This is a genomic window from Phocaeicola sp. (genome assembly GCF_057861905.1).
This window is the reverse complement of the sequence record NZ_DBMACV010000015.1, coordinates 1-55264: the sequence shown is the minus strand read 5'-3', so window position 1 is coordinate 55264 and position 55264 is coordinate 1. Positions and strand designations below refer to the sequence as shown.

Annotated in this window: 49 protein-coding genes and 2 tRNA genes; 12 read left to right on the top strand and 39 right to left on the bottom strand. The window is 43.1% G+C overall.

Annotated features, from left to right (window positions below; translation table 11 throughout):
* Positions 1–218, top strand: a 218-nt coding sequence (locus ACZM60_RS04985; RefSeq protein ID WP_489520922.1) for a hypothetical protein, incomplete at its 5' end; no start/stop codon positions are given.
* Between the two features lie 95 nt (positions 219–313).
* Here the strand turns inward: ACZM60_RS04985 and ACZM60_RS04980 are convergent.
* Genes ACZM60_RS04980 through ACZM60_RS04960 form a run of 5 tightly spaced genes read right to left on the bottom strand, consistent with a single transcriptional unit; the run spans position 314 to position 5250 of the window.
* Positions 314–1069, bottom strand: coding sequence for a lysophospholipid acyltransferase family protein (locus tag ACZM60_RS04980; protein ID WP_340319434.1), 756 nt, complete (start codon positions 1067–1069; stop codon positions 314–316).
* Positions 1070–1091: 22 nt separating this feature from the next.
* Positions 1092–2243: a metallophosphoesterase gene (locus tag ACZM60_RS04975; protein ID WP_489520921.1), complete on the bottom strand. Its 1152-nt coding sequence runs from the start codon at positions 2241–2243 to the stop codon at positions 1092–1094.
* Positions 2244–2251: 8 nt separating this feature from the next.
* Complete coding sequence (locus ACZM60_RS04970; protein ID WP_021970790.1) at positions 2252–3157, bottom strand: vitamin B12 dependent-methionine synthase activation domain-containing protein; 906 nt, start codon at positions 3155–3157, stop codon at positions 2252–2254.
* Between the two features lie 3 nt (positions 3158–3160).
* Positions 3161–4504: a dihydroorotase gene (locus ACZM60_RS04965; protein WP_489520920.1), complete on the bottom strand. Its 1344-nt coding sequence runs from the start codon at positions 4502–4504 to the stop codon at positions 3161–3163.
* Positions 4505–4506: 2 nt separating this feature from the next.
* Complete coding sequence (locus ACZM60_RS04960; RefSeq protein WP_489520919.1) at positions 4507–5250, bottom strand: polyprenol monophosphomannose synthase; 744 nt, start codon at positions 5248–5250, stop codon at positions 4507–4509.
* Positions 5251–5369: 119 nt separating this feature from the next.
* On the opposite strand from ACZM60_RS04960, the gene ACZM60_RS04955 reads away from it, so the two are divergent.
* Entirely contained in the window at positions 5370–7247 is a 1878-nt protein-coding gene (locus ACZM60_RS04955; protein WP_021970787.1) for a DNA polymerase III subunit gamma/tau, read from the top strand.
* 172 nt (positions 7248–7419) lie between these two features.
* On the opposite strand, the gene queF is transcribed toward ACZM60_RS04955, so the two are convergent.
* The 3 genes from queF to ACZM60_RS04940 form a co-directional block, all read right to left on the bottom strand.
* A complete protein-coding gene (gene queF / locus ACZM60_RS04950) occupies positions 7420–7875 on the bottom strand; it encodes a preQ(1) synthase (RefSeq protein ID WP_021970786.1) in 456 nt (151 codons plus the stop codon).
* A gap of 77 nt (positions 7876–7952) precedes the next feature.
* Positions 7953–8612, bottom strand: coding sequence for a 7-cyano-7-deazaguanine synthase QueC (gene queC / locus ACZM60_RS04945; RefSeq protein WP_340319439.1), 660 nt, complete (start codon positions 8610–8612; stop codon positions 7953–7955).
* Between the two features lies 1 nt (position 8613).
* Entirely contained in the window at positions 8614–9300 is a 687-nt protein-coding gene (locus ACZM60_RS04940; RefSeq protein WP_340319440.1) for a queuosine precursor transporter, read from the bottom strand.
* Positions 9301–9456: 156 nt separating this feature from the next.
* On the opposite strand from ACZM60_RS04940, the gene corA reads away from it, so the two are divergent.
* A complete protein-coding gene (gene corA / locus ACZM60_RS04935) occupies positions 9457–10503 on the top strand; it encodes a magnesium/cobalt transporter CorA (protein WP_489520918.1) in 1047 nt (348 codons plus the stop codon).
* Between the two features lie 38 nt (positions 10504–10541).
* A complete protein-coding gene (gene nth / locus ACZM60_RS04930; protein ID WP_021970782.1) occupies positions 10542–11189 on the top strand; it encodes an endonuclease III in 648 nt (215 codons plus the stop codon).
* Positions 11190–11318: 129 nt separating this feature from the next.
* On the opposite strand, the gene ACZM60_RS04925 is transcribed toward nth, so the two are convergent.
* The 3 genes from ACZM60_RS04925 to ACZM60_RS04915 are packed head-to-tail and all read right to left on the bottom strand — an operon-like array spanning position 11319 to position 14028.
* On the bottom strand, positions 11319–12092 hold the full coding sequence (locus ACZM60_RS04925; RefSeq protein WP_489520917.1) for an MBL fold metallo-hydrolase: 774 nt from the start codon (positions 12090–12092) through the stop codon (positions 11319–11321).
* A 16-nt stretch (positions 12093–12108) separates the two neighbouring features.
* Complete coding sequence (gene murB, locus ACZM60_RS04920; protein ID WP_489520916.1) at positions 12109–13119, bottom strand: UDP-N-acetylmuramate dehydrogenase; 1011 nt, start codon at positions 13117–13119, stop codon at positions 12109–12111.
* Positions 13120–13170: 51 nt separating this feature from the next.
* Positions 13171–14028 carry a DUF4348 domain-containing protein gene (locus ACZM60_RS04915; protein WP_340319444.1) on the bottom strand — a complete coding sequence of 286 codons (858 nt, stop codon included), beginning with the start codon at positions 14026–14028 and terminating at the stop codon, positions 13171–13173.
* 152 nt (positions 14029–14180) lie between these two features.
* On the opposite strand from ACZM60_RS04915, the gene pheS reads away from it, so the two are divergent.
* Both pheS and ACZM60_RS04905 read left to right on the top strand, forming a co-directional pair.
* Positions 14181–15200, top strand: a complete 1020-nt coding sequence (gene pheS, locus ACZM60_RS04910) for a phenylalanine--tRNA ligase subunit alpha (RefSeq protein ID WP_489520915.1) — start codon at positions 14181–14183, stop codon at positions 15198–15200.
* A gap of 113 nt (positions 15201–15313) precedes the next feature.
* Positions 15314–16513: an MFS transporter gene (locus ACZM60_RS04905; RefSeq protein WP_021970777.1), complete on the top strand. Its 1200-nt coding sequence runs from the start codon at positions 15314–15316 to the stop codon at positions 16511–16513.
* A gap of 23 nt (positions 16514–16536) precedes the next feature.
* Here the strand turns inward: ACZM60_RS04905 and ACZM60_RS04900 are convergent, their stop codons facing one another.
* The 6 genes from ACZM60_RS04900 to mtaB all read right to left on the bottom strand — a co-directional run bounded on the left by ACZM60_RS04900 (position 16537) and on the right by mtaB (position 21446).
* Complete coding sequence (locus ACZM60_RS04900; RefSeq protein ID WP_021970776.1) at positions 16537–17667, bottom strand: hypothetical protein; 1131 nt, start codon at positions 17665–17667, stop codon at positions 16537–16539.
* A 105-nt stretch (positions 17668–17772) separates the two neighbouring features.
* A tRNA-His gene (locus ACZM60_RS04895) sits at positions 17773–17846 on the bottom strand.
* Between the two features lie 36 nt (positions 17847–17882).
* Positions 17883–17956 (bottom strand) — tRNA-His (locus ACZM60_RS04890).
* Positions 17957–18088: 132 nt separating this feature from the next.
* Positions 18089–18970, bottom strand: coding sequence for a bifunctional methylenetetrahydrofolate dehydrogenase/methenyltetrahydrofolate cyclohydrolase FolD (gene folD / locus ACZM60_RS04885; RefSeq protein ID WP_337420147.1), 882 nt, complete (start codon positions 18968–18970; stop codon positions 18089–18091).
* A 137-nt stretch (positions 18971–19107) separates the two neighbouring features.
* The gene (locus tag ACZM60_RS04880; protein ID WP_489520914.1) at positions 19108–20133 is read right to left on the bottom strand and encodes a glycosyltransferase family 2 protein; all 1026 of its coding nucleotides are present in this window, start codon (positions 20131–20133) and stop codon (positions 19108–19110) included.
* Entirely contained in the window at positions 20130–21446 is a 1317-nt protein-coding gene (gene mtaB / locus ACZM60_RS04875) for a tRNA (N(6)-L-threonylcarbamoyladenosine(37)-C(2))-methylthiotransferase MtaB (protein ID WP_489520913.1), read from the bottom strand. The genes ACZM60_RS04880 and mtaB overlap by 4 nt, the downstream gene beginning before the upstream one ends.
* Before the next feature lie 322 nt (positions 21447–21768).
* Here mtaB and ACZM60_RS04870 point away from each other — a divergent pair, with 322 nt between their 5' ends.
* Positions 21769–21969: a PG1828 family lipoprotein gene (locus ACZM60_RS04870; protein ID WP_021970764.1), complete on the top strand. Its 201-nt coding sequence runs from the start codon at positions 21769–21771 to the stop codon at positions 21967–21969.
* 615 nt (positions 21970–22584) lie between these two features.
* On the opposite strand, the gene rplI is transcribed toward ACZM60_RS04870, so the two are convergent.
* Genes rplI through rpsF form a run of 3 tightly spaced genes read right to left on the bottom strand, consistent with a single transcriptional unit; the run spans position 22585 to position 23673 of the window.
* The gene (gene rplI, locus ACZM60_RS04865; RefSeq protein ID WP_340319448.1) at positions 22585–23034 is read right to left on the bottom strand and encodes a 50S ribosomal protein L9; all 450 of its coding nucleotides are present in this window, start codon (positions 23032–23034) and stop codon (positions 22585–22587) included.
* 19 nt (positions 23035–23053) lie between these two features.
* A complete protein-coding gene (gene rpsR, locus ACZM60_RS04860; RefSeq protein ID WP_005841178.1) occupies positions 23054–23323 on the bottom strand; it encodes a 30S ribosomal protein S18 in 270 nt (89 codons plus the stop codon).
* A 2-nt stretch (positions 23324–23325) separates the two neighbouring features.
* Entirely contained in the window at positions 23326–23673 is a 348-nt protein-coding gene (gene rpsF / locus ACZM60_RS04855) for a 30S ribosomal protein S6 (protein ID WP_294596355.1), read from the bottom strand.
* Positions 23674–23857: 184 nt separating this feature from the next.
* On the opposite strand from rpsF, the gene ACZM60_RS04850 reads away from it, so the two are divergent.
* Positions 23858–24304 carry a MarR family winged helix-turn-helix transcriptional regulator gene (locus ACZM60_RS04850; RefSeq protein WP_021970278.1) on the top strand — a complete coding sequence of 149 codons (447 nt, stop codon included), beginning with the start codon at positions 23858–23860 and terminating at the stop codon, positions 24302–24304.
* 104 nt (positions 24305–24408) lie between these two features.
* Positions 24409–24585: a hypothetical protein gene (locus ACZM60_RS04845; protein ID WP_021970279.1), complete on the top strand. Its 177-nt coding sequence runs from the start codon at positions 24409–24411 to the stop codon at positions 24583–24585.
* An 85-nt stretch (positions 24586–24670) separates the two neighbouring features.
* On the opposite strand, the gene rprY is transcribed toward ACZM60_RS04845, so the two are convergent.
* The 5 genes from rprY to abc-f form a co-directional block, all read right to left on the bottom strand.
* Positions 24671–25369, bottom strand: a complete 699-nt coding sequence (gene rprY / locus ACZM60_RS04840; protein WP_021970280.1) for a response regulator transcription factor RprY — start codon at positions 25367–25369, stop codon at positions 24671–24673.
* 1 nt (position 25370) lies between these two features.
* Positions 25371–26909, bottom strand: a complete 1539-nt coding sequence (locus ACZM60_RS04835) for a sensor histidine kinase (RefSeq protein WP_021970281.1) — start codon at positions 26907–26909, stop codon at positions 25371–25373.
* A gap of 267 nt (positions 26910–27176) precedes the next feature.
* The gene (locus tag ACZM60_RS04830; protein WP_340319450.1) at positions 27177–29336 is read right to left on the bottom strand and encodes an elongation factor G; all 2160 of its coding nucleotides are present in this window, start codon (positions 29334–29336) and stop codon (positions 27177–27179) included.
* 255 nt (positions 29337–29591) lie between these two features.
* Entirely contained in the window at positions 29592–31628 is a 2037-nt protein-coding gene (locus ACZM60_RS04825) for a M13 family metallopeptidase (protein ID WP_489520912.1), read from the bottom strand.
* A 20-nt stretch (positions 31629–31648) separates the two neighbouring features.
* Positions 31649–33592, bottom strand: a complete 1944-nt coding sequence (gene abc-f / locus ACZM60_RS04820; protein ID WP_489520911.1) for a ribosomal protection-like ABC-F family protein — start codon at positions 33590–33592, stop codon at positions 31649–31651.
* 187 nt (positions 33593–33779) lie between these two features.
* Here abc-f and ACZM60_RS04815 point away from each other — a divergent pair, with 187 nt between their 5' ends.
* Positions 33780–36833, top strand: coding sequence for a DUF6298 domain-containing protein (locus tag ACZM60_RS04815; protein WP_489520910.1), 3054 nt, complete (start codon positions 33780–33782; stop codon positions 36831–36833).
* Positions 36834–36921: 88 nt separating this feature from the next.
* On the opposite strand, the gene ACZM60_RS04810 is transcribed toward ACZM60_RS04815, so the two are convergent.
* The 5 genes from ACZM60_RS04810 to ACZM60_RS04790 form a co-directional block, all read right to left on the bottom strand.
* Entirely contained in the window at positions 36922–38193 is a 1272-nt protein-coding gene (locus ACZM60_RS04810) for an adenylosuccinate synthase (protein WP_340319454.1), read from the bottom strand.
* Between the two features lie 23 nt (positions 38194–38216).
* Positions 38217–38678: a Fur family transcriptional regulator gene (locus ACZM60_RS04805; protein ID WP_340319455.1), complete on the bottom strand. Its 462-nt coding sequence runs from the start codon at positions 38676–38678 to the stop codon at positions 38217–38219.
* Between the two features lie 93 nt (positions 38679–38771).
* The gene (locus tag ACZM60_RS04800; RefSeq protein ID WP_021970472.1) at positions 38772–39437 is read right to left on the bottom strand and encodes a DNA alkylation repair protein; all 666 of its coding nucleotides are present in this window, start codon (positions 39435–39437) and stop codon (positions 38772–38774) included.
* 68 nt (positions 39438–39505) lie between these two features.
* The gene (locus ACZM60_RS04795; RefSeq protein ID WP_489520909.1) at positions 39506–41464 is read right to left on the bottom strand and encodes a dipeptidyl-peptidase 3 family protein; all 1959 of its coding nucleotides are present in this window, start codon (positions 41462–41464) and stop codon (positions 39506–39508) included.
* A 176-nt stretch (positions 41465–41640) separates the two neighbouring features.
* On the bottom strand, positions 41641–42111 hold the full coding sequence (locus ACZM60_RS04790; protein WP_021971557.1) for a helix-turn-helix domain-containing protein: 471 nt from the start codon (positions 42109–42111) through the stop codon (positions 41641–41643).
* A 210-nt stretch (positions 42112–42321) separates the two neighbouring features.
* Here ACZM60_RS04790 and recQ point away from each other — a divergent pair, with 210 nt between their 5' ends.
* Positions 42322–44145, top strand: coding sequence for a DNA helicase RecQ (recQ, locus tag ACZM60_RS04785; RefSeq protein WP_489520908.1), 1824 nt, complete (start codon positions 42322–42324; stop codon positions 44143–44145).
* 238 nt (positions 44146–44383) lie between these two features.
* On the opposite strand, the gene ACZM60_RS04780 is transcribed toward recQ, so the two are convergent.
* Positions 44384–45205: a tetratricopeptide repeat protein gene (locus ACZM60_RS04780; RefSeq protein WP_489520907.1), complete on the bottom strand. Its 822-nt coding sequence runs from the start codon at positions 45203–45205 to the stop codon at positions 44384–44386.
* A 113-nt stretch (positions 45206–45318) separates the two neighbouring features.
* Between ACZM60_RS04780 and msrA the strand changes: the two genes are divergently transcribed.
* Entirely contained in the window at positions 45319–45804 is a 486-nt protein-coding gene (gene msrA / locus ACZM60_RS04775) for a peptide-methionine (S)-S-oxide reductase MsrA (RefSeq protein ID WP_489520906.1), read from the top strand.
* 150 nt (positions 45805–45954) lie between these two features.
* On the opposite strand, the gene leuB is transcribed toward msrA, so the two are convergent.
* From leuB to ACZM60_RS04735, 8 genes are all read right to left on the bottom strand, one after another.
* A complete protein-coding gene (leuB, locus tag ACZM60_RS04770) occupies positions 45955–47016 on the bottom strand; it encodes a 3-isopropylmalate dehydrogenase (RefSeq protein ID WP_489520905.1) in 1062 nt (353 codons plus the stop codon).
* 16 nt (positions 47017–47032) lie between these two features.
* Positions 47033–48559, bottom strand: a complete 1527-nt coding sequence (locus tag ACZM60_RS04765) for an alpha-isopropylmalate synthase regulatory domain-containing protein (RefSeq protein ID WP_489520904.1) — start codon at positions 48557–48559, stop codon at positions 47033–47035.
* A gap of 13 nt (positions 48560–48572) precedes the next feature.
* Complete coding sequence (leuD, locus tag ACZM60_RS04760) at positions 48573–49169, bottom strand: 3-isopropylmalate dehydratase small subunit (RefSeq protein ID WP_340319458.1); 597 nt, start codon at positions 49167–49169, stop codon at positions 48573–48575.
* Between the two features lie 21 nt (positions 49170–49190).
* Positions 49191–50588 (bottom strand): 3-isopropylmalate dehydratase large subunit, encoded by a 1398-nt coding sequence (gene leuC / locus ACZM60_RS04755; protein ID WP_340319459.1) that lies wholly within the window; start codon positions 50586–50588, stop codon positions 49191–49193.
* Positions 50589–50606: 18 nt separating this feature from the next.
* Positions 50607–52103: a 2-isopropylmalate synthase gene (locus ACZM60_RS04750; protein ID WP_340319460.1), complete on the bottom strand. Its 1497-nt coding sequence runs from the start codon at positions 52101–52103 to the stop codon at positions 50607–50609.
* Between the two features lie 281 nt (positions 52104–52384).
* Positions 52385–53551, bottom strand: coding sequence for a nicotinate phosphoribosyltransferase (gene pncB / locus ACZM60_RS04745; protein ID WP_489520903.1), 1167 nt, complete (start codon positions 53549–53551; stop codon positions 52385–52387).
* 69 nt (positions 53552–53620) lie between these two features.
* Positions 53621–54943, bottom strand: coding sequence for an alpha-L-fucosidase (locus ACZM60_RS04740; protein ID WP_340319461.1), 1323 nt, complete (start codon positions 54941–54943; stop codon positions 53621–53623).
* A gap of 140 nt (positions 54944–55083) precedes the next feature.
* The coding region (locus ACZM60_RS04735) for a hypothetical protein (RefSeq protein WP_489520902.1) at positions 55084–55264 on the bottom strand (181 nt) is incomplete at its 5' end.

The following is a 55264-nucleotide window of genomic DNA, read 5'->3' as shown; positions in this document are numbered from 1 at the left end:
CCCCTCACGGTGGACACCCTTGCCTGAAGCTAACGATTCCCACTATCAAGGCTCGTTCGGGACTTACACCCTATAGTTGTTGCCCATGCAGGGCAAACATGCTTAACGGAAAATTTGTACAAATTTTCCGTTTTTTTGTACAAATTTCTGAAGACTTTGTACAAATCATATTACAAAGGCCAGCAGGTTTTAAAAGAGAACGCACGACTTTTCTATAAACCTGACTGCATATTTTACCCCCTTTATCTGCATGCGCATCTACCGGAAACTCCGGTATGATGCCAACTGAATGAGATAAAGGGGGTAAAACGTCTTACTGGTCGGGATTTTCAACCTTACCCTTATATTTTTCGGGCAAATCTTTCTCTATCGCTTTATACGATTCTGTCATCAGCATTTGCAGGTTTTCTTCACCTTTCTTGCCAAGCGGGTAAATAGGCTCATGTATAGTCAGCGTCATCGGATGCCAGTGAAGGAGTTTGCCCGTACGAGGAAGGATGTCGAAAGAACCGTCTATCGTCAGCGGAATGACGGGCAACTGAAGCTGGTCGGCCAGCAGAAAGGCACCTTTTTTGAAGTTCGCCATGTGGCCGGTAAAAGTACGTGCTCCCTCAGGAAATACCACCAGTGAAGTTCCGCCCTGAAGCACTTTTTCTGCCCCCTTTATGGTTTCATAAATCTTGCGCGGACTGGATTTGTCGACAAAGATGAATCCAGCCGACTCACATGCCTTACCGACAAACGGAATTTTACGAAGGCTTTTCTTCATCATCCATTTAAAGTTACGCCCCAAAAAGCCGTATACCAGAAAAATATCGAACGAACCCTGATGATTGGCAACGAACACATACGAAGTTTTCTTGTCCAGATGTTCGTGTCCCCGAACTTTAACAGGAAGTAAAAACAGAAAACAGGTCAGCTGCGACCACAGTTTTCCGGGATAATAGCCCCAGAAATGCCCGTTTCCCAACCAGCAGCCCAGCATGGTAGTCAGGGCAGTCAGTATAGTTGCCACCAGAAATATAGGCAACCCGATACAGATTTGATAGATAATGTATAAGAATCTCATTGCTTGTATAGTTTATAAATTATTATTTCTTCCGTAAGGTAATGACCGTTATCTCGGGCCATGCTCCCAGCCTCATAGGAAAGAGCACATATCCCAGTCCGATATTGACATATAGTCCACGTCCCTGTTGCAGGTATAATCCCCGATGTTCGGGATAAACAAAGCGGGAAAGAGAAAATCCAAATAAATTGACTTGCATATCGTGCGTATGTCCAGCCAGCATCAGTTGGATATCCGTATCCGGCAAAACGCTTCTTCGCCAATGAGTAGGGTCGTGACTCAGCAGCACCTTGAACATGCCCTCCGTACCTTGTTGCGCCCGAGGTAAATCACCACGGTCAGGGAAAGGAGGCTTTCCGCTGTTTTCTACTCCTATCAATGCAATCGAATCGTTTCCGCGGCGGATAATGCGATGGTCGTTCATCAACATCTTCCAGCCCATCTGTTCTTCCCTCATTACCAGCGTATCGATATTTGCCAGTCGTTCCGCCTCGCTATTCCATTGAGCATAGGTAGCGTAATCGTGATTTCCAAGTACGGAATATACTCCATCTCTGGCGTGCAATTTTGAAAAAACCGGCATGAACTCTTTCATTTCATTGGCACGGCTATTCACCAGATCGCCCGTAAACACAGCCAAATCGGGATGCTGGGCGTTACAAAGCTCTATAGCTCGCTGCAAGGCTTCCGTATTCCCTTTCCAGCTTCCGGAATGAATGTCCGACAACTGAAGTATCCGATATCCATCGAATGCAGCGGGAAGATCGGGAGAAGAAAAGGTGACCTGCTTTACTTGAAAGTATTCCTTACCCCATATCGCACCAAAAAGGACATAAGCCAATGTAGCAACGGCTACTACAACCGATACAGTCTTGTGATACAACGGTACACGGATAAGCCGGTGTAAGGCTCTCAACAAGATATCGCACAACACAAATATCAGTTTCGGCACAGCAAAGCATAAAGTCACAATCAGATAAATGCCAAAGGACTCATGCAGGGAATTATGGGCTGCAACGAAAACAATCAGTGCCAGCAACAGCAATGTGGTAGGCAACCAGTATAGTTTCTTCGACCAAGCCTGCTCTGCCTGTCTTATATATACCTTATAGATATACCAGTCGGGCAATAACAGCAATACGATAAAAAACAGTGAAACTCTTGCCAGTATCATAATACTTCTTATTGTTGCAGGTTAGCCACTAAATATTTTCTGATTTCACTCACATCGCATCCACGTCGGGCAGCATAATCGGCAAGCTGTTCCTCGTCTATCTTCCCCACCGAGAAATAGCGAGAAGCCGGATGGGCAAACATCAGTCCGCATACCGAAGCATGGGGCTGCATCATACCGTTTTCCGTAAGCCGGATGCCAATGCGTTTCATGTCGAGCAGTTCGTCCAGCAGAAAGCTGACGGAAATATCGGGAAGCGACGGGTATCCTACCGCCGGACGTATGCCCTGATAATCCTCATTCAGCAGTTGTTTCATGGTCAGGTGCTCGTCTTTGGCATATCCCCATACCGTTTTCCGGATGGTTTCGTGCACTTTTTCGGCCGCAGCTTCTGCCAGGCGCTCTCCCAAAGTCTTAATCAGCATAGATTTATAATCATCGCCTTCGAATTCCTTCTCCATAGCCTCATCGATGGTAGTGGCAAAGGCACCTACCGTATCGACTATACCGGAAGATAAGGGACGGACGAAATCACTCAGACACAAGAATGGATCGTCCGGCCGAACCCGAGTCTGCTGCCTCAGCAACGGGAAACGGGTTCCTTCCAGTATCAGATTGTCACCATCGGCATTGGCATTCATCAGCCGGTAAATGGCATATACCTTATAACGTCCGTCTATACTGTTCAGCATGCGGTTGGCTTCCTTATGGAGCTGCATAGCTTGTGCTGCCTTGGCACAATCCTCCGTAGGAAACGAAGCCAGCCAGCTCGCCCGACAGGCATCACAGCCATGAATATCGGCTATGGCAGCAAAACGGGGCTGAAATCCCCAGGCGTGAAAAAAATAAATCCAGTTAATGTATTCTGCCAGATCGTGTATCTCGTATGTAACTGTTGTAATGTCTGTCTGCATCTTTCATCGGTTAAAGACAAGTGCCTCCCCTCGGTGTTGGGTGTCGACCTTGCCATCACTGTATACTAAAGTTCCGTTTACAAATGTCTTTTCTACTTTCGCATGGAAGTGCTTTCCCTCCATCGGACTCCATCCGCATTTACTCAAGACGCAATCCTTGGTAACTTCCCATTCACTGTCTGGATTAACCAATACCAAGTCTGCCTTATACCCCGGACGGATATAGCCTCGTCTGTCTATCTGGAAAAGCTCTGCCGGAGCATGACACATCTTCTGTACGAGCTGTTCTACGGTCAATACACCTTCTCTTACCAGTTCCATGATACTCACCAGCGAGAATTGCAGGCTCGGCATGCCGGAAACAGCCTTCAGTGCTCCTCCCTGTTTTTCCGTCAGCAGATGAGGCGCATGGTCTGTACCGATGACATCTATCAGATTCGTAGAAAGGGCCTTACGAAGCATATCTCGGTCGTTTCGGGTCTTGATGCTCGGATTACACTTGATGCGCGCGCCCAGTGTCTTGTAATCTTCATCGCAAAACATCAGATGTGACACGCATGCTTCGGAAGTAATGCGTTTCTCAGCTATCGGCTTGTCTTCGAACAGTTTCAGTTCCCGTGCCGTACTTACATGAAGAATATGCAGGCGTGCACCTGTTTCCTTGGCGAGCTGCACTGCCAACGAGGAAGAATGCCAGCAGGCTTCTTCGCTCCGGATACGCGGATGGAAAGAAATATCAACGTCATCTTCTCCGTATTTTGACTTGATCAATTCGGTATTCCAGCGAATGATAGTCTGGTCTTCGCAATGAGCCGCTATCAGCATACCAGCTTCGGCAAATATCTTACGCAAAGACTCAATGCGGTCTACCAGCATATTTCCGGTACTGGCTCCCATGAAAAGCTTTACTCCGCACACACGGGTCTTGTCGAGTTCATGCAGCAAATCTGCATTATTGTTCGTTGCCCCGAAGTAGAACGAGTAATTTACGATGCACTTGTTGCCAGCATCGGCAAACTTATTGTTAAGCGCCTCCAGTGTAGTAGTCTGCGGATTGCAGTTCGGCATATCCATGAACGAAGTTACTCCACCAGCCGCAGCGGCAGTTGTTTCGCTCATCATATCGGCTTTGTGTGTCAGTCCCGGGTCACGGAAATGTACATGATCATCTATAACTCCCGGAATAAGATAACATCCATGAGCATCAATTTCGATGTCACACAAAACAGAGGGCCGAGTTTCTCCGTGCAATACTTCACAGATCGTATCACCTTCGACAACAACAGAACCAGCAAACTTTAATCCTTCGTTTACAATTGTAGCGTTATAAATCCATGTACGTTTCATATTTATTTATATTTTGGATAACTTTTAAACCAACTATCCCATTTCAGCCGAATCACTCCAAATACGGCTTCACCAAAAATACTACTATTCATCTTAGATGTTCCCAGTTCACGATTTACAAAAATAACCGGAACTTCCACTATCTTGAACCCACACTTGTAGGCTGTGAACTTCATTTCTATCTGGAAAGCATAGCCTTTGAAACGGATATTATCCAGCGGTATGGTTTCCAGCACCTTACGCTTATAGCATTTAAATCCCGCTGTCGTATCGTGAATAGGAAGTCCCGTTACGAAACGTACATATTTCGATGCAAAATACGACATGAGCACACGCCCCATAGGCCAGTTTACCACATTTACGCCACTGATATAACGAGATCCGATTGCCACGTCGGCACCGTCGTCATGACAAGCCTTGTATAAACGAGGCAAGTCATTAGGATTATGACTGAAGTCGGCATCCATCTCAAATATGTAGTCGTACCCATGTTCGATAGCCCACTTGAAGCCTGTAATATAAGCCGTTCCCAAGCCCAATTTTCCTTTTCTTTCTATCATAAACAGACGTTCAGGAAACTCGGTCTGCAATCGCCGCACAATATCAGCAGTACCGTCGGGTGAATTGTCTTCGATAATCAGAATATGAAAACATTTCTCCAGGCCAAACACTGCACGAATTATATTTTCGATATTTTCCTTTTCGTTGTAAGTAGGAATAATAACGATACTGTCACTTGTCTGCATAATAATCTACATTTTAGGGCAAAGATAAATATATTTCAGGTCAAGCCCATGAGAAAACCGAGATTTTATGTACTTTTGTACTTCCGAACATAGAAACAATTAACCACTTATATCGGCATATGGAGAATTATATCGTATCGGCACGTAAATATCGTCCCGCTACATTCGATACCGTTGTAGGGCAGCGCGCCCTGACTACTACCCTGAAAAATGCGATTGCCAACCAGAAACTGGCGCATGCTTATCTGTTTTGCGGACCGCGAGGGGTGGGAAAAACAACGTGTGCACGAATTTTTGCCAAGACAATCAACTGCCTGCATCCTACAGCCGATGGAGAAGCCTGCAACGAATGTGAATCGTGCCGTGCCTTCAACGAACAGCGTTCATATAACATCCACGAACTGGATGCCGCATCAAACAACTCGGTAGAGGATATACGTTCACTTATCGAACAAGTGCGCATTCCGCCACAAATCGGAAAATATAAAGTATATATCATCGATGAGGTACACATGCTTTCTCAGGCTGCATTCAATGCTTTCCTGAAAACGCTGGAAGAACCGCCTCATCATGCCATATTCATTCTTGCCACAACCGAAAAACATAAAATTCTTCCTACAATTCTGAGCCGTTGCCAAATATACGATTTCAACCGTATCAGCGTAAACGACACGGTAGAGCATCTGGAAAACGTGGCAAAGAAAGAACATATCGAAGCGGAACCGGAAGCGCTGAATGTTATCGCACAAAAAGCTGACGGGGGTATGCGTGATGCCTTGTCTATCTTCGACCAGGTGGTCAGCTTTACCAACGGACATATCACTTACCAAAGTGTGATAGAGAACCTGAATGTATTGGATTATGAATATTATTTCAAACTGACGGATGCTTTTCTGGAAAACAGAGTTTCCGACTGTCTGCTTACATTCAATGAGGTTCTGAAGAAGGGGTTTGACGGAAACCATTTCATTACGGGATTGACTTCGCATTTCCGTGACTTGCTGGTAAGCCGTGATCCCGAAACGCTGCAACTGCTGGAAGTAGGTGCATCCATACGCAGCCGCTATCAGGCACAGGCACAGAAATGCAGTCCTCAGTTTCTGTACAAAGCGATGAAGTTGTGCAACGATTGCGATTTAAATTATCGGGTGAGCAAAAACAAACGCCTGCTGGTGGAACTGACTTTAATTCAACTGGCACAACTGACAGCCGACAATGATATTTCCGGTGGTGGGCAAGGCCCTGCCAAGCAATCATTAAAACCGGTTTTCAATCAGGCGCAAACCAATCATACCGCACAAGCAAGCGCTAATCAGGCATATCCGCAGGCTACACATGAAGCAACGGGACATTATAATACAACAGCATCTCAGAACCAGCCTGCCGGACAGCAGCAAGTGACTAATAAGCCTTCTACTCAGCAGCAGACAACTGCTCCTGCTGCGGCTGCATCGCCTGCCGGTCATCCGAATCCGCTTCCGAAAACAAATACGGAGAAGAAAATTCCGGTTATGAAAGCAGGTAGTTTCGGCATATCCATCCGAAGACAATCTGCCCAACAGCCTGCGGCAAACAGTAGTACCACAAATGCGAATGCGCCTGTACAACAAGTAGAACAAGCTTACGAAGATTATATCTTCAACGAAAAAGACCTGAATTATTATTGGCGTGAATTTGCAGCAAGGCTTCCCAAAGAAGAAGCTGCCAATGCAGCCCGCATGATGAATATGCAACCTCATCTGCTGAAGGATCAGACGACTTTCGAAATTGCTGTAGACAATGATATGGTACAAAAGTATATGACGCAACTGGCTCCGCAAATAGAGCAGCATCTGCGTCAGCAACTGCATAACCGCAAAATAAAAATGACGGTCCGTGTCAGTGCGGCAAATGAAAATATTCGTGCCTACAGCCATGTAGAACGTTTCCAGATGATGAGCAAAAAGAACCCCAGCCTGCTGAAACTGAAAGAAACTTTCGGACTGGAACTGTCATAATGAAACAGCAGCAAAGACTGACTGTTCTGTAAGAAATAGTACTTACCTAATAAAGCAAGAAAGGCTGTCTTGACGAGACAGCCTTTCTTGCTTTGAATAAGGGAATACTATTCGGATTGAATTTTCTATAAATCTTTACCCATCCTCTCCCCTTTCAATCATCATTCTTTATTTAAAGATCGTGGTTTTGCATACGATATTCTGCCAATTTCTCGTATTTCGTTCCTGGACGTCCATAATTACAATATGGATAAATAGATATTCCTCCACGAGGAGTAAAGATTCCGGTTACTTCGATATACTTGGGATCCATCAGCTTAATCAGATCCTTCATGATAATGTTTACACAGTCTTCATGAAAATCACCATGATTGCGGAAGCTGAACAGATATAGTTTCAGACTCTTGCTTTCTACCATCTTGACATCGGGAAGGTAACTGATACGAATTTCTGCAAAATCCGGCTGTCCGGTAATGGGGCAAAGACTGGTAAACTCCGGACAATTGAAACGTACCCAATAATCATTCTCGGGGTGCTTGTTTACAAATGCTTCCAAGACTTCAGGAGCATAGTCTTGTTTATAAGTAGTAGTTCTTCCCAATATTGTCAGTTCATCTTTTCTTTCCATATACTACAATCTAATATTTTAACCAAAACATCATTTTTTCGCTCGCGCATGTATCAATCAACTCACGAGAAACGATTTTATTTTTCCTTGCTGGCAAGATATTTTTCAAGTCCTTCCCGACGTAAGGTACATGCAGGACAGTGCCCGCAACCATCACCCGGAATACCATTGTAACAAGTCAACGTTTCATGGCGTATCAAATCGAGCACTCCCAGTTCATCAGCTAATGCCCAAGTCTGCGCCTTATCAATCCACATTAAAGGAGTATGAATCACGAATTGTTCTTCCATGGCAAGATTCAGCGTTACATTCAATGACTTGATGAATGTATCCCGACAATCAGGATATCCGCTGAAATCGGTCTGAGATACTCCTGTCACAAGATGACTAATGCCATGCTCACGGGCATAGACAGCAGCTATACTCAAGAAGAAAAGGTTGCGGCCGGGGACAAATGTATTCGGGAATGTTCCTTCAGGCTTCTTTTCATCCATATGGATAGATGTATCGGTCAATGAGTTTTTACCTAAATGACCTATAAAAGATACATCCATCGCTTCAAATTCCACTTCGGCCTTACGTGCTATTTCACGAGCCAGTTCCACCTCTTTTACATGCTTCTGCCCGTATATAAAGCTCAGTGCATATACTTTTTTAAAATGTTTTTTTGCCCAGAAAAGGCAAGTGGTAGAGTCTTGTCCTCCACTGAAGACAACCAGTGCAGCTTCGTTGTTCATATTAAATTTCTTTTATTTTCAATACATTATAAGAAATATGTTCATCGTATACATCACTATCGTCCACGCGCTTAATGTATTTGACTATACGAATAGTGATAGGCAGAATGATTACTTCATACATAGTTTTAAGAACTACCTGTACCAGCATCATTTTACCCAATTCGGACACCGGCATCAAACCGCCAAATGCCAATGGGAAAAAAATCAGTGAATCGGCACTTTCGCCAAAAACAGTCGAAAGAATGGCACGCGCAGAAAAGTTTTTTCCATGTGATGCTATCTTCATACGACTCATAACGTATGCGTTGATAAACGAACCGACTAAAAACGCAAGAAGGCTGGCTACAGCGATACGGGGTGCCATTCCAAATACAAAATTAAAGCCATCCTCGCCTTCCCAGAAAGGTGCTGCCGGCAAAGCTACGGCAATCTGGCCCATCGCCACTACCATGAAGTTCATAAGGAAACCCATCCAGATGATAAGGCGCGCCTTACGGAAGCCCCATACTTCGGCTATGCAGTCATTAATAATATAAGAGATTGGAAATACAATCAGTCCGGCAGTAACAGAAATCGGACCTAACTGAACTACTTTGGTTTCTAAAAGATTGGCTGCAACCAGACAGACACAAAACACAATACCCAAAACCATAAAAGGTACTGATACGAGATTTTCTTTTTTCATCGCTCCTGTTTTTTACGTGGTGTTCTAGAATACACGGCCGTTATTCACGGCATCGCATGTTAATGTTCTCTTGTTTTTAATTGGGCGCAAAGGTACAAACTTTTTGCCGATTTACAAATAAACACTTATATTTGTGCATACTAAATTCATCCTGACATGGCAAAGAATAACTTACTCAGCGAAAAGCTGAAATATATAGGAGAAAGTGAAACTCCTACTCATCTACACCTATGTAGCTATAACGCCGAAGGAACACAGGTCTGTCGCGGTGACCTGCAAGAGATAATCTCTCAACTCAAGACAGATTGCATCAACTGGATACAAGTACATGGCTTGCAAAACACAGAAACAATACATCAGCTGTGCAGCCATTTTAATATAGACTTCCTCACTACGCAGGATTTATTAAACTCAGAACATCTGACAAAGATAGAGGAGCATGAAACTTATAATGTAGTTATTCTGAAACAACTCTCACCGACAGCAGAGAATGAACTTATCCCCCAACAGCTTTGTATCGTACAAGGAAAAGACTTTGTACTGACCTTTGCCGAGAAAGAAACAGACTTCTTCAATGAAATAAATATTGCACTGGAAAAGAACGTCTTGAAAATCAGAAACAGGCAGTCAGACTTTCTGCTGAGTGTCATACTAAACAGCGTTATGGCAAGTTTTATGTCGCTCATTTCTAAAATGGAAGATGACCTGGAAGACTTGGAAGAACAGTTTCTCTCCCCGCTCTCTCCTATCCCCGAAAAACAACCGGGTATAGAAGAAATACAATCTTACCGTAGAAACTACCGATTGATTAGAAAAAGTATTTTCCCACTGAAAGAACAGATAAACAAATTGTTCCATACCGAAAACCAACTATTGCATAAGGCAAACCGTCCGTTCTTCAGCGACGTAAACGATCACTTGCAATTTGTATTGCAAACCCTGGAAGGATGTCGCGATTTACTTTCTGCCATGGTAGATTTGTATCTGGCAAACAATGACCAGCGAATGAACAGCATAATGAAACAGCTTACTATTGTTTCTACTATTTTCATACCTCTGACGTTTCTGGCAGGAATATGGGGAATGAATTTTCAATGGATGCCGGAATTGGGATGGAAATACGGGTATTTTTTGGCATGGGGACTGATGATCGTTGTGGGAGTCATTGTGTATTTCTATTTCAAGCATAAAAGATGGTATTAAACTAACAACTATTGTATTTCAACTTATATCGCAAAGACATGAGAAAACAAGAATTATACGATCGGGCTATCGCTTATTTCAAACAAGCTATTCCTGTAGCTGAAACAGAGTTACACTATGAAAATCCTTTCCAGTTACTGATAGCAGTGATACTGAGTGCGCAGTGTACGGACAAGCGAGTCAATATGATCACTCCGCCCTTGTTCGAAGCCTTTCCTACTCCGGAAGCTTTAGCCAACACAACACCTGAAGTCGTATACGAATATATACGTAGTGTAAGTTACCCAAACAACAAAGCAAAACATCTGGTAGGTATGGCGCAAATGTTAGTTAAGAACTTTCAGAGTGAAGTGCCCAATACACTGGAAGACCTGATAAAACTGCCCGGAGTAGGAAGAAAAACAGCCAACGTAATACAAAGTGTAGTATTCAATAAAGCTGCAATGGCCGTCGACACACATGTATTCCGCGTAAGTCATCGCATCGGACTGGTTCCGAAAACTTGTACTACCCCTCTGGCTACCGAAAAGTATTTAGTAAAATATATTCCTAAAGAACTTATTCCAACGGCACATCACTGGCTGATATTACACGGCAGATATGTGTGTACAGCACGCAATCCCAAATGTGAAGAATGCGGACTAAATGGAATCTGTAAGGAATCACTAAACAGCAAAATCAAATAAGCTCCATCACAAAGCCAATACCCAACGGTGGAAAAGAGAACTATATACATAAAAAAAATGCCATATCACTACTTTACAGTACCGATATGGCTTATATTATAAAATACATCAGAGCTTTACCGCTCTCTCTTAATCTATTACAAGTCCGTCGTATGCCAGATGTACATGCTCAGGAAGTTGCTTGTCTACTTCGGCATGCAATCCCATCTGATGACTCATATGTATAAAATAAGTTTCTTTTGCTCCTATACGTACTGCTTGTTCCAACGCTTCCGAAAGCGACTGATGCGTCCAATGAGGTTCGATGCGCAGTGCATTCATAAACAAGTAATCCAATCCTTTCAGCACTTCATACGATTCATCAGGCATAGTCAGCATATCTGTAATCCAAGCTACATTACCTATACGATATCCCATAATTGGTAACTTACCATGCATCACTCTGAATGGGATCACATCTACCGACTTTCCCGACAGGTTAGTAACCTGAAAAGTCTTGTATGGTTCTATCACAGAAAGCGGGATACTGGGTACTCCCGGATAGGTATGCTCTACAAAACAATAAGGCATACGCTTTTGCAGGCGGTCGGCTGTATATTCCTCTGCATATACAGGTACATCCCGAAAGCTACAGAACGGACGAAGATCATCCAACCCTCCCACATGATCGTAATGTTCATGGGTTATCAAGACTCCATCAATAGGCAGGAACGTTTTTACACCAAGACTTTGTTGCCTGAAATCTGGTCCGCAATCTATCAAAATACGTACCCCATCCGTTTCTACCAAACCAGAACAGCGCAGACGATTATCGCGCGGGTCAGTACTGGTACATACCGGACATGTACATCCCACTTGAGGTACACCTGTAGATGTTCCGCTACCTAATACCGTTACTTTCATCGTGTTATCAAGTATCTTAAATATAATTCACTTCAGGATAAATATCTATACCGAATTTCTCCTTTACGGAAGCAACTACGGCATTCGCAAGATGCATAACTTCCTGCCCTGTAGCTCCTCCCAAATTAACCAGCACCAGTGCCTGGCGACTATGAACACCTGCGTGCCCCAACGATTTGCCTTTCCAGCCACATCGTTCTATCATCCATCCGGCAGGAACTTTCACAAAGTTTTCACCAGCCGGATAAGAAGGCATATCAGGATAAGTCCGCCGCAAAGCCTCAAACTGCTCTTTGGAGATAACCGGATTCATAAAGAAACTTCCAGCATTTCCCGTTTGGGCTGGATCCGGAAGTTTGTCTTCCCTAATACGGATTACTATACGACGCAAGTTCTCTAAGGTCAGCGGACATGCTTCTTTTTCCAGTTCCGTACGAATATTTCCATAGTCTAAATGCCATACGGGCTGCTTATGCAAACGATAAGTCACATATGTTACTATATATTTCCCCTTCAGGTCCAATTTGAAAATGCTTTTACGATAAGCATACTCACATTCCTTATTGGTAAACCGACGAAATTCTCCGGTATCTACACATACTGTATCGACAGCGACTATCAAATCTTTAGCCTCCACACCGTATGCACCAATATTCTGAACAGCCGAAGCACCTACTTCACCCGGTATCAACGACAGATTTACAGCTCCATACCAGTTATGTTGTACGGTATACGCTACAAAGTCATCCCACACTTCCCCTGCTCCGACTCGTACGTCGACAGTGTCAGAAGTTTCGGCTACAATTTCATAGCCCTTGATGGCTGAATGGAGTACAGTTCCCTCAAAATTACCCGAAAAGAGCAGGTTACTTCCTCCTCCGATATGCAACAACGGAAGCTTATAACTCTTCTGCTTCAAGAAAGTACAAAGTTCATCTTCCGAACCATATTCCACAAAATACGCCGCATATACATCCATGCCGAACGTATTATGATGCAAAAGAGAATAGTCTTTCAGTTCTTTCATATCTGTTTTTATAATAAAAATAAGTTCTACTTTCCTAAAAGGCCCAGCGAATCAGTCACTCAAGTCTTCAAACTTCATCAGCATCCACTTTCCACCACGATACTCAAAGTAAAGTGTATTGCTGAAGCCATTACCAAATCCCTTGAATTCGATAATTTTCTGGTCCGTGTCAGCTACCTCCTCTTGTCCATAATGCACATTTGTCAAACGCTCTTTCAGCATCGGCGGGCGGAAAGAAAACCATTGTCCTTCATCAAGAGTTGTTTCAAGAATTTGAAACTCATCTTCCGGATCGACCGTAACAAAACCAAGTGGGTCATGTAAACGTTCACGCTGAAAAATGGAATCATTGACGAAATGATTGTAAAAGTCAAAAAAATCTTCACGTCCTTCGGATGCCGAAGCCAGCTTTTCCTTATTGATAGCTTCCAGATACCAACAGTCGGCAACACGTTCAAAATAGTAGCGTTTAACCTTCCGATCCTTCAGATAAATCCAGTCTACCTGCACGCTATGTATGGCTGTATCTTTTTCCATCTCCATATCCTCTTCCTTATCGAACAGTACGGTATAGACCGGATCACGGCTAAACAACGGATCATACACCCATTTATCTTTCGACATACGCTCTACCTGCTCACCCTTATAAAAAGGTATAGGAAATTTTATCCGTGAACGCTGGAAACGTGCATCGGAAGCAAAATTATAAAAGAAATCGGCGAAACTCTCATCGGCTGTAGCCGGAACTACATCTTCTACCTCCGGAGTTTCTTTCTGTAATGTATCGGTGCCAACAGCCAGCGAATCAATCTGTTTAGTTAAAGCATCAAAAGGATCCATTTTTTTCTTTCCTCCCCCACAAGAGGCTGCCAGCATAAGTACACAACACCCAAATAAAACTTTTTTCATCTTAGTGCTTCTGAAAAATCACGTGCAAAAATACGTCTTTTTTTCATTCAACAAATAAAACATATACAGTTTTCTTTTTTATGAGCTTAAAAAGACAAAATTTCAGTTTAAATCCTTACCTTTGCGCACAAGAAAATAATAAAAAGAAGAATATGTTAGCAAAAATAGAACAGTTACTTCAAGAAGTGGAAGGCTTGACAGCTTCGAACGCAGAAGAGCTGGAAGCCCTGCGCATCAAATATTTAAGTAAAAAAGGTGTAATCAATACACTGATGGCAGATTTCCGCAACGTTCCTGCCGAACAGAAAAAAGAGGTGGGTATGAAACTGAACGAGTTGAAGAACCGTACTCAAGAACGTATCAACAGCTTGAAAGAAGCTTTCGAGTGTCAGGACAACAGTTCTGCCGAGCTTGATCTTACACGTACAGCTTATCCTATTGAACTGGGAACAAGACATCCGTTAAGCATCGTCCGCAATGAAATCATCAATATCTTCAATCGTCTGGGATTCACAATCGCCGACGGTCCTGAAGTTGAAGACGACTGGCATGTATTCTCGTCGATGAACTTCCCTGAAGATCATCCGGCACGCGACATGCAAGATACTTTCTTCATCGAAAGCCATCCAGACATTATCTTGCGTACACATACATCATCTGTTCAGAGTCGAGTAATGGAAGTTTCACAGCCTCCTATCCGAGTTATCTGTCCGGGACGTGTATACCGCAACGAAGCAATCAGTTACCGTGCTCACTGCTTCTTCCATCAGGTAGAAGGTCTGTATGTCGACAAGAATGTTTCGTTTACCGACCTGAAACAGGTATTGCTCCAGTTTGCACAAGAAATGTTCGGACCTGAAACAAAAATCCGTCTGCGCCCTTCATACTTCCCATTTACTGAACCCAGCGCAGAAATGGATATCAGTTGTGACATCTGCGGTGGAGAAGGATGTCCTTTCTGTAAATATACCGGATGGGTAGAAATCTTAGGATGCGGTATGGTAGACCCGGCTGTTCTGGAAGCTAATGGCATCGACAGCAAAGTATACACGGGTTATGCCTTCGGTATGGGAGTTGAACGTATCGCCAACCTGAAATATAAAGTAAAAGACTTGCGTATGTTCTCGGAAAACGATACTCGTTTCCTTGAAGAATTCGAAGCAGCAAACTAATTTAATACACAGCAAACAAGAAACGCGGATTAACGCAGATTTTCAGATACGCCGATAAAGGTGAATGAAAGTCTATGTTAATCCGCGTTTTTCAAAAATAAAATTAAGAAGATATGGAAAAGGAACGTCTTGTCACACCCAGTTATTGTTGCATACTGGCAGCCAATTTTCTGTTGTATTTCGGTTTCTGGCTACTGACACCCGTTCTCCCCTTTTACCTATCGGAAATATTCAACGCTTCAAATGCGACAATCGGTATAGTACTTTCTTGCTATACTATTTCTTCTCTCTGCATCCGACCCTTTTCGGGTTACTTTCTGGATACGTTTGCACGTAAACCACTCTATCTGCTGGCTTATTTTATCTTTACACTGATTTTTGCCGGATATATGATTGCTGGACTACTGACTCTGTTCATTATATTCCGTATCGTACACGGCATATCCTTTGGAATGGTTACTGTAGGAGGAAATACCGTCGTCATCGATATTATGCCTTCCAGCCGGCGTGGAGAAGGATTGGGTTATTACGGACTGGCCAACAATCTTGCCATGTCCATCGGTCCGATGTTTGGATTATTCCTGCATAGCGGAGGAGCTTCCTATACAACGATTTTTTCTTATTCTCTCGGATCGTGCATACTGGGCTTCATAGCTGCTACACTGGTAAAGACTCCCTATAAGCCTCCCGTAAAAAGAGAACCAATTTCGCTGGACCGCTTTATTTTGCTGAAAGGTCTTCCTGCCGGCTTCAGCCTGCTCTTGTTATCCATTCCTTACGGTATGACGACAAATTATGTGGCTATGTATGCCAAACAGATAGGACTCACAACCGAAACAGGTTTCTTCTTTACCCTGATGGCAGTAGGAATGGCCATCAGCCGTCTGTTCAGCGGACGCCTCGTAGACAAAGGCATGATTACACAAGTTATTTCGGCAGGGCTCTACCTGGTCTGCCTGTGTTACTTCGGACTCACGGCATGTGGCTGGCTCATCGACTGGAACAGCACCTTTACCACAATTCTGTTTTTCCTGATTTCCTTATTATTAGGTATAGGATTCGGAACAATGTTTCCTGCATACAATACATTATTTGTTAACCTGGCTCCCAACAGCCAGCGAGGAACAGCAACAAGTACTTATCTAACGTCATGGGATGTAGGGCTTGGCATAGGAATGCTAAGTGGAGGATATATTGCAGAAATTGCTTCTTTCCGCATTGCCTACCTGTTTGGCGCCATCCTGACAGTAGTTTCCTTGTTTTATTTCCGCTTTAAAGCAGGCCCGCACTTCATAAAGAACAAACTGCGCTAAAGTCCGGCAACAGGGATGTCTTTCTATTCTTTGTACGTAAAGACAAAAATATGCGAAAGTTTTCCATTTACGTTCGTTACCTGAACTGACAATATAAACGAGCGGAACAATTCTACATGATCGTAAATAAAGGCAGGCAGATAGTCTTTATAAGCATTCAGATTCTGAGCAATCTTATCCATGTCTGCCACCATAATAAACGAAGCATCACGCGACAGATTTGAAACACATTCATCGAACAATGTGTGGTGGGGGGCGACCGCTACCTTCGATATACAAGAATCAACCTTTTCCTGTCCGGATAAAATCAGAATGCTATCTTCTGCATGCGTCTGGATATTCTTCATCCGCTCTTCAATCTGATGCATACATGAATCGGGAGCATACATAGAACCGCTTAAATAGAAAACCTCACTACTCAGGTGGATATCAAACTCACTCCAGCACACTGTACTATCACCAGCCAGCAAAGGAACAGAAGCCGTATGCCCGTAAAGAGTCAGAAAATTAGCAGTCTTGGTATGTGCCACCGCCGTAAATCCCTCATCCTGACGCAGGGAGGTCTTGTCCTTCTCTGCATCGATAACCTTTTCTATCAAAGATTTCTGATAGCTGACAGCCAAAAAACCTTTTCCATTATAAATGGAAACGAAATCGCCGTTATTTACCGGATAAATATCAATAGACTTACCACGGTATGACACCTTTTTAGGCTTAAAGTTTATTCCCCTCTTACGCACCATCTCACGCACAAACTTCTTCCCCGGTTCATTGGTCTTAAAATAAATAACCAAATTTCTTGGAGAAGCCGGTGCGTGAAAACTGACCATCATATAATCCATCCGATTGTGCAAATCGTGGGCATTATTAAGAACATAGGGAGCCAGATCATTTCCGATAACCGACAGAAGACCACTGCGTTGTAATGTGTCCAGTTGACCGGCATACGTAGTTTGAGGGAAAACATTGACAATAAACTCTATATTATCCGTTTCCAGAAGGCCGATACAATCGGAAGGGACAGAAGCCAGCACGTCAGTCTCCTTTCCACTCTCTGCAAAACTCAGACGGGCAAAACTGTAAAGCCCAACCCCAATACAGAATAATATAATGGAAAGTATTACTCCTAATTTACCGACCGTACGCAGCTTCATAGTAATTTATATTTTTTATGCAAATATAAATAAATAATTAAAAAGTGCAAAATCGGAGAAATAAAAAAGCGATTCTCATGCTGAGAACCGCTTCCTTTTCAGATGGGTGACTAGTGGGACTCGAACCCACGACATTCAGAACCACAATCTGACGCTCTAACCAACTGAACTATAGTCACCATATAAATTATAATGTATGGCTGCTTTAATGAAAGGGTGACTAGTGGGACTCGAACCCACGACATTCAGAACCACAATCTGACGCTCTAACCAACTGAACTATAGTCACCATGTTGATTATCCTTTCAAAAGCGAGTGCAAAGGTATACATTTATTTTGAATATGCAAATAGTTTGGGCAAAAATTTTCAATAAAAGTATACTTTGCACTTTAACCAGCCTCTTTTAAGACCTTTTACTTATTACTTGTAAATAGCCTTCTTTCCGGCAAGCAACGTATTCTTCATCAACGATACGATGGTCATCGGTCCTACTCCTCCCGGAACCGGAGTGATATACGAACATTTAGGAGCAACTTCATCGAATTTCACGTCGCCTGTCAGCTTAAAGCCTGACTTCTTTGTCGCATCGGGTACACGCGTAGTACCTACGTCAATCACTACTGCACCTTCTTTTACCATGTCGGCTTTCACAAAGTTGGGCTGTCCCATGGCTGCAATAATAATATCTGCTTCACGGCATTCTCTTACAAGATCCTTGCTCCGGCTGTGACAAACCGTAACCGTAGCATCGCCCGGATAGGCCTTCTGCATCATCAGCATAGCCATCGGCTTGCCTACGATGTTGCTTCTTCCCAGTATCACGCATTTTTTACCCTGAGTTTCGATGTTATAACGTCTCAGCAATTCCAAAATTCCATTTGGAGTAGCCGATACATAACAAGGAAGACCAATCGACAATCGTCCTACGTTGATAGGATGAAAACCATCTACGTCCTTCCGATAGTCTATTGTTTCGATAACTTTCTGTTCGGAGATATGCTTGGGCAGAGGCAACTGTACGATAAATCCGTCAATATCGGGATCATTATTCAACTCGCGTACTTTTGCCAACAGCTCTTCTTCAGTTACATCGCTTTCGTAACGGATGAGGGTAGACTTGAAACCGCAGACTTCACATGCCTTAACCTTTGCGGCAACATACGTTTCACTTCCTCCATCGTGTCCCACCAAAACCGCAGCCAGATGCGGACGTTTGCCTCCATGGGCAACAATATCGGCTACCTCGGCAGCAATTTCTTGCTTAACCTGTTCCGAAACCTCTTTTCCATTAATCAATGTCATAATACAAACTGCAATATTAGGTTGTTCATAGTATTAACAAATGTACGATTTTTCGACGGCGCTTGGCAGGGATGGATTCTGCGTTTATATTTTATTAACAGATTTGTTTTATCTTCCATCAATATGCCTGCCATTTTTTATTTTAACGGCAGATCCGAATATTTCTTATGCCCCAATAATTTCGACTGCCATAAAATACTGAACGGAAAACGCCCCGACACATTAAAGCCAACTGCCTTGTCCAGGTTCTCCTGCCTGTCGGCTTTAAACTGCGGACGCAAGCGGGCATATTCTTTTCTTGCCTGTATTACGGCACGGAAATTTGCCCAATCGCCCTTCAGTAAAAAGACACATGCAGCCACATAATCCAGACATGCACGAACCCTCATCACTGGCCTCAATTCTTCCGGCGGAAGGTTTTTATACAGCATCAGCAGGTTATTGCGGAAATTCAGAAATGTCTTTCGAGGATTTTCCTTTTTCAACGTAGCACCTCCTACATGCCAGGCGACACTCTCGGGCAGGCAAACCAGTTTATAGCCACGGCTTCGCAAACGCCAGCACAAATCAATCTCTTCCATGTGGGCAAAGAAACGTCCGTCCAGACCGCCTACTTCGCGGTATTTATCCAGCCGGATAAACAACGCAGCTCCCGTTGCCCAAAATACAGAAACGGGGGCATCGTACTGTCCTTTATCTTTTTCTACGACCTCGAAGATACGCCCGCGACAGAACGGATAGCCATAGCGGTCGATAAATCCTCCGGCCGCTCCAGCATATTCAAAACAATCCTTCTGCTTCCAGTCGAGCAGTTTAGGCTGACAGGCTGCAACTTCCGGATGAACATCCATATATTTCACCATCGGTGCCAACCATCCGGGAGCAACTTCTACATCGCTGTTGAGCAGCACAACATATTCGGCGTCCACATGCTCGAAAGCTTTATTGTAACCATCGGCAAAGCCGTAATTTTTATCCAGGCGGATCAGACGGACTGCCGGAAACTCTTGCTCCAGCATCCGGCAGGAATCATCGGAAGAGCCATTGTCTGCCACACAGACCTCTACCCCGTCGCCAGCCGAACAGGTCAGGACAGAAGGAAGAAACCTGCGAAGCATATCAGCCCCGTTCCAATTTAAGATAACTACAGAAACCTTGTTCATATAATTGTTCCTTTCAGCGCGGTACCATCTTCATTGAAATCGCCCAGCCGAACATGTATCAAATGATTATCCAGATCGTCGTTGTGATTCAATTCCACGCGTATATAATTGGACGTAAATCCATGCATCGGAGCACCAGTCTTGGAATGTTCCATCAACACAGTTGCCTCCTGCCCGATATGACGTGCATAGAAAGCCCTGGTCTTTTCATCCGACAAAGCCAGAAGACGCTGACTTCTCTGATGCTTATCTTCGGGAGATACCACATAGTCAATCTTCAGAGCTTGTGTTCCGGGACGCTCCGAATAGCTGAACACATGCAACTGAGTAACATCCAGACTGCGTATAAATTCATAAGCCTGTTCAAAATACTCCGGAGTTTCGCCTCGTGTACCCACAATCACATCCACGCCGATAAAGGCATCGGGCATCAGCAATTTAATCTTCTGTATCTTGTGTGCAAAAAGTGCAGTATCATAGCGACGACGCATCAGCTTCAAGACTTCATCGCATCCCGACTGTAGAGGTATATGGAAGTGAGGCATAAAACGGCGTGAACGGGCCACATATTCTATAATCTCATCAGTCAGCAAATTGGGCTCAATAGACGAAATACGATAACGTTCGATTCCTTCCACCTCGTCGAGTGCTTTTACCAGATCAAAGAAACTTTCACCCGTAGTTTTTCCGAAATCACCGATGTTGACACCTGTCAGGACTATTTCCTTGCCTCCTTCAGCAGCTACCTGACGAGCCTGTTCTACCAGATCGGCAATCTTCCCGTTACGACTTCTTCCACGCGCAAACGGAATGGTACAATAAGAGCAGAAATAATCGCATCCGTCTTGTACCTTCAGGAAATAGCGGGTACGGTCACCTCTGGAACACGAAGGCACAAACGTACGTATATCCTTAGTAGCCGTAGTAATCGCTTCCCCATGTTCATGCTTTTCCAGATTACCCAGATATTTCATCAGGTCGCCTTTCTGCTCGGCGCCCAACACCAAATCTACTCCCTCTATATCTGCTACCTGCCCCGGCTTCAACTGTGCATAGCATCCTGTCACCACAATAAAGGCTCCCGGATGAGCCTTAGCCAGACGATGAATGGCCTGCCTGCATTTCTTATCTGCCATTTCAGTAACCGAGCAGGTATTAATCACACAAATGTCCGCTTGTTCGCCCTTGCGTGCAGTACGTACACCTGCCTCTTTTAATGTTTTACCGATAGTGGAGGTTTCTGCAAAATTCAGTTTGCAGCCCAATGTATAATAAACAGCTTTTTTATTCTGAAAAATAGTTGTATCTGTCATACCTTAATATAATGATTCGAATTGCAAAGTTACGCATTATTATCTGAAGCGCATCCTATCTTACCCAAAGATAGGAACAAAAAAAGGATTTCTTCACCGGAAACCCGCGCTAACTCTAAGGGAAAAGGGAAAATCGTCTTAAATATACGCATTATCTACGTATTTTCCGCGCCAGAAAACATCTTTTATGAAGAAAACTATTTAAAAACATATTTTTTTTGAAAAAAAACGCTCCAAAGAGAACAACGTATTAAAAAAGTCTATATCTTTGCATCGTTTAAGAAAACAACATAAGTATTACAGATTTAAAAAAGCAAAGAAAATGAAAAAATTAGTATTTTTGTTCGTAGCATTCGCTGCTGTATCTTTCGCATCATGTGGTAACAAAGCAGCTAACAGTGAAGAAGCAGCTGACTCAACAGCAGCAGTTGAAACAGTAGAAGAAGCAGCTCCGGTTGTTGACTCTACAGCAGTTGTAGCTGACTCAGCAGCAGTTGATTCTGCAGCAGTAGTAGCTGAATAATTTCGAACAACATTCGAGAGAATTGAAAGTCTGGCATGCGCAAGCATTCAGACTTTTTTTATGCCCATACGTTTCCTCTCTCCTGATAGTTGAGCCATCTTTTCACGAAAAAGATTTCATGACTCAATCTCATCGCCTTTCACAGGCTACCCCGCAACACTTCAAACTTCTCATGTTGCCGGTACAATAAACTCTACCTCCGTCCTTCCAACTCACACTTCATGTAACATAAAGAACAATCTTACCTAAAACAACACAGGGTAATATCTCAGCATACACATAAGACTCATGCACTCATTTCATAAAGCGCCATATTCACTCCGTCAGAACACGCTGTCCTAAAAATATTTTTTGTACAAAAAATATTTCTTTTTGTACAAATTTTCCGAAAACGTCAGGAGATTCTCTTGAACATGTAATAAGAAAAGAAGAAAAATCCCAAGAGAAAAGATAAAAGCCACCATCTTCCTCCGCAATCACCTGAAATCATTCCCAAAGACAGAAAACCCAATTTTCTATCCCCTACCAGCAGAAGAGAAAAAACTACAAAAAAAGAAATCCCGAGTAGAACAAATATCTACTCGGGATCTTATCAAGTATTTACAGACTGCAAAATTAAGCTTCTTCTGCAACAACTTCGAAAGGTATTTCAACAGAAACTTCCTTGTGAAGTTTAACGATTGCTTTATAGTGACCAACTTCCTTAACTGCATCCTTAACAACGATAATCTTACGATCGATGTTGTGACCCAATTTAGCAAGTTCTTCAGCAATCTGAATATTACCTACTGAACCATAGATAACACCTGTAGCGCTAACTTTTGTAGCGATCTTCAAAGATACATCCTTCAAAGATTCTGCAACTGCTTCAGCATCTTTCTTAATCTTTTCCAATTTGTGAGCACGCTGTTTCAATTCTTCAGCCAGCATTTTCTTAGCAGCCGGAGAAGCGATAACTGCTTTGCCTGTCGGAATAAGATAGTTACGACCATAACCTGACTTAACGGTTACAATATCATTCTTGTAGCCCAAGTTAACTACGTCTTCTTTCAAAATAATTTCCATACTCTTATTCCTCCTTTAATTATTTCATCATATCAGTTACGAAAGGCAGCAAAGCCAAGTGACGAGCTCTCTTAACAGCCTGCGCAATACGACGCTGGAACTTCAATGAAGTACCTGTAATACGGCGCGGAAGGATCTTTCCCTGTTCGTTCAAGAATTTCTTCAGGAATTCAGGATCTTTGTAGTCGATATACTTAATACCACTCTTTTTGAAACGGCAGTATTTTTTCTTTTTAACGTCTACTGAAGGCGGAGTTAAATATCTGATTTCTGATTGTTGCTGTGCCATGATTAGTTTTCCTCCTTTTTAGTTGATTTAACATTTCTTCTCTTAGCAGCGTATTCTGCAGCGTATTTGTCCATCTTGAAAGTCAAGAAACGGATAACACGTTCGTCACGACGGAAGTTTACTTCGAGTTTCTCGATTACCGACGGTTCTGCTTTAAACTCAATCAGCTGATAGAAACCTGTAGATTTCTTCTGAATTGGATAAGCCAATTTCTTCAATCCCCAGTTTTCTTCATTAATGATCTCCGCACCTTCTCCTGTCAGGATAGCTTTGAACTTTTCTACCGCTTCCTTCATCTGAACATCAGATAAAACGGGAGTTAAAATGAAAACGGTTTCGTATTGATTCATACTATTCGTTGATTAAAATATTAATAATAAATTTTCAAATGCGGCGCAAAGTTACGACTTTTTCTCTAATATACAAATCATTGCGCTCTTTTTATATGATAAAGAATGTTATTTTAAGACATTTTCTTATACTATATATGGTAAAAGTATCGTATATTTGCATAGTTGCTTAAACAATAATTAGATGATAGAACAGTTCAATTTTGACATACAGCTTATTTTTGCTATACTAAACGGAAAGGTTTCGGCTGCAATCAACCGCAAGCTGAGTCGTAACTTCCGTCAGAACGGAATGGACATAACACCAGAACAATGGACGGTATTATTGTTCTTGTGGGAAAAGGACGGTGTAACGCAGCAGGAACTGTGTAATGCTACTTTCAAGGACAAACCCAGCATGACACGTTTAATCGACAATATGGAACGTCAGCATCTGGTAGTGCGTATATCCGACAAAAGAGACCGGCGTACCAACCTGATTCACCTGACAAAAACCGGCAAAGAACTGGAAGAAAAGGCACGCTTCATTGCCAACAAAACCCTTAAAGAAGCACTTCATGGACTAACACTGGAAGAATTGCGAGTAAGCCAGGAAGTTCTCCGTAAAATCTTTACCAATACAAAAGACTAATAGTAAGCTTTTTTATTTTTTTTCATCAAATAATTTCTTCAATACAAGAATTATCCTTTAATTTGTAACCAAGAAAAAAATAAACCATAAAATAGAAGACACACATGAAAAGCTTATTAAAGAATTTAGGATTGATACTGGTTGTAATCGGAGCAGTAATCCTGATTGCTTGCTACTTTGGAGGCAACGTAAACAACAATTCGATTTTAGCAACTTCTCTGATTCTCATTATCGTTGGATTAATTTCCTATATCGTCCTAAACAGACGTATTGCCGACTAATACTGAGTCAATCCGGAAAAGAAATAAAAAAGCCTGAGTTCTAAAAGAATTCAGGCTTTTTTATTTCTATAGCTTTCCATTACTATCATTCTTGTTCGGGAGTAATCAGTTTGTAACCCTTACCGTGGATATTAATGATTTCGATAGAATCGTCATCTTTCAAATGCTTACGCAATTTGGTAATATATACATCCATGCTTCGGGCATTGAAGTAATTATCGTCTATCCAGATAGTCTTCAAGGCAAAGTCACGCTGCAGAATCTCGTTGGCATGTGCACAAAGCAGTCCCAGCAATTCAGATTCTTTGGTAGTAAGTTTGGTCTGCTTGTCACCGATTGACAGAATCTGTTTCTGTGTATCGAATGTAAAGCGACCGATCTTGTACATGTTGCTTTCCTTATTACGTTTACCACGTACACGACGCAGGATAGCTTCAATACGGAAAGTCAGCTCTTCCATACTGAAAGGTTTTGTTATATAATCGTCTGCACCAATTTTGAATCCTTCCAGAATATCTTCCTTCAATGTTTTGGCAGTAAGGAAAATGATAGGTATCTCAGCATTAGCCTGACGGATTTCCTGAGCCAAAGTAAAACCGTCTTTCTTCGGCATCATAACATCGAGCACACACAAATCATACTTATTCTTCAAAAAGGCCTTAAAGCCGGCTTCTCCATCGGGAAACAACTCTGCCGAATATCCTTTTGCCTGCAAATATTCTCTTAACAGCATGCCAAGATTCTCATCATCTTCGCATAACAAAATACGCAATTTTTCGTCCATATCAATCTTCTTTAAATAAAGGTAATACAATTATAAATTTAGTTCCCACATTCAGTTCACTTTCGGCACGTATCGTTCCCTTGTGATCTGTGATGATCTTCTTCACATAGGCCAAGCCCAAACCAAAGCCTTTCACGTCGTGCAAATTGCCAGTATGAACCCGGTAGAACTTTTCAAATATTTTTTTCAGGTTTTCTTTCTTGATACCGATACCATTATCCTCTATCGATATATGAAGCTTTCCCGATTCATTCCAAGTACGAACTTTCAAATGGATATTGACATCCGGTTTCTTGTACTTCAATGCATTATCCAAAAGGTTGAAAATTACATTCGTAAAATGCATCTCATCTACATAAACAAATGGGTCATCCGCATCAAGTGCTACATCCAAGGTACCGTTACAATTCTCTACCTTCAAACGGAAGGTATTGGTTACTCCATAAATCAACTCGTTGGCATCAACCTCTTTCTTCTTTAAGGTAGCTTTCTGACGCTCGAACATAGACATCTGAAGCACTTTTTCTACTTGGAAGCGCAAGCGCTTGGTTTCGTCGTTTATCACTCCCGAAATGTGCTTGAACATGGCAGGAGACTTACCCACAGCCGGATCATTCAACATTTGTGCAGCCAGAGATATTGTCGAAATAGGTGTCTTGAACTCATGCGTCATATTATTGATGAAATCGTTCTTTATCTCGGTCAGTTTCTTCTGGCGGAAGATAATATAAATGGTAAAAATAAATGTCACCAGCAACACCAGCGTAAAGATGATAGACGGAATCATAAACCGTACAGAACTGAAAATGTAATTATCCATTGTCGGGAAGAATACATTTACAAATCCCATCTTAGCTGGAGGATCTTTTTCAAAAAGCAACCGAGAATAAACTTTCTCATTATCGTATTCATAATCCGAGCAACGATAAATTTCTTTTCCATCACGGTCGGTCACCGTAAAATGATAAGGAATATCTACTCCGTTGTTCTTCAATTCCGAATTCAAAAAATAATCCAGTTGTTTAAAGTTAACGCGTTCCTTCAGCGGCTTGTCGCTCGCCGTATAAAGAATATTGTAAACAACCTCATTCAGCAAAGCACGCTGATAGATATAACGTTCCTTTACGATTTCCTGCAATGTACGAGAAGTCTGAGGAATATTCTTTCCCGTCGAAATAATCTCTTTGGGAATGCTCGAAGGACGATTTATCACCGTTTTCCATTCGAAAGTAGAAATCGTACTTCCATCGGAAGACCCAATCAGCACACTTCCACTCGACTGCGACTGATGCTGTCCTTGAAACTGCTGGGAAAGCTGTGCCGCACGTTCGGTAGCAACAACATCTTTTTCCAAATATTTTTTAGTTTCTACTAATTCCAGGTTATGCACAGCCTGGGCAAGGCTTCGTCCTACATTCTCTTCGAACTGTTCCTTACGCATCTTGACCATCTCTTCTATATAGCTCACCTGCAAATAAAGCAAACTTAGAAAAGAAAGCCCCATTACAATACCTAATATCCAAATAGTTGACTTTTTCATGGAGGCAAATTTAAACGGCTATCATTTACGAGATACTCTGCTTAACATGTTTTAATCCGCGATTCTCTTATATTAACAAAATCAGAAGATTTACATGTTATTTTTTAAACCTCACATCACGTTTTCCGTGGTCTTAGTGCAAAAATAATAAAATTTTAAATTAATAACAAACAAAGTAAGCTAATTGTTTAAGCTTCGTTAAATAAAAAAGGCCGCATTTTTAAGAAATGCGACCTTTGCAACCTATAAAAACAACAACTAGAAAGTTTATGCTTCTTCTTTTTCTTGTTCTTCGAATTCCTTCATCAACTTATTCTGAACATCGGTCGGTACAAGTTCATAACTTGCAAATTTCATAATGAAGGAAGCACGACCTCCCGTCAAAGAACTTAAAGCCGTAGAATAATTAGACATTTCTTTCAATGGAACCTTAGCAGCCAGCTTTTCATAACCTTTTTCACTGCTCATACCCATGATCATACCTCTACGTCCCTGCATATCACTCATTACGTCGCCCAACTTATCGCTCGGAACAAATACTTCTACATCATAAATAGGTTCCAGAATCTTAGGACCTGCATTTTTAAAGGCTTCGCTGAAAGCATGACGACCGGCCAGCATGAAAGATATTTCATTAGAATCTACCGGATGCATCTTACCGTCATAAACGATGACACGCACATCACGGGCATACGAACCAGTCAAAGGTCCTTGTTCCATACGACTCATGATACCTTTCAGAATAGCAGGCATGAAGCGAGTATCAATGGCTCCACCTACCACACTGTTAACAAATACCAATTTACCGCCCCATTCCAAGTCTATCGTTTCAGAACTTTTTACATTTATCTTGAATTCCTGTCCATTAAACTTATAGACTTCAGGAGCAGGCATACCTTCATAATAAGGTTCTACAATCAAATGAACCTCACCAAACTGTCCGGCACCACCCGATTGCTTCTTATGACGGTAATCAGCACGAGCTGCCTTTGTAATAGTTTCACGATAAGGAATCTTCGGCTCATAGAACTGTACCTGAAGTTTTTCGTTGTTTTCCAAACGCCATTTCAATGTACGCAAATGGAACTCACCTTGACCATGTACCAAAATCTGCTTCAACTCTTTAGACTGTTCTACAACCCATGTCGGATCTTCTTCACGCATACGGTTCAATACAGCCATCATTTTCTCTGTATCAGCTTCATTTACAGGCTTGATAGCGCGAGTATATTTCGGATTCGGATATTTAATGAAATTAAAGCGATTCTCACAATCTTTGCCATTCAAGGTATTTCCTGTCTTCACATCTTTCAGTTTCACCGTACAACCGATATCACCAGCACGAAGTTCATCTACCTTTTCACGATTAGCACCGGCACATACATAAAGCTGGGCCATACGTTCCTTTGAGCCACGATCAGCATTGCTCAAATCATCACCTTCGTGTACCACACCACTCATAACTTTAAAATACTGTACATCTCCGATATGCGGTTCTACGGCTGTCTTAAAGAAATACAAGGAAGTAGGTCCGTTGGCATCAGGAGGTACAGGAACGCCACGAGTATTATGAACAACCGGCATTTCATCAACAAATGGAACTACATTGCCCAAGAACTCCATCAGACGGCGAACGCCCATATCCTTACCGGCACATACACAGAACACAGGGAACATACCACGTGCAGCCAGTCCCTTACGGATACCTTCACGCATTTCGTCCTCGGTCAACGATTCCGAATCGAAGAACTTTTCCATCAAGCTTTCATCATGTTCGGCTGCAGCCTCAACCAACGTTTTGTGCCAAGCCTGAGCTTTATCCATTTCTTCAGCCGGAATTTCTTCAATAGTCGGAGCACCACCATCAGGACCCCACGAATATTTTTTCATTAAAAGTACATCGATCAACGAATTGAAGTCGGGTCCGGTAGCCAACGGATACTGAACCGGAACAACTTTAGAACCGTAATTTTCTTTCAACTGTTCCAATACATGGTCGAAATCACATTTTTCACTATCAAGCTGGTTAACCAGGAAGATAACCGGTTTACCCAGCTTTTCTGTATAACGGAAATGATTCTGTGTACCTACTTCGGGACCATACTGACCATTCAACAATAAAATAGCCGTATCCGTAACGTTCAATGCTGTAATAGCAGCTCCCACAAAGTCATCACTTCCCGGACAGTCGATGATATTCAGTTTTTTGCCATTCCACTCTACATGATAAACGGTAGAGAAGACCGAGTAACCATACTCCTGCTCTACCGGAAAATAGTCGCTGACTGTATTTTTGGCAGTGATTCTGCCGCGACGTTTTATAATACCACTCTCATAGAGCAACGCTTCTGTGAGGGTGGTTTTACCTGATCCGTCATTGCCAAGCAGGGCAATGTTTTTGATTTCGTTGGTCTGATATACTTTCATGGTATTTCAAGATTTAATTATTGAACAAAAGGATATGCTTTTCATATCTCTTACATAGTGATGCGCAAATTAGAAATTAATGAGCAGAAATGCAACAAATTCATTCGTGTTACTAAACTATGTTTTTAGACAGAAAACATCTGCTTCGATGCTTCTTTTCGCCAACATCCCAACGAAACAATAAAAAAGGTCACGCCGCAGCGAACTAAACAGTTGCCAAAGCATGACCTTCTAAAGACATGGAAAAATACTACATCACCAAATATTTACACGTTTTTCAGGTGCAATGTACATCGGACTTTCCGGAGTGATATGGAAAGCATCGTACCAAGCCTGAATATGAGGCAGAGCACCGTTTACACGCCATTCACCCAAAGAGTGAGGATCCGACTTTGTACGAGAACGAATTTCCTCATCACGAATATTGGCAGCCCATACTGTAGCATAAGCCAAGAAGAAACGCTGTTCCGGAGTAAATCCATCAATATCGCCTAAAGGATTTTCCTTCATGGCATGCTGGAATGCGAGGAATGAAACATTCAGACCTCCATGGTCCGCAAGATTCTCACCTAATGTCAATTCACCATTTGCTTTCAGTCCCGGCAATACTTCGATGTTATTGAAGAAATCAACCATCACTTTTGCACGAGCATTAAAGCGTTCTGCATCTCCTTTAGCCCACCAGTCGGTCAAGTTACCGTTCTTATCGTACTGACGACCTTGGTCATCGAACCCGTGAGTCATTTCATGACCGATAACCACACCGATAGCACCATAATTGAATGCATCATCAGCATTCATATCGAAGAACGGATATTGCAGAATTCCGGCAGGGAAACAAATTTCATTTGTAGAAGGATTATAATAAGCATTTACAGTCTGAGGTGTCATCAGCCATTCATCCTTGTCGACTGGCTTGCCAAGACGGCTGTACATATCATCCAGTCCCCATTTGTTAGCACGGCAAGCGTTAGCCCAGTAAGAATCCTTCTTGATTTCCAGATTTGAATAATCTTTCCATTTATCAGGATATCCCACTTTTACATGGAAAGCAGCCAGTTTTTCCTGAGCAACCATCTTGGTGCTGTCGCTCATCCATTCCTGAGCCTGAATACGTTCTCCAAGAGCTTCCTGCAAATTCTTTACCAGCTTAACCATACGTTCTTTGGCTGCTGCAGGGAAATACTTTTCTACATACATTTGTCCTACAGCCTCACCCAACATATTTTCTACAGCACTGACAGCACGTTTCCAGCGAGGAGAATTTTGCTGACGTCCAGACAACACCTTACCATAGAAATCAAAACGAGCAGATACAAAATCATCACTCAGATAAGGAGCAGCAGCATCCAGCAAATTATACTGCAAATAAGAGATATGCTTAGATACAGGCAATGTATTAATCAGTTTTTCAACTTCTTTCAGAGGTTCTATCTGCATTACATTCAGTTCAGTAACTTCCTTAATGCCTAAACCCTTCAAATAAGCACCCCAGTCGATACCTGCAAACGTCTTCTTCAAATCAGCGTAAGACATCTTATGATAGTTAGCTTCCGGATCACGCTGCTGTACAGCACTGAAAGCTTCTTTAGCGATAGAAGTTTCTATTTCCATTACATCTGCCATTTTCTGCTGAGCCTCAGCTTCAGAGAAACCTGCCAAAGTAAAGAGCTTAGAAATGTATTTCTTATAATTTTCACGCACATTGACAGTTGCACTATCGTTATCAAGATAATATTCCTTTTCACCCAAATTAAATCCACCTTGGCTTATCTGGAACATATTTACATCACTATTCTTCGGATCGGCATAAACAAAACTTGAAAAATAAGTACCGATACCACAGTTCAACAGCTCTACCATCATCGGAACAATTTCCTTCCGGTCTTTCAGAGCAGCAATCTTATCCAGTTCCGGCTTAATCGGATTCATACCCTCCTTGTTCAGAGTCACGCTATCCATTGCCAGATTGTATACATCACCAATCTTCTGAGCCAATGTTCCCTGTTCATTTTGTTTGGAAGCCAAGCCCTCAATAAGCTCCTGCAACTGCTTGCGATTATTTTCAATCAGTACTTCGAATGTGCCATAGCGAGAATATTCAGCTGTCAGAGGATGATTTTTCATCCAGCCACCACACGCATAATGATAGAAATCCTGACTTGCAGAAACTGTAGTATCAAGATTTGCCAAGTCAATGCCAGAAGTGCTTTTAGCCTCCTTTTGTCCGGCGCAACTTGTCATGGCAGCAGCAACGAGCACTGCCACAGCAGCAAAATGTTTTGTTTTCATAAGCATTTATAATTAGTCTTTCAATTTTTAAGTTCTTCCAGTTCCAGGGAAACACTCTCCCACTCTTCTTCAGCATCCGAAATCTGTTTTTTAAGTTGCTGATGCTGTTCGTACAATTTCATGTCGGATGCTCCTTCAGGCGTAGCCATCTGCATTTCCAGTGCTGCCACTTCCTTTTCCAGACGCTCTATAAGAGCTTCACAATCGGAAACCTGTTTCTCAAGCTTACGGATTTTCTTATTCTGCTCCTTCTGAGCTTCGTACGACAATTTACTCTCACTGGCAGGTACCGGATCGTCTTTCTTGACCGACTGAGCAGTCGTAGGCGACTGAGATAGTTGCAGTTCATTGAGGCTTTCCATTTTCTTTTTTTGCAAGAAATCATAAATACCTCCGATATGTTCCTTCACAACACCTCCGCCAAATTCATAAACCTTCGTTACCAGTCCGTCCAGAAACTCACGGTCGTGAGAAACAACAATAACCGTTCCATCAAATTCACGGATAGCTTCCTTCAGTACATCCTTGGAACGCATATCCAAATGATTGGTAGGCTCATCCAGTATCAGCAGATTCACCGGTTCCAGCAACAGCTTAATCATAGCCAAACGGCTCCGTTCACCTCCCGAAAGAACTTTTACTTTCTTATCGGAAGCCTCACCACCGAACATAAACGCACCGAGTATGTCACGTATTTTCAACCGAATATCTCCTTTGGCTACAGAATCAATCGTATCAAACACTGTCAGATTCTCATCGAGCAACTGCGCCTGATTTTGTGCAAAATAGCCTATCTGTACATTATGACCGATAACCAGCTTACCTTCATAAGGAATCTCATCCATAATACACTTTACCAAAGTAGACTTACCTTCACCATTCTTTCCCACAAAAGCAACCTTCTCTCCTCGGTTAATAGTCAGTGTTACATCGTGAAACACTACATGATCACCATAGGCTTTTCGGAGGCCCTCACAGATTACCGGATAATTTCCGGAACGCATGGCAGGAGGAAACTTCAGACGAAGAGCTGAATTATCTTCCTCATCTATTTCAATTGGAACAATCTTCTCCAATTGTTTGATACGACTTTGAACCTGTACAGCCTTTGTTGCCTTATAACGGAAACGTTCAATAAAGTCTTCTGTATCTTTTATCTCTTTCTGCTGATTTTCATAAGCACGCAACTGCTGTTCACGACGTTCTTTACGAAGTACGACAAACTCATCGTAAGGAACTTTATAATCATAGATATGTCCACACGATATTTCTATCGTACGATTAGTCACATTATTGATAAAAGCACGGTCGTGGCTTACCAGCACAACAGCTCCGGGACTCATTTTCAAAAAATTCTCCAGCCACTGAATACTCTCAATATCCAAATGGTTGGTCGGCTCGTCCAACAACAGCACATCAGGACGACGCAACAATAGCTTTGCCAACTCAATACGCATACGCCATCCACCGCTGAACTCACTGGTTGGACGGTCAAAATCGGAACGGCTGAATCCCAAACCGACGAGTGTACGTTCTATTTCCGCCCGATAGTTAGTTCCTCCCATCATCAGGAAGCGTTCGTTATCGTGCGTAAAGCGTTCTATCAGTTCATGATAGCTCTCCGAATCGTAATCCGTACGGTCAGCCAATTCTTGGTTCATCTTAGCCAGCCTGTCTTGCAGCTCAAATATATGTTCGAACGCCATTTCCGCTTCCGCCATAACGGTACGCGTGTCACTTAGAATCATAACCTGAGGCAAATAGCCAATAGTCACACCTCTTTGCACCGCTACACTTCCCTCTGTAGGCTTCTGCAATCCAGCCAGAATCTTCAGCATAGTCGACTTACCGGCACCATTCTTACCGACCAGTGCTATACGGTCTTTCTTATTAATGACAAACGAAACATCCTCGAACAAAGGAGTAACTCCAAACTCAACTTTCAGTCCTTCAATAGAAATCATATATTCGCTCCAACTTTACAAAGTGCAGGCAAAGGTAGCATTTATTTCCTTTTATTTCATACATTTGCCCACACAAATCAAACATTATATCACATTTATGAAAGACACGATAAAAAAAATTCTTTTGATCTCGGCAGGCATATGCATCTGTCATTCTTCAAATGCTCATTTTAAGACGACCCCCGGAATGCCTATTCATATCACCGAAGACGGCAAACTGATTTACTACGCTTACCCCAATGGCGACCGTGTTCCCGATTTTTCTTTTTGCGGCTACCGGCGTTCCGAATATCCTATTCCTTATATCGAAGCCAAAGTATATGTCAATCCAACAGAAGGAGATGCCACTCAACTTATACAAGATGCCATAGACTATGTCAGCTCACTTCCCCTGCAAGCAAACAACTTCCGGGGCGCCGTACAATTATTGCCCGGCACATACAATATAGAAGGACAACTACTGATACGTACAAGTGGAGTGGTCTTACGAGGCAGCGGATGTCATACGTCAGGAGGTACCATTCTACGGGCAAAAGGCTTCACCAAGAACGAACTAATACGCGTTTTGGGATACAACAATGCAACGGCTTCGGAAAAACTGAAAATCAAAGATGAATATGTACCGGTCAATGCAACCTTTATTCCACTGGACAGCACTTACAGCCATCTAAAAGTCGGCGACAAAATACAAATAGTACGTCCTTGTACATCAGAGTGGTTAAAGGAAATAGGGACAGACCAACTTGGTAACCAGCAGGAATACAACTTTTCCAAATGGCAACCCGGACAATACACGATGAAATGGGAACGCAACATTATTCAGATTACCGAAAAAGGAATAAAGATAGATGTTCCTATTACCATGAGCCTTGATCCCCAATACGGAGGAGGATATATCGTTCCCCTACAATGGAAGGGGCGTATATATAATATAGGTATAGAAAACTTATGCTGCATATCCGATTTTGACAAACAGAATACCAAGGATGAAAATCATCGATGGCAAGCAGTAACCTTCAATCATATACAGAATGGCTGGGTAAGAAGAATAGAAGCTCGACATTTTGCAGGCTCTGCAGTTATGCTGCTGGAAGGAAGCAGTCAGATAACAGTAGAAGACTGCAAATATCTTGCACCGATTTCGGAAATAGCCAACCATAGAAGATATGCATTTCATACTCTTGGACAATTAACGCTTTTCCAACGCTGCTATTCAGAAAACGGATATCGGGATTTCAGCGTGGGAAAAGGAGTTCCCGGGCCCAATGCATTTGTACAATGCCATTCGGAATGTCCTTACAGCTTCAGCGGTTCTGCCGGAGGTTTTTCGAATGGTATTCTTATGGATAAAATGACCGTATCGGGAGGAATACTGGAATACGGTTATCGTGATATGGCAGATCAGGGTGCCGGATGGACTGCTGCAAACTCTCTTTTATGGCAAGGACGTGCTTCGCAGACGCATTGTGTCACCCCTCCCACCGCACATAACTGGGCATACGGTATGTGGACACAGCCTTACGGGAACGGATATTACCAGCTTTCACATACATTCATCAAACCGGAAAGCATATTTTATGCTCAACTGGAAGAACGAACTGGTAAAAGTCAGGAAACCGAAACAAAGAAAATATATGTATACCACACACTCGAAACAGCTAAACCTACTGTGGCATATGCAGCTCAAATGTCGAAAGCATCACTTCAGCCAGACATCCGCATGGACCAGTGGATAGACAGCATGATGATATCTTACCCGATAACCTGCAACATAAACCATATTCCCGAAATATCACAAATAAAGAACAAACGAATAAATAAGCGAACTATAACAGAATCGGCTCCTCTTGCCATCAAAAACGGATGGATTGTCCGAGGCAACCAGATTATGACACGGGGCACGTATCCCGGCAAATCAGAACCGGGAACAACCGGATGGCAAGGTACAGGCTCACTTACACTTTTTTATCCGGGAAGAACCGGACGAGGATATACTGAAGAACCCGACAGTATTGCACAATTACTGGAAACATCAGGAAGTCATGTACTTCATCACCGTACAGGACTGTGGTACGAACGCCGACGCAATGACCACGAACGAAACATGCAAGCCGACTCGGAAGTATGGGCTCCTTTCAATGAATATCCCTATAGCCGGAGTGGACAAGGAGAAGCACAAGACCGGCTCAGTAAATACGATTTAACTAAATTCAATCCCTGGTACTGGTACAGACTCAAACAGTTTGTCAATGCAGCCGACCATAAAGGCTTGCTATTATGGCACGACCATTACAACCAACATAATATCATAGAAGAAGGAGCGCACTGGTGCGACTATCCTTGGCGTTCGGCAAACAATATCAACGGAGTGGGATTCCCTGAAAAGACATTGTTTGCCGGCGACAAGCGTGTATACATGGCAGAACAGTTTTATGACATCTCCCGCCCCGTCATCAAGAAATACCACGAACTGTTTATTCGGCAAAGCGTAAATACGTTCCATGACAACAACGGAGTGATACACAGTTTGGGAATGGAGTATACCGGACCATTACACTTTACCCGTTTTTGGCTGGAAACAGTCAGCTCCTGCCCCAACCATCAGCTTATTGCTCTGACAGCAACCAAAGATGTACAAGACTCCATCCTGCAAGACAGCAAGTACAGACCGCTGGTCAATATCATCGATATCCGGCAATGGCATTATCGCAACGACGGAACTACTTACGAACCGCAAGGCGGATGCAGTCTGGCACCTCGCCAGTGGGCCCGCCTCATCAATCCCGGAAACACATCATGCGAAAGCATCTATCGGGCTGTACGAGAATACCGTTCCCGTTATCCAGAAAAAGCTGTAACATACAATGGCCTTATGCCGCGGAATATAGAAGGAAATGCTGCTAACTGGGCCATATTCATGGCAGGTGGTTCTCTTGCCAAAGTGCCTCCTGTAGACGGAATACCTGTTTACGAACTTGCTTCCGATTTTGAACCGATTGAATTCCAGACGCACAACCAGCACCAGTGGGTAATGGGAAAGACCGGCAAAGGATACATTGCTTATTGTTTCCGGCAAGAAGTAACCTTCGACCTACAACATGACAAAAGACAAAAATATAAAATAGCATGGATAGACCCGACAAGCGGAAAAATACTTGAGAAAGGAAAGATTACATCCGGCAAGTCGTCTACCATCACCCTCCATGCTCCACAACGATATTGTGTATGTTTACTTTATTAGGAAAGTATCAAACAAAAAAGATTCCACAAGCAGCATTCTACTTGCGGAATCTTTTTCCTATCTGCGGGAACAAATATATGTTCACTAATTATTCTTCGGTATAGCGTTCGATAGTCTGTTCACGGTCCGGACCTACAGATACAATCTTGATAGGAGTACCAAGCTGTTCTTCGAGGAATGAAATGTATGCATTAAATTCTTCCGGGAACTCATCTTCACTTGTCATCTTCGTCATGTCTGTCTTCCAACCCGGCAATTCTACATAAACAGGTTCTACACCTTCAGTTATGTCGAACGGGAAGTAATCTATTTCCTCACCGTTTACCTTGTAAGCCACACAAGCCTTAACAGTATCGAAACCATCAAGTACGTCACTCTTCATCAGGATAAGCTGAGTTACACCGTTTATCATGATAGCATAACGCAGAGCAACCAAGTCAACCCAACCGCAACGACGTTCACGACCGGTTACTGCACCGTATTCATGTCCCAAATCACGAATAGTCTTACCCGTTTCATCGAACAATTCTGTCGGGAAAGGACCTGAACCAACACGTGTACAGTAAGCTTTCATAATACCATATACTTCACCAATTTTGTTAGGACCAAGTCCCAGACCTGTACAAGCACCAGCACAAATCGTATTAGAAGAAGTTACAAACGGATACGAACCAAAATCTACATCCAGCATAGTACCCTGAGCACCTTCACACAACACACTCTTGCCTTCCTTCAACAGGTTATTGATTTCATGTTCGCTGTCTACCAGCGGGAACTGACGCAAGTATTCGATACCTTCCATCCACTGTTTTTCCAGTTCAGTGATATCGTATTCATAATTCAGACTCTTCAGAATCTTTTCGTGACGTGCCTTAGCAGCTGCATATTTTTCTTCAAAGTTATGCAGAATATCGCCTACGCGAAGACCGTTACGGCTTACCTTATCAGTATAAGTCGGACCGATACCCTTACCGGTAGTACCTACTTTCGAAGCACCTTTTGCAGCTTCGTAAGCAGCATCCAGAATACGGTGAGTAGGCAAAATCAGATGAGCCTTTTTGGAAATGTGCAGGCGCTCCTTCAACGGATGACCGCTTGCTTCCAAAGCTTCAGCCTCAGCTTTGAACAAAGCCGGATCGAGTACCACACCGTTTCCGATAATATTAACTTTATCTCCCTGAAATATTCCCGAAGGAATAGAGCGGAGTACATATTTCTGACCTTCAAATTCCAGAGTATGACCAGCATTCGGTCCTCCCTGAAAACGAGCAACAACATCATAGCGCGGAGTCAATACATCGACTACTTTTCCTTTTCCTTCGTCGCCCCATTGTAAACCTAGCAATACATCTACTTTCATGATTTCCAACTTTTATAATAAGTTTATTTACTTTTCTTACGTTTGGCCGCCATACATTTATTGCACAGTCCATATATATATAAGGAGTAGTGCGAAGCATGAAAACCTTTCAGTTTGGTTTCGGCTATAGCCTGTTTCAAAGCTTCATCTTCGAATTCGGAAACTTTTCCGCACGAAGTACATATCATGTGATGGTGGGTTTCATTGTTATACGAACGCTCGTACTGCGAAGTATTGCCAAACTGGTGCTTGATAACCAGTCCGGCATCAATCAAGAGTATGATTGTGTTATAAAGAGTAGCACGACTTACACGGAATTTCTCTTTCTCAGCCATATAAGAATACAGCATATCTATATCGAAATGTCCTTTTATGGTATAGATAGTGTCGAGTATAGCATAACGCTCGGGTGTCTTCCGATGCCCGTTCTTCTGAAGATAATCCGTCAGAATCTGTTTTGCCTTATCTTTTATATTCTCTTCCATCCGGTAATTCGTTCAGGGTTCAAAGTTAATCTTTTTTGTGTAATTTAGAAAATCAATAAAAGAAAAATTTCTTTATTTCAAGTTGTCTAAACGTCAGTATTCCATATCAGCTTTTATCTCTTCCGCCAGTGCACGTACCGTCTGATTTTCCGATTTCATCCAAAGTCCGAGCTGTTTGCTTACAACTTTTTTGCTTTCCCGCGACTGGTGTGCAAACTTACGCAATGCAACCGCAGCAGCCTTCTGCACCGATGTACAGTTGCCTTCTATCGCTGTATAAGCCTGGTCGAGAAACTCCGCTTCTGCACGTTCGTTCAGCTTTTCACCCTTCATCAACAAACGCGCCATCAGCAGAAAGCCACACAACTGAAACATTTCCCGTTCGTCTGCCATCCAGCGGAACACTACTTCCGAAGCGTAAGGCAAACGCTGGAAAAGATTCATAACCGTATACTCTGCCAGTTCCGGATAATCCATTCCTTCAATCCAAATATCGGCTATCTCAGGATAAAACGTTTCGACAGGCTGAAGCAGCCCTGCCATAATCTTACATTCTCTGATATTTTCTTTCCACAATGCCTGAGCCAGTTCATGATTCGGCTCATATTCGGCAGCTATCTCTTTTATACGCGGATATTCGATGCCGAAATTGAGTTTGTACCCCATCCCCTTCTCGCGCATACTCTGCGATATCATGCCATTCATAAAAAGGCGGAACTTCGATTTGATATCTCTAATAACTTCGTGTATATTGTCCATGATAAAAAACGATAAATCCTGTAACAAAAGACTTCTCTCAGGAACAATCTCTTGCTACAGGAAGATAATTATAAATTAGAATAATCCCGGCTATAACGGAGCATCTGCTCGGCATATCCTTCCGTATAAGAAATATGTACGTCTACAATATTTCCTTCGGCATCTGTCTGCGGCGTGTAAACCGGATTCAAGAAGCCTTTATAAGGAGCCAGATGCAAGCTGCGGTAACGTTGCAACACTTCGGCATGCAATACCGGATCAACTTGTACGCCATACTTTTCTACAAGCTGGCGTGCCGCTTCATAATCGCCCTCACTCTTGATACGCTGTATCTCGGCCAGCAGCTCACCAAACAGCAAACGCAACTTGGCATAATCGTTGATACGTACATAAGTCTTGCCGTCGCGTACAACCATCTCCACTACGTACTCAGCCTTTCCATGTTCCAAAGCCCAGCGAGCAATCAGTTGGCGGTTACGCATGTGCGCCTCTTCTACCGTACATCCCGGTTCTATGCGTACAAGCTGTGTCATCAGCCCGTTCATCATATACGAATAATATTCAGCTTTGTATGCCTCAGCATCAGGTACAAGCCCCAGCTCTACCATCTTGGCATCAGGCAAGTAATACAGTCCGAACAAATCGGCACGTGCTTCTTCTATTGTCGAGCCATGTGCTTTCAGTGCATCAGGATCTACGCCCGGAAGCAATTTACCCGAACCATGCCCCAGACATTCATGCAAGTCGGTATGTAGGTCATCGGTTATGTCGGCGTATTTCTCCAGCAACAGACGTTCCGTGTCACTATATACAAACTCTTCACGGAAACCGTTTCCACGCGCAGCCTTGTTATAGGCATCTGTCAAATTGCCGATAGTAACCGACTTCGACCCATGTACGCTACGAATCCAGTTTGAGTTAGGGAGATTAATTCCGATAGCAGTCGACGGATATAAATCGCCCGCCAGAATAGCTGCCGTAATTACTTTTGCCGAAACACCTTTCACTTCTTCTTTTTTGAAACGTGCATCAACCGGCGAATGGTCTTCGAACCATTGTGCATTACTGCTGATAGTTTCCGTGCGGTGAGTAGCCTCCATGTCCTTAAAGTTGACTATCGACTCCCAACTGGCTTTCATGCCCAGCGGATCGCCATAGCTTTCGATGAAACCGTTGACAAAATCTACCAGCGAACCAGTATCTTTAAGCCATGCTATGGAATATGCGTCGAACACCTTCAGGTCGCCGGTACGATAAAATTCCACAAGCAGACGAATAACCTCACGCTGTGCGTCGTTTTCGGCTACAGCTTCTGCTTTTTCCAGCCACACTATTATTTTCTCAATAGCAGCAGAATACATGCCCCCAACCTTCCAGACCTGCTCATATACACGGCCGTCCTTTTTTACCAGCCGGCTGTTCATGCCATACATTACCGGCTCCGGATCATCCGCCTTCTTCTGAGCGGCATAAAAATCTTCAGCTTCCTGCTGGGTGACTCCCTCGTAGTAGTTGGCAGCCGAAGTCTGTACCAAATCCTCTCCATCAGCCTGATTCACACGTTTGGGCATGACAGAGGGATCGAAGATTACCGGAAACAACTTATCGCACATGGCCTGACGCGTTTCTCCCTCTTCAAGGGGAAGCACCTCTTCAGGCAACGACTTGATTACCTCTTCCAGATATGCTGCCGTAAACGCCGGCACGAACTTGTCGCATGCATAATGATGATGAATTCCGTTCGAGAACCATACGCGTTTCAAATAGACTTCCAGCGCACGAAACTGTTCAGTCGTCCGGTCACCTTTAAAAGAAGTATAAACAGCCTCCAGCAAACGGCGTATTTGCAAATTAAACTTACCATTCTGATCAAACAAGATATCTCTTCCTTCCAGAGCAGCCTGCGAAAGATAATACACCAGTTGTTTGCGGCGTAACGACAACTGCTCGAATCCGGGAACCCGATAACGCAATATCTGCAAATCGGCAAACTGTTCTACAGTGTATGAAAACGAATTTTCTGACATATCTCTTTTTTCTTTATATATAAACATCCATTATCTAATAAAAAAGCCTTAAACTAAATGTCATTCCAAGCGCAAAGAAAGAGTAGTCAGAAAAAAGCCTTGCCTGTACCCCTTTCTTCCGTCTGGAATGACATCCCGTTATTTTATTATTGCTAAGTCTTCGTTTGTTATAGTTGTTATCTATTGTTTTCCAGCTTTCGCCTTCTATAATTATTCGGTGTTTCACCTACATTCTTGTAAAATGCAGCATAGAACGATTGTCGATTAGCAAAACCTACCATCGTACTGATTTCTTCCACATTTTTCTCTGCGTAACGCTTGTCTATCAGCATGTGTAAAGCGTCTTTAATCCGATACTCATTTACCAGGCATGAATAGTTCATTCCGAAACGGGAATTGATGACAGCCGACAAGTAACGGGTGTTAGTTTTAAGCTCTTTCGCAAGGTCTTTTGCCGAGTAATTAGGATCCTTGTACTTCTTTTGAAGAACAATAATGTTCATAATTTTATCATACAATTCATCCGCAAGCTCGGCGCGGATCATGTTACGGTAAGGCGCATCCTTTATCTTCCTCTCCCGAAGATTATAGGGCCTTTTCTCTGAAACCCGACCATATTCGGTCATTAATTTGTCCTCTTCTCTCATCTGTCTTTTTATTTAGATAATGGTTGTTTCTACGCTTTAAAATACTATAATTATACAAATTTGCTAAGAGTTTTTGTATTTTACAACAGAAATACGAGCTTATTTTTGCGTTATATCATTTTTTCACATTTGGAACAGCCTACAAATAAAAGATAAACGATATTTTAAAAGATTAAGCTATCTTTGCCGCCAATTACATAAATATAGAAAATGGTACTGAAAACGCTGAAATCATACTTCGGATATACCCAATTCCGACCGCTACAGGAAGAAATCATTACTCAAATCTTAAATAAGAAAGATACACTTGTACTTATGCCCACCGGAGGAGGCAAATCAATATGCTACCAGCTTCCAGCATTGCTCATGGAAGGAACTGCCATTGTAGTTTCTCCTCTGATATCACTGATGAAGGATCAGGTGGAGAGCTTGCAGGCGAATGGTATCATTGCCCGTGCACTGAACAGTACAAACGATGAAACAGCTGATGCCAATATCCGGTTTGAGTGCAGACAGGGAAGAGTCAAACTGCTCTATATATCGCCCGAAAGGCTCATGACCGAAATAAACTTTCTGCTGAAAGATATCCGTATTTCTCTGTTTGCTATCGACGAAGCGCACTGCATCTCGCAATGGGGACACGACTTCCGTCCGGAATATACCCAACTGAAAGTTCTCCGGCAGCAGTTTCCCGATGTTCCGGTGGTGGCGCTGACTGCTACAGCCGACAAAATTACACGGCAGGATATCATTAAGCAGTTGGACATGAAAGACCCGAAAGTTTTCATTTCTTCTTTCGACCGCCCCAACCTGAGTCTGGACGTGAAACGCGGTTATCAGCAAAAAGAAAAGATGCGTACCATTTTCGATTTCATCGCGCGGCATCGCGGAGAAAGTGGAATTATCTACTGCATGAGCCGCAACAAGACAGAAAAGGTGGCGGAAATGCTGGAGGAGCATGGCATTTCGACAGCAGTCTACCATGCCGGACTCAGCACGGCGGCACGCGAGGCAGCACAAGATGATTTCATCAACGATCGTGTGCAGGTGGTTTGTGCAACGATTGCTTTCGGAATGGGAATAGACAAGTCGAATGTGCGTTGGGTAATTCATTACAACCTGCCCAAAAGTATTGAAAGTTTTTATCAGGAAATCGGTCGTGCGGGACGTGACGGACTTCCCAGCGACACGCTGCTGTTTTATTCTTTCGGCGACATCGTATTGCTCTCGAAGTTTGCAGCCGAAAGCAATCAGCAGGAAATCAATATGGAAAAGCTGAACCGTATGCAGCAATATGCCGAAGCGGATATCTGTCGCCGGCGGATTCTGCTGAACTATTTCGGTGAAACAATGGATCACGACTGTGGAAACTGCGACGTGTGCCGCAATCCTCCCGAACGGTTCGACGGTACCATTATCGTACAAAAGGCGCTGAGTGCCATCGCACGCGCCGACCAGCAGGTAGCTACCAATACGCTGATAGATATACTGAAGGGAGCTGCTACGCAGGAAATCATCGAACGGGGCTACGACAAGCTGAAAACTTACGGTGCCGGACGGGATATTCCGGCTCGCGACTGGCAGGACTACCTGCTGCAAATGCTGAACTTAGGCTACTTTGAAGTGGCGTACAACGAAAAGAATCACCTGAAAATAACCGAAGCCGGACGAAAAGTATTATTCGGACACGAACGTGCTTTGCTGGTTGTCATCAAACGTGAAGATTACACGGAGAAGGCAACAGGAAAAAGACGTAAACAGACTGCCCCGAACGATGTTTTGTTCCCTACTCCAATGGTGTTCGAAAACGAAGACGAACAATTGTTCGAAGAGCTCCGTGCACTGCGAAAAAGACTTGCCGACCAGCAGGCGATACCGGCTTATATCGTGCTTTCCGACAAGACACTTCACCTGCTTGCCTCATCACGCCCGACTACGATAGAAGCCTTCGGCGAAATCAGCGGTATCGGCGAATACAAGAGGGATAAATATGGTAAGGATTTTATCGAAGTGATTCGGAAATTCGTCAGATAGAAAAGAGGAACACAGTCAACTATTTTTACCGGATATAAACAGATAAAACGGTGCTTGATCCAAGTCTTTCAAGCACCGTTTTTACCTTTCCCGCCATTCATAAAGAAAACAAGCAGTCATTTTCAATAAAACGTCGGCACGTTTAAAAAAAATGTGCCGACGTTTTACCCAAAACCTCGGCATCTTTTTTTAAAATTTGTACAAATTTTCAGCAGAGATTTAAACACTTATCAGTCAATTACTTGCTTTTCTTTATTTTTTCCATCAGCTCCAGTCGAGGAATACCCAGTGAAACTGCTTTCTCATAAGCTTCACTTGCCTCATGCTTCTTTTCCATTTGTAAATAAATATCTCCCATTACTACATATGCATCGGCATCCCGGCTATCAAGTTTCAAAGCCTCTTCCAAATCAAGCAAAGCGGCATCGGGCAAGTTCTGCTCCAGCTCCAGATTAGCGCGCATTTTATATAAAGAAGCATCCTTCGGATAATCCTCTATCAGCAAATCCATTCCATTTCGCGCAGCTATATATCTTCCTTCTTTCTGGTCCAGCATAGCCAGTCCCAGACGAGCAGCCTTGTGCTTGGCATCTACACCTAATATTACATTATAGTCGATACGAGCCTCTTTATACTGGCGTCGTTTCATATAAATATAAGCACGAAACAAACGGGCTTCCTTATCGTTCGGCAACAAATCGATTACGTTGCAGTAGTCCAAGTAAGCCTTCTCGGTCAGGTTTTTCTCCATATAAAGAGTAGCACGATTCAACAGGATAGCTGTAGCATAGGGAGTAATGTTCAATGCCATGGTATACGATTCTATTGCTTCGTCTATCTTGCCCTGACGTTTCAGTACAGTTCCCAGGTTGGAAAAGAGCAAAGCGTTTCGGGCATTGTAAGGGTCAAGCCGCAAAGCTTCGCGAAACAGTTGCTCGGCTTGTTGCAGGCTATCTTTAAATGTATAGTCCATAGCTTTTTCCACCAGCTCGTTGTACGACTGCGCGCGACCGGCTGCCAACGAGAGAACGCATATCAAACATAGAAATATTCTTTTCATCCAGACACAATTTTAATTAAATCTGCAAGCAAAGGTAATGGAATAATCCGTGGGGATAAGTGTATATTAAAAAGTTTTTGTAAGTTTGAACAATCATTTAAACAGAAACCATCATGAAAATAGAAAAAGCCATATTCGCCTGCGGGTGTTTTTGGGGAGCACAATACCAGTTCGAACATGCTAAAGGGGTGGAACGCTCCACTGTAGGTTACATCGGAGGACATAAAGAACATCCCGCCTACGAAGAAGTAAAGGCACATACCACCGGACATGCCGAAGCCACGCTGGTGGAATTTGATGCCGAACAAACATCGTTCACAGAACTGTGCAAGCTCTTTTTCGAGATTCACGATCCGGCACAAACCGACGGGCAGGGTCCCGACATCGGACCGCAATACCGCAGCGAGATATTTTATCTGAATGAAAAGCAGAAACAAGAAGCCGAAGCGGTCATTGCACTACTCCGTGAAAAAGGATATGTGGTGAATACCAAACTTACTCCTGCTACAACTTTCTGGGAGGGAGAAGAGTATCATCAGCACTATTATGACAAGACGGGAGGAGAACCTTACTGCCATATCCGTACAAAGAAATTCTGATTTCAACGGGCATTGAAAGTAACCGGCCTGCATATTCTTCTGTAACAGCAGAAGAAGTCATTATACCCCCGTAACCAAAAGACCGTTGCTGCAAGACATGCAGCAACGGTCTTTTGGTTAATATCACTCAAATTCAGCAGTAAGAATGTATCATGCTTTTTTGATATAGTCAACAATCCATGCACCTACTTCCTTTGTTCCATATTTAGGCTTACCTTCTACCTGAATTTCGGGAGTACGCACATATGCGTCGAGCGACGCATCGACTGCCTTACGAATCAACGCACCTTCTTCTTTCAGGTCAAAATACTCGAACAACATGGCTACGGACAGAATCTGTGCCAGCGGATTGGCGATGTTCAATCCCTTAGCCTGCGGCCATGATCCGTGGATAGGTTCAAATACCGGAGTGCTTTCACCAGTAGAAGCCGAAGGCAGCAATCCCATAGAACCGCTGATGCAAGAGCCTTCGTCGGTCAGGATATCTCCGAATGTGTTCTCTGTAACCATTACATCGAAGAAAGTAGGTTCCTGAATCATACGCATGGCAGCATTGTCTACAAACATATAGTCAGTAGTTACCTCCGGATAAGAAGGAGCCATTTCCTGAGCAATCTGACGCCACAGACGAGAAGATGCCAATACGTTTGCCTTGTCGACTACCGTCAGATGCTTGCGGCGTTTCATGGCATATTCGAAACCAACCTTCAGGATTCGTTCGATTTCAGGACGAGTATACATGTTGGTATCGTAAGCCTTGTCGTTGTCCTGATATTTTTCTCCGAAATACATACCACCGGTCAGTTCACGGATGCAGAGAAAATCGGCACCTTCTACCAGTTCGGCGCGCAAAGGTGACTTATGCAACAAGCATTTGAAAGTCTGAACCGGACGGATATTGGCAAACAATCCCAGTTTCTTACGCATGGCGAGCAATCCCTGTTCCGGACGAACCTTCGCAGTCGGATCGTTGTCAAATTTAGGATCGCCTACAGCCGAGAACAATACAGCATCGGCATTCTTACATACTTCGTAGGTTGCTTCCGGGAACGGGTCACCTACCTTAGCGATAGCATCCGCACCGCAAAGCGCATATTCGTAGCTTACTTTATGACCAAATTTCTCACATACAGCCGACATTACATCTACTCCCTGAACAGAGATTTCAGGACCGATTCCGTCGCCAGCCAATACAGCTATTTTAAAATCCATAGTTTTAGTATTTATTTTATTCTTCTATAATGTTAAGCATTTTTATCGTTGCCTTGATGGCTGCCTCCGTCTGGTCAGCATCAAAGCCGCGGGTACGGAATTCTCTGTCCCCGTAATTCCATGTAATGACTGTCTGCACAAAGGCGTCCGTACGTCCGCCGGGAGGAATAGTCACCGCATAATTCACGAGCATAGGGAAGGTACGTCCCAGTATACCTTTGTAAATTTTTCGTAACGCACGCACAAAGGCATCGTACTGTCCGTCGCCGGAAGAGCTTTCCTGATATACCTTTCCATCTATCTCGATGCTCAGTGTAGCCATAGGCTTGAGTCCTTTTGCCAACGTGACAAAATAGCTCAACAGTTTCACCTTATTGGTTGTGGTATCGTGTTTCAGCACATCGGATATGATGTAAGGCAAATCTTCCTGCGTAACCTGTTCCTTACGGTCACCCAGCTCGATGATACGGTCGGTTACCTTCTTCATCGACTCTTCATCCAGCTCCAGTCCCAAGCTCTCCAGGTTCTTCCGTATATTTGCTTTACCGGAATTCTTACCCAACGCATACTCACGTATTCTGCCAAAACGTTCAGGAAGCAGGTCGTTGCAATACAAGTTATTCTTGTTATCGCCATCAGCATGCACTCCGGCCACCTGAGTAAATACGCTGTCGCCTACAATCGGCTTGTTGGCAGGAATAGTTACTCCCGAATAAGACTCTACCATACGGCTGACTACATTCAGGCGACTTTCATCGATATTGGTTATAGCATGGAAGTGGTCTTTCAAGATAGCCTGTACACTGGCCAGCGGTGCATTACCCGCGCGCTCACCCAAACCGTTGATGGTGGTATGCAATCCTTTCACTCCACTCAGAACAGCTGCCAGCACATTACTTACAGCCAAATCATAATCGTTGTGTGCATGAAAATCGAAATGCAAATCGGGATAACGCTTTTTCATCTTCCGCATATATTCGATAACCTGCAACGGATTGAGGATACCCAGTGTATCCGGTAACATGAAACGCTTTATTCCACAATCTTTCAGCCCGTCCATCAATCCAAACACATAATCGGGAAAATCTTTTATGCCATTACTCCAGTCTTCCAGATAGACATTGACATCCATTCCCTTTTCACGGGCATAGTGAACTACCTTCTGAATATCTGCCAAATGCTGGTTTAATGTTTTTTTCAACTGAAACGTACAGTGCTTTTCCGAACCTTTCGTCAGCAGATTGATCACCCGGCATCCCGCATTGTAAATCCAGTCGACAGACACATTTCCGTCGACAAATCCCAACACTTCTACCCGAGATAACATTCCCCGACGAGCTGCCCAGTCGCAAATCATTTTTACTGCTTTCGATTCTCCTTCAGACACACGTGCCGAAGCTACTTCAATACGGTCGACTTTCAAGTCTTCCAGCAGTAAACGGGCTATCATTAATTTTTCATGGGGTACAAATGACACTCCGCTGGTCTGTTCGCCGTCGCGGAGTGTTGTATCCATGATTTCTATTCTCGGATGATTGTTCATTGAAATTGTTTAATTAGTTACGAGCTTTTTCGTAAGCTTCTATTTTATCTTTATTTTCTACCAGAAAATCGATGTCGTCGAGTCCGTTCATCAAGCAATGCTTCTTGTAGGCATTGATTTCAAATTTCTCGGACTTACCTGTTGCTTTATTGGTAATGGTCTGTTCAGGCAAATTCACTTCGACTTCTGTTTTCGGATCGGCATAGATGGAATCGAACAATTCCTTCAGGAAGCCTTCGCTCACGACTACCGGCAACACAAAATTGTTCAGTTCATTATTTTTATGGATATCGGCAAAGAAGCTCGATACGACCACACGGAAACCATAACCTGCGATGGCCCATGCTGCATGTTCACGGCTTGAACCACTGCCGAAATTCTTTCCGGCTACCAGAATCTGTCCGCTATAGGCTGGATTATTCAGTACAAAATCTTTGTTCAGTGAGCCATCCGGATTATAACGCCAGTCGCGGAAAAGATTATCGCCAAAGAACTTTTCATCGCGGGTAGTTGCTTTCAGGAAGCGTGCCGGAATAATCTGGTCTGTATCCACATTTTCCAATGGCAAAGGAATACAAGTACTTGTTATGATGTTGAATTTCTGTTTCATAATGATGCACAATTTTACGAATTACATAAGTGTTCTGGGATCGGTTATTACTCCGGTTACGGCGGCAGCGGCGGCAGTCAGCGGACTGGCAAGCAAGGTGCGAGAACCTGGTCCCTGACGTCCTTCGAAGTTTCGGTTGCTGGTAGAAACTGAATATTTTCCTGCCGGAATCTTATCGTCGTTCATGGCAAGACAAGCCGAACATCCCGGCTGGCGGATTTCGAAACCCGCTTCTTCCAAAACCTTATCCAGTCCTTCCTGACGAATCTGCTCGTCTACCATCCACGAACCCGGAACAAGCCAGGCTGTGATATTATCGGCTTTCTTTCGTCCCTTCACGATAGAAGCAAAAGCACGGAAGTCTTCGATACGTCCGTTGGTACATGCTCCGAGGAACACATAATCCACTTTCTTACCCAGCAAAGATTCGCCCGGCTGGAAACCCATATAGTGCAAAGACTTTTCGAATGAGCTCTTTTCTACCTCACTCATGCCTTCTGTAGTAGGAATATGGTCGGTAATAGCCATTCCCATACCCGGATTGGTTCCGTAAGTAATCATTGGCTGAATATCGGCTGCATCGTAACGGACTTCTTTATCGAATACGGCATCATCGTCACTCTTCAGTGTTTTCCAGTAAGCAAGTGCCTTGTCCCATTCTTCTCCCTTCGGTGCATATTCGCGTCCCTTGATGTATTCGAAGGTAACTTCATCCGGAGCAATCATACCTCCACGAGCTCCCATTTCGATACTCAGGTTACACAAGGTAAGACGTCCCTCCATGGTCAGACTGCGGATGGCCTCGCCTGCATATTCTACGAAATATCCGGTTGCACCGCTTGTCGTCATTTTCGACATCATGTAGAGCGCTACATCTTTTGCCGTTACACCTTTACCCAGTTTCCCGTCGATAGTGATGCGCATGGTCTTCGGACGTGCCTGAAGAATACACTGTGAAGCCATAACCATTTCTACCTCACTGGTACCGATACCGAAAGCAACTGCTCCCATGGCTCCATGAGTAGAAGTATGCGAGTCACCACAGACAATGGTCATTCCCGGCAAAGTAAGTCCTCTTTCCGGTCCTACCACATGAATGATACCGTTCTTCTTGTTCATCATACCGAAATGCGTCAATCCGAAATCGGCTGCATTCTTGGCAAGCGTGTCAACCTGCGTACGAGAAATTGGATCTTCAATCGGTTTGTCCTGATCGTGTGTCGGAGTATTATGGTCGGGCATACAGTAAATCTTTTCCGGGCGGAAACATTTTAATCCGCGGGCGCGCATTCCTGCAAATGCCTGAGGGCTTGTTACTTCGTGACAATAAAGACGATCGATATACAACTGGGTAGGTCCTTCTTCTACCTTCTGCACTACGTGTGCATCCCATATCTTGTCGAATAATGTATTAGCCATACTTAAAATCTCATTTAGTTATTTTCTGAATTTATTGATACAATCTATATAAGCTTCTACCGATGCTGCTATGATATCGGTATTGGCTCCGAAACCATAATACATCTGTCCGTCGTATTCTACCTGCATGTGAACTTTACCTACATCATCACTACCCTTGCTGATAGCCTGAATGGTAAATTCTTTCAGGGTCATCTGACGCTTGATAATCTGTTTTACAGCCTTGATGGCAGCGTCTACCGGACCGTTACCCGTTGCTGCTGCTTCAAAGTGCTCGCCGGAAATATTCAGTCCCAGACTGGCAACCGAACGAACTCCCACACCACTGGTCACCTGAAGATATTCCAGCTTGATGTGATGGTTCACATTGCGGTCGGCTCCGGCAAGTACAAGTATATCATCATCGGTAATGTCTTTCTTCTTGTCGGCAAGTTTCAGGAAATCCTCGTATACCTTATCCAGTTTTTCCTGATTCATTTCAACTCCCAGTACATGCAGACGGTGTTTCAATGCCGCACGACCACTACGGGCTGTCAGTACAATAGCATTATCGTCTATACCTACATCCTTCGGATCGATAATTTCATACGTCTGCACATTCTTCAGCACACCGTCCTGATGAATTCCTGATGAGTGGGCAAAAGCATTACGTCCTACAATGGCCTTATTGGGCTGAACCGGCATATTCATCAGGCTGGAAACCATTCGGCTGGTAGGATAAATTTTCTGGGTATTGATGTTGGTATCGATGTCAATGCCGTGATGGCAACGTAAAATCATGGCAACTTCTTCCAAGGCTGTATTTCCGGCACGCTCGCCGATACCATTGATGGTTACTTCTACCTGACGGGCACCGTTCAATACTCCACTGATGGTATTGGCTGTTGCCATGCCCAAGTCGTTATGACAATGGGTAGAAATGATTGCTTTGTCGATTCCGTCGACATGATCTATCAGGTATTTTATCTTGGCACCATATTCATCGGGTAAGCAATATCCTGTTGTATCGGGGATATTGACAACCGTAGCTCCTGCTTTGATGACAGCTTCTACTACACGAGCCAGATATTCATTTTCTGTACGACCGGCATCTTCCGCATAGAATTCTACGTCTTCTACGTACTGCTTAGCATATTTTACGGCCGCTACTGCACGCTCGATTATCTCTTCACGAGTAGAATTGAATTTATACTTGATATGAGGATCCGATGTTCCAATCCCCGTATGAATACGTTTGTGCTTGGCAAACTTCAATGCTTCGGCAGCCACATCGATATCTTTTTGAACAGCACGCGTCAAAGCACAGATGGTAGGCCAAGTTACGGCTTTCGAAATTTCAATTACAGAATTAAAATCGCCCGGACTTGATATAGGAAATCCTGCCTCTATCACATCTACTCCCAAAGCTTCGAGCTGCTTTGCTACCTGAATTTTCTCGACTGTATTCAACTGGCAACCGGGAACCTGTTCTCCGTCGCGCAACGTCGTATCAAAAATAAATAATCTGTCGCTCATAAACGTATATCTTTATATTGTTTTATTTAAGCAAAAAGCCTTTCGCACCAGAAGTGAGAAAGGCTTTATATCATAAATCTTATACCGTCATGCACACGGCTCACTTCCCACTGGTTGCACCAATAGAATAATAATACCGCATAGCAAAATATGTATAAGAAATGTATTCATTATTATCTTTTATTTGTCTTAAACGCTTGCAAAGGTAGAGAATATTTCGACATCACAAAATAAAATGAAAGTTTTTTATTCATTTTAGCAACAAATTAGTATTTCGCACGTTATTTTAGACGTAATTCATACAAACAAGCCTCTACTTCGGCGTTGCTTCCCATGTGTTTTCCCATATCATCTGATAATTTAACACATTCTCTCCATTCTTGGTTAATATTCATCTTACAACGGGATAATTTCATAACAATATTTGAGGGATGATACCCTGTATCATTTGTCAGATTCGTACCGATACCAAAAGAACAGTTTATCTTGCCTTTACAATAATCGAAGATATGTAATGCCTTCTCAAAATCGAGTGCATTGCTGAAAATAATCGTTTTAGTCTGCGGATTAATGCCTAATTCCTTGTAACGAGCAGTAAGCCGGTCGATGAATTCAAATTCGTTACCCGAATCACATCGTACCCCGTCGAAAAGCTTGGCTTGCTTCCTGCTGAAATTAGACAAGAAGGAGTCGGATGTATACGTATCCGAAAGGGCTGTACCCAAATCACCATCGTATACATTTACCCAGTTTTCAAGTGCCATGTAATTAGCATGTTTATAACCAAACTGTGCTCCATGAAACATAAACCATTCATGCGGATGGGTTCCCATCGGACGCATATCGTATTTCATGGCAAGATAGCAGTTTGATGTTCCGGTACAGTAACGGGCATGTTCCTTCAGATAAGCTACTACAATATCGTGCACATCAAACGAGAACCGGCGCCGAGTACCAAACTCAGAAAATGGCATATGGTGCTCATTCGATAATTCAATTTTTCCTGCCAGCTTGGCTAAGATAGATTCTTTATCCGGAACCCTGTTCAAGAACTGGTTCTTGATTTCCGAAACAATCGCCAGCAAAGGAACTTCATATAGTGTTACCTTATATAAGTAATCGGTTACTTCTATATGCAAATGATGTTGCTCGTCCAGACATACTTCTATTTTATCGGGATCGAAACGGAAAGAAGATAACCATTCCCAGTAAATCCGCGGTAAAAAACGACAATGTGAAAACATATATTCCAGTTCTTCTTTACGAAGCGATACCAACGACAAATTGTGTATCTCACTTTTCAATGCTTCCAGAAAGCCTTCTGTATATTCTGTTTCATCCCGATCCTTGAATGTGAATGTTCCCCATGCATAGGGAAAAAGTTTGATATAAGCGTACGAAGTAGTAAATTTATATAAATCTGTATCTAAAATAGTTTTTATCACCATAACATTGTTTTTATTTCTTTCTGTAAATATAAGCAAGAAAAATTACTTCCAGCAATTCTGACAGATTTTTTACTTTAATTTCAATGCTACGATACAATCGGCCGACGGCTTCAAGTTTGCTGTATGCAATACAATTCCTCCATCAATCTTTTCCCATTTCACCTTTTCTCCAGAGTCGAACAAGGTGGAAGACACAACTTTTTCAGTCAATGGTAAAGTTACAAACTGAGGCATCTGGTCTGCCAGCAAGTGCACATAAAGCATATTGTCCTTACGGGTAGTGGTTCCCCACGAAGCTGTTACGACATTGCCACCAGTCGAACCATAGATAGTTTCTCCATATTTATCCATCCATTCACCTATTCCTTTTAGTCGTTCGACTGCTACGGCAGGCAGTTCACCGTTAGGCTGAGGACCGATATTCATCAACAGATTAGCACCTTTGCCAGCTGCACGCACCAGCAGACGTATCAGTTCGGTAACCGATTTATAATTTTGGTCTTTTATTTTGTACCCCCACATGCCATTCATCGTTTCACATGTTTCCAACGGCAAGGCACTGATTGACTGTCCAGAAAGTCCTGCCGTATTCTCTCCGGGAAGATCACGTTCAAACATTTGGAAATCCTCACCCGGGAAAGGCGTTTTATGATGGTTATTTCCAATCAAACAAGCGGGCTGCAATTTATGAATCAAGGCATATTGTTCCTTCAGTCCCCAGTCAAAATCGTCAGGCTGATCCCATAACCCATCGAACCAGATAGCTCCTATCGGACCGTAATTGCTTAGTAATTCAGTCAGCTGATTATTCATAAACTGATAATACGTGCTCCATTCCCCATGAGAAGTACGTCCGGTTCCACGCCCTGTTCTTCCCAAAGGATAATAATCCTCTCTTGTCCAGTCCAAATGTGAATAATACAAATGCAACTTGATGCCTTGCTTTTGGCATTCTTCTGCCAGTTCTTTAATAATATCTCGTTTAAACGGGGTAGCGTCTACAATATCATAATCAGAATATTTGGTATCAAACATCGAGAATCCCTCGTGATGCCGGGAAGTAAAACAAATATATTTTGCTCCCGAAGCTTTGATAGCTGCAACCCAGTCGTGCGCATTGAAACGGGAAGGATAGAAAGCGGATGCCGCTTTCGCATATTCATGACAGTCAATATTCTCATTAGTCATATACCATTCTCCTTGTCCGAACATACTATAAAGTCCCCAATGAAGAAAGATACCGAATTTACTGTCCTGAAACTCTTTTCGTGCCTGCAAATTTTCAGGAGCAGGTACATAGTCTGCTACTGGTGCTTGTGCATAGAGAGATGAAACGCCCAAAAGTCCACTAAAACAAATTGTCTGCCAAAAGCGAAAGATACGTGTTTTCATATTTACTTTATAGTTATTATTGAAAATTAGATTTAGTTTTTCAAAGGTACAATAAAAATTCGAGTTTTTCATCAGACAGTCAAGCAATGATCTAATTCTTGCTAATGTCCCTCTCCCCAAATTCAATGGACAGAAACATCTCAAGTACCATTTGTCATCATTTCCTGAGCATCCGGAGAAAGTCCTTGGGGGAGGGGAAGTCCTTCGCCCGCCGTCGGAACCCTGGGGCAGGGACATAAAAAAAGGTCCCGCAGCAACGGTGCTGCAGGACCTTCAAGACGGCGACTACCTACTCTCCCACTTGCGCAGTACCATCGGCGT

Excerpts from the sequence above, each read along its gene's own strand:
- ACZM60_RS04980 (WP_340319434.1), bottom strand. The coding sequence starts at position 1,069 with ATGAGATTCTTATACATTATCTATCAAATCTGTATCGGGTTGCCTATA.
- abc-f (WP_489520911.1), bottom strand. The coding sequence starts at position 33,592 with ATGATTTCTATTGAAGGACTGAAAGTTGAGTTTGGAGTTACTCCTTTG.
- ACZM60_RS04765 (WP_489520904.1), bottom strand. The coding sequence starts at position 48,559 with ATGAACAATCATCCGAGAATAGAAATCATGGATACAACACTCCGCGAC.
- rprY (WP_021970280.1), bottom strand. The coding sequence starts at position 25,369 with ATGGACGAAAAATTGCGTATTTTGTTATGCGAAGATGATGAGAATCTT.
- ACZM60_RS04870 (WP_021970764.1), top strand. The coding sequence starts at position 21,769 with ATGAAAAAATTAGTATTTTTGTTCGTAGCATTCGCTGCTGTATCTTTC.
- queC (WP_340319439.1), bottom strand. The coding sequence starts at position 8,612 with ATGAACAACGAAGCTGCACTGGTTGTCTTCAGTGGAGGACAAGACTCT.
- murB (WP_489520916.1), bottom strand. The coding sequence starts at position 13,119 with ATGAAAGAACTGAAAGACTATTCTCTTTTGCATCATAATACGTTCGGC.
- leuD (WP_340319458.1), bottom strand. The coding sequence starts at position 49,169 with ATGAAACAGAAATTCAACATCATAACAAGTACTTGTATTCCTTTGCCA.
- ACZM60_RS04825 (WP_489520912.1), bottom strand. The coding sequence starts at position 31,628 with ATGAAAACAAAACATTTTGCTGCTGTGGCAGTGCTCGTTGCTGCTGCC.
- ACZM60_RS04900 (WP_021970776.1), bottom strand. The coding sequence starts at position 17,667 with ATGAAGCTGCGTACGGTCGGTAAATTAGGAGTAATACTTTCCATTATA.
- mtaB (WP_489520913.1), bottom strand. The coding sequence starts at position 21,446 with ATGACAGATACAACTATTTTTCAGAATAAAAAAGCTGTTTATTATACA.
- ACZM60_RS04810 (WP_340319454.1), bottom strand. The coding sequence starts at position 38,193 with ATGAAAGTAGATGTATTGCTAGGTTTACAATGGGGCGACGAAGGAAAA.
- queF (WP_021970786.1), bottom strand. The coding sequence starts at position 7,875 with ATGGAAAGAAAAGATGAACTGACAATATTGGGAAGAACTACTACTTAT.
- ACZM60_RS04800 (WP_021970472.1), bottom strand. The coding sequence starts at position 39,437 with ATGGACAATATACACGAAGTTATTAGAGATATCAAATCGAAGTTCCGC.
- ACZM60_RS04780 (WP_489520907.1), bottom strand. The coding sequence starts at position 45,205 with ATGAAAAGAATATTTCTATGTTTGATATGCGTTCTCTCGTTGGCAGCC.
- ACZM60_RS04815 (WP_489520910.1), top strand. The coding sequence starts at position 33,780 with ATGCCTATTCATATCACCGAAGACGGCAAACTGATTTACTACGCTTAC.
- pncB (WP_489520903.1), bottom strand. The coding sequence starts at position 53,551 with ATGGTGATAAAAACTATTTTAGATACAGATTTATATAAATTTACTACT.
- ACZM60_RS04975 (WP_489520921.1), bottom strand. The coding sequence starts at position 2,243 with ATGATACTGGCAAGAGTTTCACTGTTTTTTATCGTATTGCTGTTATTG.
- ACZM60_RS04850 (WP_021970278.1), top strand. The coding sequence starts at position 23,858 with ATGATAGAACAGTTCAATTTTGACATACAGCTTATTTTTGCTATACTA.
- folD (WP_337420147.1), bottom strand. The coding sequence starts at position 18,970 with ATGACATTGATTAATGGAAAAGAGGTTTCGGAACAGGTTAAGCAAGAA.
- rpsF (WP_294596355.1), bottom strand. The coding sequence starts at position 23,673 with ATGAATCAATACGAAACCGTTTTCATTTTAACTCCCGTTTTATCTGAT.
- rplI (WP_340319448.1), bottom strand. The coding sequence starts at position 23,034 with ATGGAAATTATTTTGAAAGAAGACGTAGTTAACTTGGGCTACAAGAAT.
- nth (WP_021970782.1), top strand. The coding sequence starts at position 10,542 with ATGAGAAAACAAGAATTATACGATCGGGCTATCGCTTATTTCAAACAA.
- ACZM60_RS04965 (WP_489520920.1), bottom strand. The coding sequence starts at position 4,504 with ATGAAACGTACATGGATTTATAACGCTACAATTGTAAACGAAGGATTA.
- ACZM60_RS04830 (WP_340319450.1), bottom strand. The coding sequence starts at position 29,336 with ATGAAAGTATATCAGACCAACGAAATCAAAAACATTGCCCTGCTTGGC.
- leuC (WP_340319459.1), bottom strand. The coding sequence starts at position 50,588 with ATGGCTAATACATTATTCGACAAGATATGGGATGCACACGTAGTGCAG.
- ACZM60_RS04970 (WP_021970790.1), bottom strand. The coding sequence starts at position 3,157 with ATGCAGACAGACATTACAACAGTTACATACGAGATACACGATCTGGCA.
- ACZM60_RS04940 (WP_340319440.1), bottom strand. The coding sequence starts at position 9,300 with ATGAAAAAAGAAAATCTCGTATCAGTACCTTTTATGGTTTTGGGTATT.
- rpsR (WP_005841178.1), bottom strand. The coding sequence starts at position 23,323 with ATGGCACAGCAACAATCAGAAATCAGATATTTAACTCCGCCTTCAGTA.
- ACZM60_RS04805 (WP_340319455.1), bottom strand. The coding sequence starts at position 38,678 with ATGGAAGAGAATATAAAAGATAAGGCAAAACAGATTCTGACGGATTAT.
- ACZM60_RS04880 (WP_489520914.1), bottom strand. The coding sequence starts at position 20,133 with ATGAACAAGGTTTCTGTAGTTATCTTAAATTGGAACGGGGCTGATATG.
- ACZM60_RS04795 (WP_489520909.1), bottom strand. The coding sequence starts at position 41,464 with ATGTCAGAAAATTCGTTTTCATACACTGTAGAACAGTTTGCCGATTTG.
- ACZM60_RS04960 (WP_489520919.1), bottom strand. The coding sequence starts at position 5,250 with ATGCAGACAAGTGACAGTATCGTTATTATTCCTACTTACAACGAAAAG.
- ACZM60_RS04925 (WP_489520917.1), bottom strand. The coding sequence starts at position 12,092 with ATGAAAGTAACGGTATTAGGTAGCGGAACATCTACAGGTGTACCTCAA.
- ACZM60_RS04915 (WP_340319444.1), bottom strand. The coding sequence starts at position 14,028 with ATGAAAAAAGTTTTATTTGGGTGTTGTGTACTTATGCTGGCAGCCTCT.
- pheS (WP_489520915.1), top strand. The coding sequence starts at position 14,181 with ATGTTAGCAAAAATAGAACAGTTACTTCAAGAAGTGGAAGGCTTGACA.
- recQ (WP_489520908.1), top strand. The coding sequence starts at position 42,322 with ATGGTACTGAAAACGCTGAAATCATACTTCGGATATACCCAATTCCGA.
- ACZM60_RS04790 (WP_021971557.1), bottom strand. The coding sequence starts at position 42,111 with ATGAGAGAAGAGGACAAATTAATGACCGAATATGGTCGGGTTTCAGAG.
- ACZM60_RS04740 (WP_340319461.1), bottom strand. The coding sequence starts at position 54,943 with ATGAAAACACGTATCTTTCGCTTTTGGCAGACAATTTGTTTTAGTGGA.
- corA (WP_489520918.1), top strand. The coding sequence starts at position 9,457 with ATGGCAAAGAATAACTTACTCAGCGAAAAGCTGAAATATATAGGAGAA.
- ACZM60_RS04750 (WP_340319460.1), bottom strand. The coding sequence starts at position 52,103 with ATGAGCGACAGATTATTTATTTTTGATACGACGTTGCGCGACGGAGAA.
- ACZM60_RS04905 (WP_021970777.1), top strand. The coding sequence starts at position 15,314 with ATGGAAAAGGAACGTCTTGTCACACCCAGTTATTGTTGCATACTGGCA.
- msrA (WP_489520906.1), top strand. The coding sequence starts at position 45,319 with ATGAAAATAGAAAAAGCCATATTCGCCTGCGGGTGTTTTTGGGGAGCA.
- leuB (WP_489520905.1), bottom strand. The coding sequence starts at position 47,016 with ATGGATTTTAAAATAGCTGTATTGGCTGGCGACGGAATCGGTCCTGAA.
- ACZM60_RS04845 (WP_021970279.1), top strand. The coding sequence starts at position 24,409 with ATGAAAAGCTTATTAAAGAATTTAGGATTGATACTGGTTGTAATCGGA.
- ACZM60_RS04835 (WP_021970281.1), bottom strand. The coding sequence starts at position 26,909 with ATGAAAAAGTCAACTATTTGGATATTAGGTATTGTAATGGGGCTTTCT.
- ACZM60_RS04955 (WP_021970787.1), top strand. The coding sequence starts at position 5,370 with ATGGAGAATTATATCGTATCGGCACGTAAATATCGTCCCGCTACATTC.